Raw genomic sequence first — 57,398 nt, 5'->3', positions numbered from 1 at the left:
ATCAACGGTCAGGTTTTCGTCGTGCACGGCGGCATGGTCGCCTTGCTGAAGCCGCCGTCGGTGGAGGAGCGGTTCGACACCGCGAACGGCGCCTGGACCGCGGGCGAACTCGCCGAAAAGGTCGGCGCGCATTTCGCCGATCGCGACCCGGAGCGGATGTTCGCCGCGACCGAGCTGCTTTCGCTGCCCTGAACCCGGAGGACGCATGACTGAGCACCGGCTGTCCGGCAAGGTCGCCCTCATCACCGGCGCGGCCCGCGGACAGGGCGCGGCCGCCGCGCGAGCGTTCGTCGCGCAGGGCGCGAAGGTGGTGATCGCCGACGTCCTCGACGACGAAGGCGAAGCGCTCGCCGCGGAACTCGGCGAAGCGGCGGTGTTCTGCCATCTCGACGTGAGCGACGAGGACGGCTGGACCGCCGCGGTCGAGACCACGGCGGCCGCGTTCGGGCCGCCGACGGTGCTGGTCAACAACGCCGGGGTGCTGTACTTTTCGGAACTCGCGAAGACGCCGCTGGCCGAATACGAACGCGTCGTGCGGATCAACCAGATCGGGGCGTTTCTCGGCATGCGCTCGGTCGTTGAACCCATGGCCGGGGCCGGCGGCGGCTCCATCGTCAACGTGTCCTCTGTGGAGGGTCTGGCCGGGATGCCGTTCCTCGTCGCCTACACCGCGACCAAGTTCGCGATCCGCGGGATGACCAAGGTCGCCGCGCTGGAGCTGGGCGCGCGCGGGATCCGGGTCAACTCGGTGCATCCGGGCATGATCGACACGAAAATGGTGTCCGACGCGGCGGGCGCGGAAGTGGACGTGTCCTGGGTGGGCAAGAAGGTCGCGCTCGGCCGGGTGGGCCGCGCCGACGAGATCGCGCCGCTGCTGGTGTTCCTCGGCAGCGACGAGAGTTCCTACTGCACCGGGGGCGAGTTCGTCGCCGACGGCGGGGCGACCGCCACGCACGCGCTGAAATTGTGACGGGCAGCCGGGGCTGCTGCGCCTAGGGTGACGGCTGGGGGCCGAAGGGACGGCAGTGAACACCGCTAACCGAAATCGGCGGGCGGGGATGGGCAAGACTCGGGGGTGACTACTGGGAGGTGCGGTGGGCGGAAGCGGCTCGGTCACTCTCCCGGGCACCGCGGCGCTGACCCAGGTCGGCAGGCTCGCCACGCTGTCCTGGGAGGTCCTGCGGGCGATCTTCAAACGCCCGTTCCAGTTCCGCGAATGGATCCAGCAGTGCTGGTTCTTCGCGAGCGTGACCATTCTGCCGACGGCGCTGGTCGCGATCCCGTTCGGCGCGGTCATCGCGCTGCAGCTCGGATCCCTGACCACGCAGATCGGCGCGCAGTCGTTCACCGGGGCGGCCAGCGCGCTCGCCATCGTGCAGCAGGCGAGCCCGCTGATCACCGCGCTGCTGGTGGCCGGAGCGGGCGGCAGCGCGGTCTGCGCTGACATCGGCGCGCGCAAGATCCGGGAAGAGATCGACGCGATGGAAGTGCTCGGCGTCAACCCGGTGCAGCGCATCGTGGTGCCGAGGGTGCTCGCCGCGATCGTGGTGGCGGTGCTGCTCAACGGCCTGGTCAGCGTGGTCGGCGTGCTCGGCGGCTACTTCTTCAACGTGGTCCTGCAAGGCGGCACGCCCGGCGCGTACCTGGCCAGCTTCAACGCCCTCGCGCAGGTGCCGGACCTCTGGGTCAGCGAGATCAAGGCGTTCCTGTACGGCTTCGTCGCGGGCGTGGTCGCGGCGTTCCGCGGGCTGAACCCGGCGGGCGGGCCGAAGGGCGTCGGCGACGCGGTGAACCAGGCGGTGGTGATCACTTTCCTGCTGCTGTTCCTGATCAACGTCGTGCTGACCGCCGTGTACCTCAAAGTCGTGCCCCCGAAGGCGTTGTGACATGACGGCCGAACCGATCGAGCAGACGCGCGCGTCCGACCGGACGCTGGAGATCATCGCGCGTCCCGGCGCGAGTCTCGAAGGACTCGGGAAACAGCTGTCGTTCTACGGCCGGGCGCTCGCCTGGTCGCCGCGCACGATCCGCCGCTACGGCCGCGAAACCACGCGGCTGCTCACCGAAGTCTGCTTCGGCACCGGCGGCCTCGCGGTGATCGGCGGCACGCTCGGCGTGATGATCGGCATGACGCTGTTCACCGGCCTCATCGTGGGCTTGCAGGGGTATTCGGCGCTGAACCAGCTCGGCACCGCCGCGCTCACCGGGTTCATTTCCGCCTACTTCAACACCCGCGAGGTGGCTCCGCTGTCGGCCGGGCTCGCGCTGTCGGCGACCGTCGGCTGCGGGTTCACCGCCCAGCTCGGCGCGATGCGGATCTCCGAGGAGATCGACGCGCTCGAAGTGATGGCCGTGCCGAGCATGCCGTACCTGGTCACCACGCGCGTGCTCGCCGGGGTCACCGCGGTGATCCCGCTGTACGCGGTGGGCCTGCTGTCCTCGTATCTCGCGTCGCGGCAGATCACCATCTGGCTCTACGGCCAGTCGGCGGGCACGTACGACCATTACTTCACGCTGTTCCTCCCGCCGGAGGACGTGCTGTGGTCGTTCGCCAAGGTGATCGTGTTCAGCGTGCTGGTGATCCTTTCCCATTGCTACTACGGCTATACCGCGTCCGGCGGACCGGCCGGGGTGGGCATCGCGGTGGGCCGCGCGGTGCGCACGTCGATCGTGCTGATCTCGGTGCTGGACTTCTTCCTGAGCCTCGCGATCTGGGGCGCGAACACGACAGTGCGGATATCCGGATGAGTACCCGCCGAGAGGTGCGCAAACGGCTCCAGTACCAGCTGCTGGGGCTGGTCTTCCTGGTCGTGGCGGCGTTGTTCTTCACCACCACGATCGCCGCCTACCGCAAGGTGTTCACGCCGGTGACGCTCGTGAAGCTGGAGACCGACCACGTCGGCAGCCAGCTGCGCGTCGGCGGCGACGTGAAGGTGCGCGGCATGCTCGTCGGCGAGATCCGCGACGTGCGGCCGGTCGGCGACCACGCGGAGCTGGAACTGGCGCTGCAGCCGGACAAGACCGACGTGATCCCGTCGAACGTTTCGGCGCGGCTGCTGCCGAAGACCCTGTTCGGCGAACGGTACGTCGCGCTCCAGCTGCCCGAGCAGGCGCAGCGGCCGATCAAGGCGGGCGACGTCATCCCGCAGGACCGCAGCAGCACCGCGATCGAGCTGGAGCAGGTGCTCAACCACGTCATGCCGCTGTTGCGGGCGGTGCAGCCGGAAAAGCTTTCCAGCACGCTCAACGCCGTGTCGACCGCGCTGGACGGACGCGGCAAGAAGCTCGGCGAGACGCTGACCCAGCTGTCGGACTACCTCGGCAAGCTCAACCCGTCGCTGCCCGATCTGAAAGCCGACATCACCGGGCTGGCCACCGTTTCCGGCATCTACGACAAGGCCGCGCCGGACGCGTTGCAGGCGCTGTCGGACCTCACCACGACGACGCAGACCATCGTGGAGAAACAGCGCGGCCTGACCGATCTGTACTCCTCGGTCACCGGCACCGCCACCGACCTGACGCGCTTCCTGGAAGTCAACAAGGACAACATCATCCGCCTCACCACCGCCGTGCAGCCCACGCTCGACGTGCTCGCGAAGTACGCGCCGGAATACCCGTGCCTGTTCAAGCAGCTGGCCGGGACGGTGCCGAACGCGGAGCTGGCGTTCGGCAAGGGCACCGCGCATCCGGAGGTCAGCCGCGTGACGATCGAGTTCTCGGCGAGCCGCGGCAAGTACCTGCCCGGCGTCGACGAGCCGAAGTACGACGACAAACGCGGCCCGCGCTGCTATCCGCAGGTGCCCAAACCCGGGCACTGGCCGCAGTATCCGCCGGACGGCGCGGTGCGGGACGGGACGACCAAGCCCGCGCCGCCGCACAATCCGGACGGCACGCTGCCCGGCGACTTCACCAACGGCCCGCTGCCCGGCGGGTCCGGGTCGACCGGCGGCGCGCCGAGCATCGTCGGGTCGGCCGACGAGCAGAAACTGCTCGACCTGCTCGCCTCGCCGACGCTGAACACCACGCCGGACAACGTGCCGGGCTGGTCGTCGCTGCTGGTCGGACCGCTGTACCGCGGGGCGGAGGTGGAGCTGAAATGAGGTCGTTCGTTCCCGCGCTGGTCAAGATCGGCATCTTCGCCGTGGTCACCGTGCTGCTGACCGGGGTGCTCGCCACCACGATCGCGAACACGAACTTCGGCGACACCGCGTCCTACGTCGCGAAGTTCACCGACGCGTCCGGCCTGCAAGCAGGCGACGACGTGCGGATCTCCGGCGTGAAGGTCGGGCAGGTCGAGACGATCGGGGTCGACCAGGGCGAGCAGAACTACGCCGAGGTGCGGTTCCTCGTCGAGTCCGCGTACCGGCTGCCCTCGCTGGCCACCGCGACCATCAAGTACCGCAACCTCGTCGGCCAGCGCTACCTCTCGCTCGGCACCGACGTCAGCGGCGGCGACACGCTGTCTCCCGGCGACACCATCCCGCCGGAGCGCACGAAACCGGCGCTGAACCTGACCGTGCTGTTCAACGGGTTCAAGCCGCTGTTCAAGGCGCTGGACCCGAAAGAGGTCAACCAGCTCTCCGCCGAGATCGTGCAGGTGTTCCAGGGCGAGGGCGGCACGATCACCAGCCTGCTGTCGCACACCGCGTCGATCACGACGGCGATCGCGGGCAAGGACAAGGTGATCGGGCAGGTCATCGACAATCTCAACCAGGTGCTCGGCACGGTCAACGCGCGCGGGCCGCAGCTGGGCGACCTCGTCGACCAGACGCAGCGGCTGGTGAGCGGGCTGGCCGAGCAGCGCAAGCCGATCGGCGACGCGGTGGGCGCGCTCGGCGACCTGACGAACGCGACCGCCGGGCTGCTCGCCGACGCCCGTCCCGCGGTGCAGCAGGACGTGACCCAGCTCGGGAAGCTGGCGAACAACCTCAACGACGCGCAGCCGCTCGTCGAGCATCTGCTGCAAGTGCTGCCGGGCAACCTGGAGAAGTTCACCCGGACCCTGAGCTACGGCAGCTGGTTCAACTACTACCTGTGCGGGATCGAAGGCACCATCGGCATCTCCTCGCTGGACGTGACGCTGCCGATCGTGCCGGTCCCCGGCACCGAACGCGCGCCGAGGTGTGGCCCGTGAAACGACTGAAGGACCGGAACCAGGCGAGCGTCGGCGCGGTGACGCTGGTGCTCATCGTGCTGGTGACCGCGGTGACGTATTTTTCCGACAGCATCCCGATGTTCGGCAACGGCACCACCTACACCGCGGCGTTCGCCGAGTCCGCCGGGCTCGCGCCGGACAACGAGGTCCAGGTGGCCGGCGTCAAGGTCGGGCAGGTGACGTCGGTGGAACTGGGGCACAAGCAGGTGCTCGTGAAGTTCCGGGTGAAGGGCGTGCGGGTCGGCGACGCGTCCACGGCGTCGATCGAGATCAAGACGCTGCTGGGGGAGAAGTATCTCGCGCTGGACACGAAGGGCGGCGGGACGCAGACGCCCGGCGACACGATTCCGGTGCAGCGCACGCGGACGCCGTTCCAGTTGCAGGACGCGTTCAACCAGCTGTCGACCACGGTCGGCGACATCGACACCCAGCAGCTGGCGCAGAGCTTCACCGCGCTGTCGGATTCCCTCAAGGACAGTCCGAAGTACTTGAAGGACACGTTGTCCGGGCTGTCGGCGTTGTCCAAGACGGTGTCCTCGCGCGACGCCGATCTGCACGCGCTGCTGTCCAACACGAGCAAGATCTCGAAGACCTTGTCCGACCGGAACGCCCAGCTGCAGCAGGTGATCAGCGACGGCAACCTGCTGCTCACCGAACTGCGGCAGCGCCGCGAGCAGATCAGCACGCTGCTCAAGGGCACGCAGGAGATCTCGAAGCAGCTGTCCGGGCTGGTCGCGGACAACCGCACGCAGATCGGGCCGACGCTCGCCGCGCTCGGGAAGGTGACCGACGTGTTGCAGCGCAATCAGGGCAACCTCGACCGGAGCCTGCAGCTGATGGCCCCGTTCGCCCGGGTCGGCGCGAACGCGACCGGCAACGGGCGCTGGTTCGAGGGGTATCTGTGCGGGTTGCTGCCGCCGACGATCACCGCGGGCGGGCTGTCGATCAACCCGGAGGGCTGTACGCCGCCGATCTCCGCGCCTGATCAGGGGGTGGGCGGACGATGACTGTCGAAACTCGCGCAGGGCGCAATGTGGTCACCTGGCTTGGGTTTGCTTGTGTAGCAGCGCTTTTGCTGACCGCGGGCATCTACCTGGTCCTGCGCGACACCGGCGGAACGAAGATCTCGGCGTACTTCGGGAAGACCGTCGGCCTGTACGCCGGTTCCTCCGTGCGCGTGCTGGGTGTCGCGGTCGGCGAGGTCACGGCGGTGACGCCGGAGGGCCAGGCGGTGCGCGTGGACATGAAGGTCAACGACGATGTCCCGATCCCGAAAGACGTCGGCGCGGTGGTCGTTTCGCCGAGCCTGGTGAGCGACCGGTACGTCCAGCTGACGCCGTCGTACGACAGCGGCCCGACGCTCGCGAGCGGAACCGTGCTGGCGCGCGACAAAACCGCGACGCCGGTGGAACTGGACGACCTCTACGCGAGCCTCGACAAGCTGTCCACCGCGCTCGGGCCCAACGGGGCCAACAAAAACGGCGCGTTCTCCGACCTGCTGGACACCGCCGCGGCCAACCTCAAGGGCAACGGCAAGGACCTGAACTCGACCGTCAGCAGGCTCGCCGAACTGGCAGGCACGCTCGACGATTCGAAGGACGACCTGTTCTCCACGGTGAAGAACCTGAACTCCTTCACCTCCGCGCTGTCCCAAAGCGACAGCCAGCTGAACGAGTTCTACCAGCGGCTCGCGGACGTCAGCGGCTTCCTCGCCGACGATTCGCACGACGTCGGGGCCGCGCTCGATTCGCTGTCCACGTCGCTGCAGGACGTGAAACAGTTCGTGGCGGACAACAAGAACGGGCTTTCGTCCAATGTGGCCAAACTGGCGTCGCTGACGAAGGTGCTGGTGGACCAGCGGGCCGCGCTCGCCGAGGTGCTCGACATCGCGCCGACCGGGGCGACGAACTTCATCAACACCTACGACGCGGCGTCCGGCACGATCGCGGTGCGCGACAACCTGAACGAGATCACCAACCCGCCGATCCTCACCGTCTGCCGGCTGATCAGCGCGGGCACGCCGAAGCCGCTGCCGGACGCGCTCGGCACTATCTGCAAGAAGCTCGCGCCGGTGCTCGACGGCACGCTCAAGCTGCCGTCCATCCCGCAGGCGCTGAACTCGCTGCAGAACGGCCAGCTGCCCCCGTTGCCGCTGCCGCTGTCGGACGTGCTGACGCAGAAACCCGGAGGTGGCAAGTGAAACGCCTCCGGAAACGGCTGGCGGGCGTGCTCGCCGGGGTGCTGGTGCTCGCCGGGTGCAGCGACGGCGGGTTCAACGGGCTGTACTCGACGCCGTTGCCCGGCGGCCCGGACATCGGCGACCACCCGTACCACGTCACCGCGTTGTTCACCGACGTGCTGGACCTGGTGCCGCAGGCGAACGTGAAGGTGAACGACGTCGCGGTCGGCCGGATCGACCGGATCGCGCTCACCCCGGACACCCGGTCCGCGCTCGTGTCGATGACGGTGAACGGCGACGTCCGGCTGCCCGCCAACGCGCGTGCCGAACTGCGCCAGTCCAGTCTGCTCGGCGAGAAGTTCGTCCAGCTGAGCGCGCCGACCGCGGAGAAGCCGTCCGGCAAGCTCGCCGACGGGGCGCGGATCCCGCTCGGGCGCACGAACCGCAATCCGGAGATCGAAGAGGTGCTGGGCGCGTTGTCGCTGCTGCTCAACGGCGGCGGCGTCGACCAGCTGCAGAACATCAGCCACGAACTCAACGACGCGCTGTCGGGCAACGAACCGCAGATGCGCGCGCTGCTGTCCCGGGTGGACGAACTCGCCACCCAGCTCGACGGGCACAAGGGCGAGATCCTGCGCGCGATCGACGGCCTGGACAAGCTGTCCGCCACGCTCGCCGGGCAGAAGCAGAACCTCGCCACCGCGCTGGACAAACTCGCGCCGGGATTGAAGATCGTCGCCGACCAGCGCGACCAGCTGGTGGGGATGCTGAACGCGCTGAACAAGCTGTCCGGCGTCGCGGTCGACACGGTGAACCGCAGCCGCGACCAGCTCGTCGCGAACCTCAAGGCGCTGGAGCCGACGCTGCGCCAGCTCAGCGCGGCGGGCCAGGACCTGCCGAACGCGCTGCGGATCCTGCTGACCTACCCGTTCCCGGACTACGCGGGCAACGTGATCAAGGGCGACTACGCGAACGTCGACGCGCGGATCAACCTCGATCTCGACAAGCTGGTGCAGAACTTCACGAATTCGTCGCAGCCGCCGTTCCAGCTGCCGACGCCTTCGACGTCCGGCGCTCCGCCCGCCGCGGGGCAAGGGATGCCGCAGTTGCCGTTGCCGCTGCCGAACACGCCGGCCACGGGCGGAGCGAAACCCGGCTACGGCGGGGTACTGGGCGGCTTGCTCGGCGGTCTGGTGGGAGGCGGCTGATGAACACGCGCAAGGTTCGGATCCAGCTGCTGGTGTTCTTCGCGATCGCCGTCGTTTCGGTGGCCTACGCGGGCGGGCACTACGCCGGTCTCGACCGGATTTTCGGCAACCGGGGTTACCACGTGACGCTCAAATTGGCCGACTCCGGCGGGGTTTTCGTGAACTCCGAGGTCGCTTACCGGGGCGTGACAGTCGGCCGGGTCGGGGCCATGACGCTCACCCCGCAGGGCATCGACGTCCGGCTCGACATCGACTCCGGCGGCCCGGACATCCCGTCCGCGCTGCACGCGCAGGTCGCGAACCGGTCGGCGGTGGGGGAGCAGTTCGTGGACCTGCTTCCGGACCGCGAATCCGGGCCGTACCTGGCGGACGGCGCGGTGATCGCGCAGGATCGCACGTCGCTGCCCGCGACGCCGGATTCGGTGCTGACGCATCTCGACGGCCTGGTCGCGAGCGTTCATCCGGAATCGCTGAAGACCGTGGTGGACGAGACGTACGACGCGTTCGCCGGGTCGGGGCCGCAGCTGCGGAAACTGCTGGACAGCACCAGCTCCCTCACCGCGACGGCCGCCCAGTACGTGCCGGACACGCAGGGGTTGCTGGCGAATTCCCGCACGGTTTTCGCGACGCAGGAGCGGCAGGCGCAGAACATCACGGCGTTCGCGTCCGGGCTGAAGACGATCGCCGGGCAGCTGAAGTCGTCGGATCCGGCTGTGCGCAAGGTGATCGACGAGGCTCCGCAGCTGAGCCGGCAGATCAGCGACGTGCTGGCCACGTCCGGGACCGACCTCGGGGTGCTGTTCGCGAACTCGCTCACCACCGCGCAGGTCACCTCGATGCGCAAGGACGCGATCGAGGAACTGCTGGTGGCCTACCCGGTGATCTCGGCGTTCTCGCCGACGACCTCGCCGGACGGCACCGGGCATCTGGGCGTGGTGTTCAACTTCTTCGACCCGCATTCGTGCACGAAGGGGTACGAGGGGACGAAACAGCGTCCGGCCAACGACACGAGCGACGCGCCGGTCAACATGAACGCTTACTGTGCGGAGCCGCCGGGCAGCCCGACTGAGGTGCGCGGTGCGCAGAACGCGCCGTACGCGGGGAAGCCGCCCGCGATTCCGGCCGCGCCCCAGGCTTCCGCGCCTTCGGACCAGGGTTCGCAGCAGCAGCTGCCGGGTCTGCTTGGCCAGCTGACCGCGCCGCTGAAGGGCGGGCTCGGGGCGTTGCTGGGCGGTTCGTGATGGCTGACTCGGCCGAAGTTTCCCGGCCGCCCTTCCTGAGCGGACGGGTGCTGACCGTGCTGGCCGCTGTCGCGTTGCTGGCCGCCGCGTGGTTCGGCTGGTCGTGGTGGAGCGCGGCGCAGGACGACAGCCTCGCCCGCGGCCGCGCCCGGGACGCCGTGCTGGCCGCCGCGAGCACGGAACTGGTCACGCTCAACACGATCGACTACCGCACGAGCGCGGTCGACGTGGACCGCTGGATCGCCGCGACGACCGGGCAGTACGGCAAAGACCTCTCCGGCGACCGGCAACTGCAGATCGACCGCGCCAAACGCACCAGAACCGTGTCGACGGCTTCCCTGGTGCAGGCCGCGGTCACCGACCTGAACCCTTCGGCGGGAACGGCACGGCTGATCGCGGTCCTGAACGTCCGCGTGAGCACCGGCGACGGCGCGCCCTCGGCGAAACAGGCGCGCTTGGCCGTGGACTTCGCACGAGACGGCGACACGTGGAAGATCGGCGGCGTCCAGGCGGTGGGCTCGTGAACCGGCGGACGATCGCCGCGGGGGTGGCCGCGGTCGCGCTGGCGTGCGCGGTGTGGTTCGGGGTGCAGGCGTCGCTGCTGCACCCCGAGGACGACGAGGCGATGGTCGACCCCGTGGCGACCTCGCAGGTCACCGACCAGGTGAGCGCTGCGGTGAAGGCGGTTTTTTCCTACGACTACGCGAACCTGGACCGCACCGCGCGCGCCGCGGCCGACGTCCTGACTGGTTCGGCGGTGGGGCAGTACCAAAGCCAGTTCGCCGCGGCCCGTCAACGCGCGGCGAACGAAAAGCTCGTCCGGACAACCACAGTGCGCGCGATCGGAGTCCGCTCATTGCACGGCGACGACGCGAGCCTGCTGCTTTTCCTGGACCAGCAAACGATTCTGCCCGGCGGTGGCGCGCCTCAGTCGTCTGTCGGGCAGTTGTCGGTGACCGCGCATCGCACCGATGGGCAGTGGAAGATCACCGCGCTGGATCCGCTGTAGCCCTCCGGCCGAGCAGTGCGCCGACCTCGCGCGCGAGGGCCACCGAAGCCTCGATCTCGACCTTGCGGATGGACACGCTCTCCACGAGGAAGCCGAACGGCATGCCGAGCTTGCGGCAGAAGGCGGCCAGTTCGCGGGCGCTCGCCGCACGGCGACGACGCGAGCCTGCTGCTTTTCCTGGACCAGCAAATGATTCTGCCCGGCGGTGGCGCGCCTCAGTCGTCTGCCGGGCAGTTGTCGGTGACCGCGCATCGCACCGATGGGCAGTGGAAGATCACCGCGCTGGATCCGCTGTAGCCCTCCGGCCGAGCAGTGCGCCGACCTCGCGCGCGAGAGCCACCGAGGCCTCGATCTCGACCTTGCGGATGGACACGCTCTCCACGAGGAAGCCGAACGGCATGCCGAGCTTGCGGCAGAAGGCGGCCAGTTCGCGGGCGCTCGCCAGGCACTGCTCGTAGGACTCGGCCAGCGTGTCGTCCGCGTGGCGCAGGGAATTCTCCAGCCAGCGCGGGACGTGGACGCCGAGCCACTGGAGGAACGCCAGCGTCTTCGCCGAACCGCAGACCGAGAGGGTGAACAGGACCGGCCTGGGTTCGAGCTGCTGCTCGCGGCAGGCGTAGAAGTAGTCGGAGACCATGCTCTTGGCCGCGTCGGCGCTGTAGATCACCTGGGAGATGAAGTACGCGCAGCCGGCCTGCTGCTTGGCGATCAGCCGCAGGTGCTCGTCGGGCCGCTCAGTGATGGCGACGCCGCCGAGCAGCAGGTCGGGGCGCACCTCCCGGCGCAACGCCTGCGCCTGCGAGAGCCGGGTGTGCACCTGCTTGCCCTTCGAGGAAGCCCCGACGAACACCGGCAGCACCCGGTCGGTGTCGGCGGTCCGCAGCCAATCCCGCAGCTCGCCCTCGGGGTACTTGCCGACGCACCGGTAGATGACCGCCGGACGGGTCCACTCGCTGAGATAGTCCGCGTGGTAGCCGGCCGGGTCGAGCGTCGGCAGGTAGGGGAACGGCCGCTCCCGCGGGTTGCGGTCGCTCTCGTCGTCGATGTCGTAGAGGGCGAGCCCGTCGACGTCGAGGTCGCTCAGCCGCGCGAGGGTGGCGGCGGTGATCTCCCGGATCCGCTCGGGAGTGTTGCTGAGGCGGGGCGGGGTGATGCCGAACAGCAGGACGCCGCGATCGGGGTGGGTCAGCTGGGTCCGGAGAGTGTGGTCCGCCATGAGGCGGAAGTTAGCAGCCGGGGCCGTCCGGGCGCCGCGCAGCCGTTCCGGCGGCGGGAACGGGATTGCCGTCCGAAGACGCGGTCGGACGGCTCAGCTCGCGAACGGACCGCCGTCCCCGAAGACCTGCTTGGCGAACCGTTCCCCGGCCGACCGATGCGCCGCCGCGTCCGGATGCAGCGAGTCCGGCAGCGGGTGCGCGGCGAAATCCTCTTCCCCGTACAGCGAAAGGCCGTCCACGTAGTGCAGCGCCGGATCCTCCCGGTCCCGGACGACCCGCGCCAGTTCCTCCCGGATCACCTTCAGCGTCAGCTTCCCCTCCGCGACGGCGGCGGGATCGCCGGTCGCCTTGAACCGGAGCGTTCCGGTGCTGAAATCCGGGGCGCCCGGACCCGGCGTGTCCTCGTGGATCGGGCACAGCCAAGGCGAGATCACCGCCAGCGGGACATCCGGGCGCCCCTCCCGGATCGTGTCCAGGAACCCGTGCACGGCCGGGCCGAAAGCGCGCAGCCGCATCAGGTCCGCGTTCACCACGTTGATTCCCAGCTTCACGCTGATCAGATCGGCGGGAGTGTCGCGGAGGGCTCGCGCGGTGAACGGGTCGAGCAGCGCGCTTCCGCCGAAGCCCAGGTTGACCAGATCGACCCCGGCGGCAGCGGCGGCCAGCACGGGCCACGTCCGCGCCGGGCCTGCCGCGCCGGTGCCTTGGCTGATCGAGCTGCCGTGGTGCAGCCAGACGCGCCGGGCGCGGGGCAGCGGAGAGATCGGCGCAGTGGTGCGCAACGCGACCAGCCGGGTGGTTTCGTTGTACGGCAACCAGATTTCGACATCCTTGCTGCCCGAAGGCAGGTCGGAGAACTGGACCGTGCCGGGCGGGCCGGGGCGGGTCTCGCCCTCGCCGGTCATCATGTCGAGGATCAGTTCGTCGCCGCCGGAAACGGTCGCGGAGCCGCCGGGGCGCCCGTTCAGCACCAGGTCGTAGACGCCGTCCGGCAGCGGCGGCATGCCCGCGTAGCCGACCTTCGCGCGGTGGGTGTCCAGTTCGATCGCCGTCGACTCGGTGCGGAACGCCAGGCGCACACCGGACGGCTGGGTTTCCGCCATCGCGAGCCTGCTGTCGGTGTTCTGCGCCCGCGCCCGTGCGGTCAGCCGGTGCGGCAGCAAGCCCTGCGGCGTGCGTTCGAGCTCAAGTGCACCGAGCACGAACTCTTCGCCGAGCTCGGTGGTGATCCACTGCATGCCGCCGAGTCTGCCGTCCGCGGCCGCGCGCCGCCAACGGGATATCAGCCGTCCCAGACCCCGGGGCCCTCGCGCAGCACCGCGACCGGGGCGGCCCCGGCGGACGGCCACAGGTCCAGCACGTACCGGAAATGCTCGCCGAACTCGTGGTCGTGCCAGTCCGCGTCCGGCGGGCCGCTCTCCACATAGGACACCCGGACCCGGTACCGCCCGGACGGGACCGCGATCCGGTGTTCCTGGCGCGCGTAATCGGCGGGACCGGCCAGCGTCGCCACGCCGCCGGGGAGGTCGAGATCGGCTTCCACCACGTGGGACGCGTCCGGCGACACCGGCGGTATCGCCGTGCTGACCGCCACGTCGACCTCGACCCAGTCGGAGCGAGCGGTCGCCACGGAGAGCGACGACGGCTCTACCGCCACGCGGTGCACCGACACCGCCTCGCCGGTCCACCCGCCGTCGCCGGGACGCCAGGCGTCCTTGTCCCGCAGGGAAAACTGCCGTTGCTCGGCATGCACCAGGTACCGCACGGGCCCCCACGCTAGCCCACGAGAGCCGGGGGTCACCCGAACTGGCTTGCGCGAGCGGTTTAGCGTGGTGGTATGACCACAGCTCCTGTCGATGTCGACACTGCCCGTCGCGACTACGCCGCGCTGGTCGAGCGCGGACTGTCCCTGGACATCACCCGCGGCAAGCCGTCGCCCCGGCAGCTCGACCTCTCCGCGGATCTCCTGACGCTGCCGAACGGCCAGTACAAGGCCGAGGACGGCACCGACACCCGCAACTACGGCGGGCTCAAGGGGCTGCCGGAGCTGCGCCGCATCTTCGCCGGCGCGCTGCAGGTGCCGGTCGAGCAGCTGTTCGCGGCGGGCAACTCGAGCCTGGAGCTGATGCACGACACCATCGCGCAGGCGATGCTCAGCACGCTGCCGGGCGCCGCGCGCCGCTGGGCCGACGAGCCCCGGATCGCGATGCTGTGCCCGGTGCCCGGCTACGACCGGCACTTCGCGCTCGCCGAGCGGTTCGGCATCGAGCTGATCCCGGTGCCGATGACCGAAACCGGCCCGGACATGGACGTCGTGGAGCGGCTGGTCGCCGAGGACGCCGCGGTCAAGGGCATCTGGTGCGTGCCGAAGTACTCCAACCCGACCGGCGTCACCTTCGGCGCCGAGGTCGCCGGGCGGCTCGCCGCGATGCCCGCCGCCGCGCCGGACTTCCGGATCATCTGGGACAACGCCTACGCGGTGCACCACCTCACCGAGGACGAGCCGGAGCTGGCCGACATCCTCGCCCTCTGCGCCGAGGCAGGCAACCCGGACCGCGCGTTCGTGTTCGGCTCCACCTCGAAGATCACCTTCGCCGGGGCGGGCGTCGGGTTCTTCGGCGCGTCCGAGGCGAACCTCGCCTGGTGGCAGAGCGTGCTGAGCAAGCGCACCATCGGCCCGGACAAGGTCAACCAGCTGCGCCACGCGCTGTTCCTCAAGGACGCCGACGGCGTCCGCGCGCTCATGCGCCAGCACGCCGAACTGATCGCGCCGAAGTTCGCCGCTGTCGAGCGCATCCTCGCCGAGGAGCTGAGCGACCTGGCGACCTGGACCAAGCCGACCGGCGGGTACTTCGTCTCGCTGACCGTGCCCGAGGGCACCGCGAAGGAGGTCGTGCGGCTGGCGAAGGAGGCGGGCGTCGCGCTGACCCCGGCCGGGGCCACCCACCCGCACGGCGACGACCCGGCCGACGCGGTCATCCGCATCGCGCCGACCTTCCCGGAGCTGGCCGAGGTGGAGGAGGCCGTCCGCGCCCTCGCCGTCTGCGTGCGGCTCGCGGTCGCGCAGCGCGCCTGATCTCGCCGGTGCCGGAAACCTCACCGCGCCGGCTCGGCCCGCCGACCGTATCGTCACGTTCGTGAGGGCGACCCTGAGTGAATCAGATTCCCTCAGGGTTCCCCTCACGAACCGCAAACCCCGCGCGCGGCGCGGCACAGTCGTTTCCAGGGGGCGCGATGCGGGTGTTGATCGCAGGCGGCGGAGTCGCGGGCACGGTGACGGCGATGGCGCTGCGGCTCGCCGGGCACGAGCCGGTCGTGTACGAGGCGCATCCCAGCGGGGGAGCGGACACGGGCGCGTTCCTCGTCGTCATGCACAACGGCATGAACGCGTTGCGCGCGATCGACGCCGACCGTCCAGTGATCGAAGCGTCCTTCGCCTCGACCGGCCTGGAACTCGTCGGCCCGGACGGAACCACGCTCGGCGTGCGCGAGTTCGATCGCGAGCTCGACGGCCCGCGCACTCTCACCCGCGCCGCGCTTTACCGTGCGCTGCAACAGGAAGCGGAACGCCGCGGCGTCGAGATCGTCCACGGCAAACGCCTCGTCTCCGCTACGGAGGGCGTCACCGCGACCTTCCAGGACGGCACCACCGCATCCGGCGATGTACTCGTCGGCGCGGACGGCCTGCATTCCGTCGTCCGCACGCTCATCGACCCGCAGGCCGAGCCGCCGCGTTTCACCGGGCTCACCGTGGTCTACGGCTCCACCCGCGCCGAAGGATTTCCCGCCGCGCCCGGCAGCTACCGGATGCTCCGCGGCAGCCGCGCCGCGTTCGGCTACACCACCGCCCCTGACGGCACGACGTACTGGTTCGCCCGCGTCCCCGACACCGAACGTTCGCGCGCCGAGATCGCCGCCGTCACTCCGGAGGGCTGGCGTGAGTTCACCCGCGCCGCCTTCGCGGACGACCCGCTGCCGTGCGCCGCGATCGTGGCCGCGACCGGCGACGACGTGCATGGCGGCCACTCCTACGACCTGCCGACCACCCGCGTGTGGTCGACGCCGTCGATGGTGCTGGCCGGCGACGCCGCGCACGCAGCCTCCCCAGCGGCCGGGCAGGGCGCGTCGATGGCGCTGGAAGACGCGGTGGTGCTCGGCCAGTGCCTCCGTGACCTGCCGGACGCGCCCGCCGCGTTCGCGGCCTACGACCGGTTGCGCCGCGCCCGGGTCGAGAAGCTCGTGGCGGCCAGCGCGGGCAAGGACGTCGGCGGCGAGCGAGGCTGGGCATACCGGCATCATCTGGACTGGACCGCGCGAATCACAGCGTGAGCGGCTCGCCGGCGATACGATCCGCGCATGACTCAAGCCGCGCCACCTCAGCAGTTCCCGATCCTGCTGTCGACCATGAACGATCTGCCCGGGTACCGCGTAGTCCGCGTGTTCGGCGAGGTCTTCGGGCTCACCGTCCGCAGCCGCAACATGTTCTCCAACATCGGGTCCGGGTTCAAGGCGATGGGAGGCGGCGAGCTCAAGGGCCTCACCAAGCTGCTGTCGGACTCGCGCCAGGAAGCCCTCTTCCGGCTGTGCCAGGAGGCCATGCAGCACGGGGCCAACGCCGTGCTCGCGCTGCGCTTCGACTGCAACGAGATCGCGGGCACGGCCAGCGAGATCGCCGCGTACGGCACCGCGGTGTACGTGGTCCCGGACGGTACTCAGCAGCAACAGCAGCAGGCCGCCCCGCAGCAGTACGCGCAGGCGCAGCAGCAGTACCAGGCTCAGCCGCCGCAGGCCTGAGCCCGCGAGCGGCTTGCCCGTGCGTCCGGCCGCCGGGTGGATGCACGGGCACCTAGCGGGCGGGGCCGGGAGGGGTGTGCTCCGCCCCGGATAGCGTGAACCGGGTGAGCAACCCGTTGATCGCGGAGACGAAGGACTCGACCAAGGCGTATTCGGGCATCACGCTGCTCGAATCGGGCGAGATGGTGAAGTCCGGCATCGAATCCGGCGACTGGGCTTCGATCGCGATGGGGGCGGTCGGGGTCGCGCTGGACGTGCTGTCGACCGCGATGGACCCGTTCGGGTCGATCCTGGCTGCGGGCGTCGGCTGGCTGATCGAGCACGTCGGGCCGCTGAAGGAGGCGCTGGAGGCGCTCACCGGCAAGGCCGACGAGATCAAGGCGCAGGCCGAGACCTGGCAGAACGTCGCCAAAGAGCTGGAAAGCATCGGCAAGGACCTGACCTCCTGCGTGGAGAAGGACCTGCAGAGCTGGACCGGCGAAGCCGCCGACGCCTACCGCGAGCGCACCGAGGACGTCGCGAACCTGCTCGGCGCGGCGCAGAAGGGCACCGAGGGGGCGGCGTCCGGGGTGAAAACCGCGGGCGAGGTCGTCGCGGCCGTCCGGATGCTGGTGCGCGACATCATCGCGCAGCTCGTCGGGCACCTGATCAGCTGGGCGCTGCAGGTGCTGTTCACCGCCGGCATCGGGATGGCGTGGGTGCTGCCGCAGGTGACCGCCGCCGTCGCCAAGACCGCCGCGGAGCTGGCCCGGATCACCAAGCAGCTGGTCTCCGCGCTCAAGGCGTTGATGCCGCTGCTGAAGAAGGCGGGTGTCCTGTTCGAGGACGCCGCGAAGGCGCTGAAAGGCATCAAAGGCGGCAAAGCCAAGCCGCCGGGCGCGCCGAAGAACATCGAGACGAAGCCGAAACCCCAGCCGGAGAACGAGAAGGGCGGCGATTCGACGACTGCCTCCGGCGACCACTCCGGGCCGCCGAAGGACGAGGTCAAACCTCAGGGCGACCATTCCCCGCCGCCGAAGGACGAGACCAAACCGCCGGGCAGCCACTCCGAGCAGCCGAGGGGCGAGGAGCCTGCCCCGTCGGACCGGAGCGGCAACCAGGGCGAGACCGGCAAGACACCGCCGAAGGACGACCCGAAAGCGGGGGACACCCGGGGCGGCAAGGACGAGTGCAAGACCGCCGGAGACCCGGTCGACGTCGTGCGCGGCTCCGTCCTGATCGCGGACGTCGACCTCGAACTGCCGAGCCCGCTCGTGCTCGAACGGCTGCACGTCTCGTCCTACCGGTCCGGCCGCTGGTTCGGCCCGAGCTGGACGTCGACGGTGGACCAGCGGCTCGAAGCCGGCCGCGGCGCTGTCCGGTTCTACGCGGCGGACGGCCGGATCCTGGTGTACCCGCGGGCCGCGGCCGGAGAGCCGGTGCTGCCGCTGGAAGGCCCGCGCCGTCCGCTGACCGCGACCGACGACGGATACCTGCTCGCCGATCCGGTCACCGGCACGGAATTGCGCTTCGCCCCTGGCCGAGGCGGCGTCTTCCCGCTGCGTACGGCGACCGGCGCCGCGGGCGACCGGATGGACTTCGAGTACGACGACCGCGGCGCTCCCCGGCTCATCCGGCATTCCGCGGGATACCGCGTCGCGCTGGAGGCCGAGGCGGGCCGCGTCACCGCGATCCGGGTGCTCGGCGACGGACAGGAACCGGTGCTGGTCCGCACCTTCGGCTACGACAGGCTCGGCAGGCTGGTCCGGGTCTTCAATTCCTCCGGCCTGGCAACGCACTACGACTACGACGCCGACGGCCGGATCACCGGCTGGCAGGACCGCAACGGCAGCTGGTACCGCTACATCTACGACGCCGACGGCCGCTGTGTCCGCACGGTCGGCGACCGGGGCGTGTACGACGGCGAGTTCGCCTACGACCGCGAGCAGCGGATCACCCGCTACACCAACGCATTGGGCCACGTCACGGAATTCCACTTCAACGAGGCCTCGCAGCCGATCAAGGACGTCAGCCCGCTCGGCGCGGCCACAGTGTCCACGTGGGACCGTTACGACCGGCTGCTGTCGCGCACCGATCCGCTCGGGCGCACCACCGGTTTCGAGTACACCGCCGAGGGTTTGCTCACCGCGGTCGTCCGCCCGGACGGCAGCCGCGCGCAGGTCAGCTCCGCGCCGGACGGCACGCTGACCGTCACCGTCGAGAGTGCCGAACGCTCCTGGCGGCGGGTCTATCCGCCCGGTACCGCGCCGGATCTGTTCACCGCGCAGGCCGGGATCGCCGCGGCCGAATTCGCCCAGGACCGTCAGCTGACCGGGGGAGAACCGGCACGCGCCGAGCCCGATCCGGTGGAACGCGACCAGTTCGGCCGCCCGCGCGTGGTGGCCGGCGGAACCCGCTTCGGCTGGACGGTCGACGGGAGCCAGGCCAGCCGGACCGGCCCGTCCGGGCGGCGCGAGGAATGGCGTTACGACGCCGAGGGAAACCTCGTGGAACGTGCCGACGCGCGATTCGAATACGGCCCCTTCGACCTGCCGGTCGCGAAGACCGACGCCACTGGCGCCCGCACCTCCTACGAGTACGACACCGAGCTTCAGCTCGTCCGGATCACCGATCCGGCAGGCCTGACCTGGAACTACACCTACGACGCTGACGGCAGGCTCGTCGCGGAAACCGACTTCGACGGCCGCGAGCGGCAGTTCGCCTACGACGCGGCGGGCCAGCTCGTGCGGTCGGTCGACGGGCTGGGCGCGGTCACCGGGTACAGCTACGACGCGCTCGGCAACGTGATCGAGCGTCGCTCGGAAGCCGGGACCGTCCGCTACGAGTACGACCCCGTCGGCTTCCTCTCGCGCGCCACCGAAGGTTCCTGCGTGCTGGAGATCGAGCGCGACGAGGACGGCCGCGTGGTCCGGGAATCGGTCGACGGCCGCACGGTTTCGTATGCGCACGAGGCTTCCGGCATCCGCCGCACCACTCCGTCCGGCTCGGTCAGCGAGTGGAGCTTCGACGACGCGGGGAAGGCGGTCGCGCTGTCGACCGCCGGGCACGAGGTGGTCTTCCGTCACGACGAAGCGGGCCACGAGGTCGAGCGCGTGCTGGGCGGAAGCGTCGTGCTGGCACAGGCTTTCGACGCGGAACATCAGCTGGTCGGGCAGACTTTGGCTGCTGGCAACCAGATCCGGCAGCGGCGCGAGTACCGCTACCGCCCCGACGGCCACCTGGCCGGCGTGGACGACTCGCTGTCCGGCAGCACGCGCTACCAGCTCGACGCCGCTGGCCGCGTCACCACAGTGACCCGGCGAGAGGGCCAGGAGACCTACCGATACGACCCGTCCGGCAACATCCGGCACGCGCGGCTGCCGTTCGCCGAACCGGACTCCGGTTCCCGCGGCTACACCGGAAACCGGCTCACCGCGGCCGGCGCGGTGCGGTACGTCCACGATGATCAGGGCAGGCTCGTCGCCCGCCACGAGAACTCCCGAACCTGGACCTACCGCTGGGACGCGCAGGACCGGTTGCTGGCCGTGGAAACCCCGGACGGCGTGGAATGGCGCTACCGCTACGACCCGCTGGGCCGCCGCATCGCCAAACAACGCTGGCTGCCCGGCGCGGACGCCCCCGCCGAGGAAACCCTGTTCTCCTGGAGCGGCCAGCTGCTGGTCGAACAGGAACACCGGCTGGCCGGTGCCGCCCCGCTCACGCTGACGTGGGACCACCTGCCCGGCACCGTGCGCCCGGTGACGCAGACCGAACTGCTGGGCACGAGCGCCCGGTTCTTCTCGTTCGTCACCGATCCGGTCGGCACCCCGGTGGGTTTGGTGGACGCCTACGGCACCGTCGCCTGGCGCGCGTCGGGCTCGCTGTGGGGCCGCACCCGCCCCGGCGGCACGCCGTTGCGGTTCCCCGGCCAGTACGCGGACGACGAAACCGGCTTGCACTACAACGTTTTCCGCTACTACGACCCCGGCACCGGCCGCTACCTGAGCCAGGACCCGCTGGGCCTGGCCCCGGCCCCGAACCCGGCCGCCTACGTGCCCAACCCGCTCGCCGGCGCGGACCCGCTGGGGCTCGGCAACTGCCTGGGGCGGCAGAAATCCGGCCCGGACGACGAAGCGCGCCCGAACGAGACTCCGGGCGGCGGGAACAACGCCGGGCACGTGCAGGACACCAACCCGTCCTCGGCTCCGCCGCGCGAACCCACCCCGCCGCCGCGCGAACCCACCCCGCCGCCGCGCGAGCCGAGCCCGACGCCCCGGGAGCCGGCTCCGGAGACGACCACGGCGTCGTCGGCCCCTCCACCGCCGCCGCCTCCTCCGCCGGGCAAGGCGCCGGGCGCACCCCCGCCTCCGCCGCCCCCTCCCGGAAAAGCGCCTGCCGCGCCGCCTCCGCCGCCCGGCGGTGCGAAGCCGCCGCCGAAGCCGCTCGCGAAACGGCCGGCGCGGCCCCCCGCCGAACCGCCCAAGGAAACCCCGCCGCCGTACAAGATGAAGACCGGAGACGAGGCCAAGGCCGAAAAACAGCGGATCGACACGAAGATCGACCAGACCCTGGAAAAGGTGCCGCTCAAGGACCGGCCGCCGGTGCTGCGCATCCCGGACGACCCCACATTCACCGCGAGCACGAAGGTGTCGGAGCTGCCGGACTACCTCAAGCACAATCTCCGGCCGGGCGACAACGACAAGACGCTCGGCGAAATGCTCGGGCAGAAACGGTCCGACATCATCGGCCCGGACGGCAAGCCCACCGAATTCGGCAGGGAGGCGAAAGCCAGCGATCTCGTCGACCAGCAGGGCGGCGCCGGGTACAACCCGCGCGACAACGCGATCTGCATGGATCCGCGCAAGAGCGACAACGAGATCGCGCACGAACTGGGGCACGCCCAGCAGAACCAGCACGGCGGGTACACGAAGAACAACACCAACGGTTCCCTGCTGGAATACCACAACGTGCTCAAGAACGAGAACCTGGTCAACGACGGTCTTCGCGACAACTACACGCTCAAGCCGGGCACGAAGCCGAAACCGGGCGAGACCTACGAGAACATGGTCGACGAGATCAACCACATGCCGAACAAAGAGGTTCGGGAACGCAACCAGGCCATGCTGAAAGAAATCGACGAAATGCTGAAGGAACCCCGGTATCAGGGGAAAGCGGACCAGATCCGCGAAAACCTCATGCTGGAGTACTTCACCAACCCGAAGCTCGCGGAGCCGATCCCGCTCTGACGAACGAAAACGGGCCCGCGCCGGAGAATGGCGCGGGCCCGCTTTCTCGTCCGGATCACTTCCGGTAGAGCGCCTCGATGTCGGACGCGTAGTTCTTGTTCACCACATTGCGCTTCAGCTTCAGGCTCGGCGTGATCTCGCCGCCCGCCTCGGTGAAGTCGTTCGCCAGCACGGTGAACTTCTTGATCGACTCCGCGTGCGACACCTGCTTGTTCGCCTCGTCGACCGCCGCCTGGATCTCCGCGCGCAGGTCCGCGTCCTCGGCCAGTTCGGACACCGTCGCCGCCTCCGGCTTGCCGTGCTGGGACTTCCAGGCCGGGAAGTACTCCTCGTCGATCGTCACCAGCGCGGCGATGAACGGCCGCTGGTCGCCGACCACCATCACCTGGCTCACCAGCGGCGCGGCCTTGATGGTGTCCTCTAGTCCGGACGGGGCGACGTTCTTGCCGCCCGCCGTCACGATGATCTCCTTCTTGCGGCCGGTGATCTTGAGGAAGCCTTCCGCGTCCAGTTCGCCGAGGTCGCCGGTGTGGAACCAGCCGTCGGTGAGGGCTTCCGCGCTCGCCTCCGGGTTGTTGTAGTACCGGCCGAACACGACGTCGCCCTTCAACAGGACCTCGCCGTCCTCGGCGATGCGCACCGAGGTGCCCGCGACCGGACGCCCGACGGTGCCGACCCGGAACGCCGCGCTGGTGTTCACGTTCGCCGCGGCGGACGTTTCGGTGAGGCCGTAACCCTCGAACACCGGCACGCCGATGCCGCGGAAGAAGTGCGCCAGCCGCGCGCCCAGCGGGGCCCCGCCGGACACGGCGGCGATGCAGCGGCCGCCCAAAGCTGCGCGGAGCTTGCCGTAGACCAGCTTGTCGAACACCAGGTGCTTCGCGCGCAGGCCGAGCCCGGCGCCGCCCTTTTCCCGCGCCTCGCTGTAGGCGACCGCGGTGGCCTCGGCGGCGTCGAAGATCTTGCCCTTGCCGTCGGCGTGCGCCTTCTGCTTGGCGGTGTTGTAGACCTTCTCGAACACGCGCGGCACGGCGACCACGAACGTCGGCCGGAAGGTGCCGAGGTCCGGGACCAGGTTCTTCACGTCCGGCGTGTGGCCGAGGGTGACCCGGGCGGTGAGCGCGGTGACGGCGATCGCGCGGGCGAGGATGTGCGCGAGCGGCAGGAAGCACAGCAGCGAGTTGCCCTGCTCCATCAGCTCCGGGAAGGCCTCGATGTCCGCGCGGATCTCGGCGAGCAGGTTCCGGTGGGTCAGCTCGACGCCCTTGGGCCGCCCGGTGGTGCCCGAGGTGTAGACGATGGTGGCCGTCTCGTTCGCGGTCACGCCGCGGCGGCGGGTGTGCAGGTCCTCGTCGGAGACCTCGGCGCCCAGCGCGGTCAGCTCGTCGACCGCGGGGGAATCGCCCTCGATCTGCCAGGTGTGCTCCAGCGTGCTGAGCCGCCCGCTGATCTCCTCGACCGCTTTCCGGTGCGCGCCGGTCTCCACGACGACGGCCTTGGCCGCCGAATCGGAAAGGATCCAGTACACCTGTTCGGGCGACGAGGTCTCGTAGATCGGCACCGTGACCGCGCCCGCGGCCCAGATCGCGAAGTCGACCAGGGTCCACTCGTAGCGGGTCTTCGACATCAGCGCGACCCGGTCGCCGTGCCCGACGCCCGCCGCGATCAGGCCCTTGGCCACGGCCGCGACCTGGTCGGCGAAGTCCTTCGCGGTGACGTCCAGCCAGGTGCCCTCGACCTGCCTCCGGAAACTGACCACGTCGGAGAACCGCTCCGCGTTCGCCCAGACGACATCGGCCAGGTTCTCGTCGTCGGTCACCGGCTTCCCGGCGGGGGCGCTGTATTCGCGCACGTGGACCTCCGTGTTCGACGCGTGCGGTTACCCGCCAGTCAACTTAGCGTGCCGTAGACCTTAAGACCATGCTGGCACGGGGCGCGCGGCGAGGTCGTGACATCGTGTCCGGGTGCACGAACCGCCCGCTCTCGATCTTGTCGACGAGACCTTCCTCGTCGTGCCCCCGGCCACCGTCGCGGCGGCGTTCGCCGACCCGCGCTCGTGGCGGCGCTACTGGCCCGACCTGGAGCTGGAGGTCTACACCGACCGGGGGGACAAGGGCCTGCGCTGGACCGTCACGGGCGCCTTGATCGGTACCATGGAGGTCTGGCTGGAACCTGTTCTCGACGGCACGGTGCTGCACTACTTCCTCCGGGCCACGCCTGCCGGTCCCGGCGGCGTCGCGCGCGAGCTGAGCCCGCGCGAACTGCGCCGCGAATTCGACCGGCGGGCGCGCGCGGCGAAGGACGTGGCGCTGGGACTGAAGGAGATCCTCGAGGACGGGCGCGAGCCGGGGATTCCGCCCCGGCCCGTCGAGTAGGAGGCTCTTGTGCGGGTTCACGTCGTTTCGGACGTGCACGGCAACGCCGACGCGCTGAAGCGGGCGGGGGACGGGGCGGACGCGCTGGTCGTGCTCGGCGACCTGCTCGACTTCGTCGACTACCACGACCACGACAAAGGCATCATGGGCGTGCTGTTCGGCGCGGAGAAGGTCGGCGAATTCGCCCGCCTGCGCCGCGAAGGCACCAGGGACGAGACGGTCGCCTATTCGCGCACGCTGTGGGCCACCCTGGACGACCCGGCCGCCGCGGTCGACGAAGCGGTCCGGGAGCAGTACTCCACGTTGTTCGCTTCGATGACCGCGCCGACGTACGCGATCCCCGGCAATGTCGACGCGCCTTCGGCATGGCCGGAGTTCGCCGGCGAGGGCGTGCACCTGGTCGACGGCGAGGTCGTCAGCATCGGCGGCCTGCGGTTCGGCTTCGCCGGCGGCGCGGTGCTGCCGGACGGCGTGCTCCCGCGTCCGCGCAAGGGCGCGGCGTGGCGGCCGTATCTGCGGGCGCGCGAGGAGTTCGACGCGGCGGTTTCGCTGCTGGACGAGGTCGACGTGCTGTGCACGCACATTCCGCCCGCGGTGCCCGAACTGACCTACGACGTGGTCGCGCGCCGCGCCGAACTCGGGTCGAAGGCGCTGCTGGACCTGATCCGGCGGCAGCGTCCGCGCTGGTCGGTGTTCGGGCACGTGCACCAGCCGCTGGCCGTGCGGCGCCGGGTCGGGCACACCGAGTGCCGTAACGTGGGTCACTTCAAGGAGACCGGGCAGCCCTACGTGCTGCGCTGGTGACTGTGCTGTCCGGCTACGCTTCGTCCCATGGCCGAGCAGTCCACGCAGTCCATCGAGGTCGACGCCGAGCCCGCGCGGGTCATGTCGGTGATCTCCGATTTCCCCGCGTACCCGGAGTGGGCCAAGGCGGTCCGCGAGACCGAGGTGCTCGCGGCCGACGACGCGGGCCGGGCGAAACAGGTGAAGCTCACCCTCGACGCCGGGCCGATCAAGGACGTGTACACGCTCGAATACGACTGGGACGATTCCGGCCTCGGCGTCAGCTGGCACCTGGTCAAGGGCCAGATGCAGAAGGCGCAGAACGGCCGGTACGCGCTCGAACCGCTCGGCGGCGGACGCACTCGCGTCACCTACACGCTGTCGGTGGAGCTGGCGCTGCCGATGATCGGGCTGCTGCGGCGCAAGGCGGAGAAGATGGTCATGGACACCGCGCTCAAGGAGCTCAAGCGCAGGGCCGAGGGCTAGATGCGCATCCTGCTGTTCACCGGCAAGGGGGGTGTCGGGAAGACGACGCTCGCCGCGGCCACCGCTGCCGCGCTCGCCGGCCGCGGCAGGAAGACGCTCGTCGTGTCCACCGACCCGGCGCATTCGCTCGGCGACGCGTTCGGCACTTCGCTCGGCGCCGAACCCTCCGAAGTGGACATCCGCCGCGACGGCACGCCGGCTGGTCTCTGGGCGGCGCAGGTCGACTCGCGGGCGTTGGCCGACCGCACCTGGCACGAACTGCGCGCCGAACTGCGGAAAGTCCTGGCCGGAGCCGGTCTGGACGTGCTGGACGCGGAAGAACTGACCGTGCTGCCCGGCGTCGACGAACTGCTCGCGCTGAGCGAGGTGCGGCGGCTGGCCTCGCAGGGGCCGTGGGACACCGTGGTGGTCGACTGCGGTCCGACCGCTGAAACGCTGCGCTTGTTTTCGCTGCCGGAAGCCGTGTCGGGCTATTTGGGCCGGGTGTTCGGCAACCGGCGCGTCGCGGCTTCGGTGCGTCAGCTCGGCGCGCACCTCGACGCGCTGCGCGAACTGCTCACCGACCCGCGGGTGACGACCGTGCGGCTGGTGCTGACGCCGGAACGAGTGGTGGTCGCCGAGGCGCGGCGCACGCTGACTTCGCTGGCGCTGCGCGGCATCGCGGTCGACGGCCTGATCGCCAACCGGCTCATGCCCGCGCCCGGATTCTGGCGCGGTTCGGCGGCGAAGTGGCTGCGCACCCGGCGGGACCAGCAGGACGCGGTGCTGGCGGAACTGGCCGAGGCCGGCTTCGGCCCCGGCGAGCTGGCCCGCGTCGAGCACCGGGCGAGCGAACCCGTGGGCGCCGACGCGCTCACGGAACTGGCCCGCGAACTGTACGGCAGCCGGGATCCGTTGTCCGGCAACGGAAAACCGGTCACGCCGCTGCTGTCGGTGGCCGACGGCGAGGACGGCTTCCGGCTGCGGGTCGCGCTCCCGCTGAACCGGGATTCGGCGGTCGAGCTGGCCCGCGTCGGCGACGACCTGGCGATCACCGTGGACGGGTTCCGCCGCCTGGTCGCCCTGCCCGAGACGCTGCGCCCGTGCCGGATCACCGGCGCGGAATCCGACGCCGACGGCCTGGTGGTCAGCCTGGCCGGGAACCGGGAATCCGGATGAGCGAAGAACACAGCGACGACCACGAGGCGGGGTCGTTTTCCGACAGCCTGAAGCTGGCCGAGGAGATCCGGCTGCTGGTCGAGATGGTGATCGAACGAGCCGCGCCGTGGCTGGAAGGCGTCATGGCCGCCGGGCACGGTTCTCCGGAGGACGCGGGCGCGCCGGGCGCGTCCGGTGTGGAGGACAGCACTTCGGGATGCGGGTGGTGCCCGCTGTGTGCGATCGTCGCCGTCGTGCGCGGCGAGCGGCCGGAGTTCGTGGCCAAGGTTCTCGAACAGGCCGCCCAGCTCGTCGCGCTGCTGCGGGCGGTGCTCGCGGACCGGTGGGAGCCGGAGGAGGGCGTGCACATGCCCGGGTTCCGGCCCGCCGCGCACCCGCCCGCGACCGCGGCAGCGTCCTCGACGGAGCCGTCGTCGCGGATCCAGCACATCGTCGTCCGCAAGCGCGCGGACTGGCAGCCGGAGCGGGAGAACTGATTGCTGACCGTAGGGGTGGACGTCGGCGGCACCAGCGTGCGCGCCGGCGTCGTGGACGAGCGCGGTTCGCTGCTCGACACGGCGCGCGTCGGGACGCCGAGCGAGGAGAACGCGCTCGAAGACGCCATCGCCGGGGTCGTCGAGACCCTGCGCAACCGGCACGACGTCGCCGCGGTCGGCCTTGCCGTGGCCGGTTTCGTGACCCGCGACCGCCGCTCGGTGATGTTCGCGCCGCATCTCGCCTGGCGCGACGCCCCGGTGGCGGACCGGATCGCGAAGCGCGTCGGCCTCTCGGTGACGCTGGAGCACGACGTCAATTCGGCGGTCGTCGCCGAACACCGCTTCGGCGCCGCGCGCGGTGCGGGGGTGGCCGCGCTGGTCGCGCTGGGCACCGGAATCGGCGCGGGTTTGCTGCTGGACGGCGAGATTTACCGAGGAGCCCACGGGGTCGCGCCGGAACTCGGCCACCTCACGGTGGTGCGCGACGGCCGCGCGTGCCCGTGCGGCAAGTACGGCTGCTGGGAGCGCTACTGCAGCGGCACCGCACTGGCCGCGACCGCCGTCGAGCTGCTCGCCCGGTACCCCGGCCGGTCCACCGTGCTGTCCAGGGAAATCGCCGGCGACCCCGGTTCGGTCACCGGCCGCCGGGTGGCCCGCGCGGCCCGCGACGGCGACCCGATCGCCTTGCGCGCCATGGCGGAACTGGCGAAATGGCTGGGCGAGGGACTGGCGCTGGTGGCGGACGTCTTCGACCCGGAGATCATCGTGATCGGCGGCGGAGTGTCGGAGTCCGCGCCGCTGTTCCTGGACGAGGCCCGGGAGCACTACGCCGGTGCGATCACCGGCGCGCGGCACCGTCCGCTGGCGCGGATCCGCACGGCGCATCTCGGGGACGACACGGCGATCGTCGGGGCGGCAGCCCTGGCGATGGACACGTTGTGAGTGCTGATCACGGTTCCAACCGGGATTAACACTCGCGAGGTTCTGTGGAAGGCTGGGCCGGGTGACGCCGATGACCGCCAACCGCTTCGTGCGGTGTTCTTGCGGCAGGCAGCACTGGGGCGCGTTCGGCGCGGCCGGCTTGTTGTTGTGCGATCCCAGCCGCGGCGTGCTGTTGCAGCAGCGCGCGTCGTGGGTGCACAACGGCGGCACGTGGGCCTTGCCCGGCGGCGCGATCGAAGCCGGCGAGACCGTGCACGAGGCCGCTGCCCGGGAGGCGCGGGAAGAAGCCGCCATTCCCGCGTCCGCCTTCCGCGCGATGTCCGCGTCCGTGCTGGACCACGGCGAATGGCAGTACACGACCGTCCTCGGTCTGGCCGACAGCGCGCTGCAGGCCCGGGTCGCGAACGAGGAAAGCGCCGAGATGCGCTGGGTCCCGCCGGACGAGGTGGCCGCACTGGACCTCCACCGCGATTTCGCCGCCGCCTGGCCGGTCTTGCGCGAGCAGCTGGGCCGCGAACTCGTGCTGGTGGTCGACGCGGCGAACGTGATGGGCTCCCGCCCCGACGGCTGGTGGCGCGACCGCCACGGCGCCGCGGAACGCCTGCGCGACCAGCTGACCGAGGTGGGCGAACGCGGCCTGAGCGACGACGCGACGGGCATCGGCGCGGGCCCGGCGTGGTCCTGGTGGCCCCGGGTGGTGCTGGTCGTCGAGGGCAAGGCCAGGGGAGTGGAACCGATTCCCGGCGTCGAGGTCGTCGCGGCGGAGACGGACGGCGATTCGAAGATCGTCGAGGTGACCGCCGCCGCCCGCCGACGCCCGGACGACCACGTCGTGGTGGTGACGGCTGACCGCGAGTTGCGTGGCCGGGTCGGGGATCTCGGCGCGCGGGTGCTCGGGCCGGGGACTCTGCTGCGGGAGCTGGGCGGTTGAGCGGGTGTGGCGCGGTCTCGGCTGTTGTCCGGTGGTTTTCGGGGGATCACCTCCGTAGCGGGGGATGGCCGGGCGTGGGGTGGTCGGGGATCTCGGTGCGCGGGTGCTCGGGCCGGGGACCGTGCTGCGGGAGCTGGGCCGTTGAGCGCCGCGCGGGCATGACTGCTCCGCGGTCAGGCGGCGGTGTTCCGGGCGGAACGTGTCCTGGCGGCGACGGTTGCGCGCGAGTTGCGCGCTCGGCCCGGGAACTCGGTTGCGGGAACTCGGCAGCAACCGCCGCGCAGTCGCCATCGCTTCGCCGCTCGGCAGCGTTTCCAGCCGATCGCGTTGTCGTGCTGGCGGTCGGCCGTGACCCTCGCGATCAGGTCAGCGACGCATCAGCGCTCCCCGGCAGCCGTCACACGGTCTTCACCGAACCTGCGTCCACGAGGTGGTCCGTCCCGGTGATGCTCGCAGCCAGCGGCGACGCCAGGTACGCGATCAACGTTGCCACCTCACCCGGTTCGATCAGCCGTCCAGTCAGCATTCCCGCACCGGCAGGCAGCGCGGCCAGCAAATCCTCGTGCGTCAACCCCATCGACGAAGCCAGCTCGGCACCGTAGCTGTCCGGGCCTTCCCACAGCGCGGTGCGCACCGGTCCGGGCGAGACCGTGTTGACCCGGACTCCCTGCGGCCCGAACTCCTCCGCCAATGCCTTACCGAACGCGGTCAGCGCGGCTTTCGCGGTGGTGTAAGCGATCGGGCCCGAATGCGGCATCCGCGCGCCATTCGAGGACACTGTGACGATCGCGCCCCGGCGTTCGACCAGATGCGGCAATGCGGCACGAGAAGCCCGGACCGCGGCGAGGAAATTCAGCTCCAGCAAGTCCGTCCACTGCCGATCCGCGAGCGACAGGAAGCCACCGGCCTGCCCGCGGGCGCTGTCGCCGCCGCCGACGTTGTTCACCAGGACGTCCACCCCGCCGAACTCCGCGACGGCTTGGTCGATCACCCGCCCGGGGCCGTCGGGCGTGGAGAGGTCCACCGCGATCGGCACCGCGCCGGTTTCCTTCAGTTCCGGGGTGATCGTCCGGGCCGCGGCCACCACGCGCATCCCTTCGCCGATCAGCGCGGACACCGTGGCCAGGCCGATTCCCCGGCTCGCTCCGGTGACTACCGCGGTCTTGTCAGCCAGCTGCAGGTCCATCGCAAAACCCCCAAAGTCGTGTCAAAGGCGATGCAGCTAAGCTAGCAGTTGCAACACCGACGTAGCAACTATGAACCGAGTGGCAACCATGACGTAAACTGGGCACCATGGAGAAACGGGCCCTGCGCGCGGACTCGGAACGGACGGCCCAGGCGATCCTCGAGGCGGCCGAACGGGTGCTCAGCGACAACCCGGCGGCGACGATGGAGCAGATCGCCGAGGCTGCCGGCGTCTCGCGGACGACTGTGCACCGCCGGTTCGCCAGCCGGGAGGCGCTGGTCGACGCCATGACTCTGTGGGCGACGCAGCAGTTCCACAACGCGCTCGCCAGCGTCCGGCCCGACGTCACGCCGCCGCTGGTCGCGCTCTACCAAGTGACCGCGAAGGTGCTGAGCGTCAAGCTCCGGTGGGGATTCGCGATGAACGCGCACCCGGCGGAAGAAGGCGTCCTGACCCCGGACGTGCTCGCCCAATGCGACGTCTTCTTCCGGCGGCTGGAGGAAAGCGGCGCGCTGCGACCCGGCGTCGACCTGGTCTGGGCGCGTCGCGTGTACTGCGCGCTCATCCACGAAGCAGCGCAGGACCAGGGCTCCGACGACCCGGACGCGCTGGCCACCCGCGTCGTCGACACCGTGCTCGGCGGGTTCGGCAAACCCGGCGTGACGATGGGCTAGGGGAGCCCGTCCCCGGCGAGTTCGGCGACGATCTTCGCGATCCGCCGCTCCCGGGTCTCGGCGCGTTTGGCCGAGGTGACGGCTTCAGTCCGTTCCCGTTGGGCGGTAAAGGAAAGCTTGTCGAACGCGGCCCGCGCGCCGGTCCGTTCCGCCAGCGCCGAACCCAGATCGTCCGGCATCTCGACGGTCCGCTCGGCGAGGTCGGCTTCGAGCGCGACCTCGACCGTGTCCCCGGCGGCGACCCCGGCCGCCGCCCGGTTCGCCGCGCTGAGCGGCAGCATGAACTCGCCGGAGTAGACCGCGACCGTGCTGCGGTAGGTGTGCGGGCCGACGGTCACCCGCACCTTCGGCCGCCGCCCCTGCCCGAGCGCCTCGACGACCTCGGCCGGGACCCGGAAACCGGTGGCGGTCTTGCCGTTGAGCTCGACCAGCGTGCTGAACGTATGCGACATCGCTGCCTCCTAGACCCAACGCAGCTAAGCGTGCGGGACGCCGTCGCGCATCTCGGTGACCAGCGCGGCGACCACGGCCTTCAATGATCCGTTGTACTGCTTCGCGACCGCCCGCTGCCGCTGATAGCTCGCGCCGACCCGGAGAATGTTCTCGACATCGCGCAGCTCGCGGACGCAGTCCAGCCGCTTGGCGACCGGTTCCAGCCGGTCCAGCAGCTCGGCGAGGTCTTCGGTGACGAGGCGTTCGCGACCGGCGGCGTCCAGGATGACGATCGCGTCGAGGCCGTAGCGGGCGGCGCGCCACTTGTTCTCCTGCACGTGCCACGGCGGCAGCACCGGCAGAGTTTCGCCCTTGTCGAGCCGGGCGCTGAAGTCGTCCACCAGGCACTGGGTGAGCGCCGAGATCGCGCCGACCTCCTGCAGCGTCGGCAGCCCGTCGCACACGCGCATCTCGACGGTGCCGAAATGCGGGGCCGGGCGGATGTCCCAGCGGATCTCCGAAAAATGGTCGATCACGCCGGTGGTGAACATGTCCTCGACGTAGCCTTCCAGCTCCGTCCATTCGCGGAACTGGAACGGCAGCCCGGCGGTCGGCAGCTGCTGGAACATCAGCGCCCGGTTCGAGGCGTATCCGGTGTCTTCGCCGGACCAGTACGGCGACGACGCGGACAGCGCCTGCAGATGCGGCGCGTAGCGCAGCAGCCCGTCGAGCACCGGCAGCACCTTGTCCCGGTGGTCGAGCCCGACGTGGACGTGCACGCCGTAGATCAGCATCTGCCTGCCCCACCACTGGGTGCGGTCGATCAGCTTGGCGTAGCGCTCCTGGTCGGTCACCTTCTGCCGGTACCACGAGGAAAACGGATGCGAGCCCGCGGAAAACAGCTCGACGCCCAGCGGGTCGGCGACCCGGTGCACCTCGTCGAGCGCCTCGGCGAGGTCGTGTTTCACCTCGCCGACCGTGCGGCAGACGCCGCTGACCACCTCGATCGTGTTGAGCAGCAGTTCCTGTTTGATCCGGGGATGCTCGGCGGCTCCGTCCGGGCGGACCGCGGCGAGCAGTTCCTCCGCGACCGACCGCAGTTCGCCGCTGCGCCGGTCCACCAGCGCGAGTTCCCATTCCGCGCCGACGGTGGAACGCCGGGACGCCCGGAAATCGATCCGCATGCCCGCCCGGTCAGACCTGGGCGCCGTTGCTGGGGTCCGCGCCCGGCGGCGGGCCCTGGCGCACGCGCAGCAGGAGCAGCGCGATGCCGGTGGCGAGCGAGAGGATGCCGAGCGGCGTGGCGAGCGCGGGGCCGACCCCGATCAGGTTCGGCACGATCAGCAGCAGGAGCCCGACGACGAAGAACAGCAGCACGATGAACGCGCCCTTGCGCCAGCGCGGCAGCGGCGGCGGCTCCGGGGGCACGTAGTGCTCGTCGTCCTCGGCCGGGTCGCCGGAGAACATCGTGGTGTCCCAGTCGGTGCCGCCGGTGCGCCAGCCCTCCGGCGACGGCGGCGGGGGAGCGGCCGGGGCAGGCGGGTCCGCGGCGGGTTTCGGCTTGGCCTCGCCCGCTTCGGGTTCGGTTCCGGGGGACGCCTCGGGTCCGGCTGACGAGGAGCCGGAGAACGGGTCCTCGTCCAGGAACACGCCCACGCCCTCGGCCCGGAGGTCGGCCACGATCTCGGCGAACGTGGCGTCGACGTCCTCGGGTCCGTCCGCGCCTTTCCCCCGGTTCATCCGGCACCCACCTGTCCCGCCCGCAGCTGCCGGGCGAAGTCGACACTGCGGCTGAAGATCAGTTCCGCGTCGTGGTCCTGCGTCGCGACGTGGAAGCTGTTCTCCAGCACCACCTCGGTCACCTTCGTGCTCGAGATGCCGTCCAGGACGATCTGCGAATTCTCGGGTTCGACGACGTGGTCGACCCGCGAGTGCAGCAGCAGCACCGGCTGCGTCACCTTCGGCAGGTCGGCCCGCACGATCTTCCACAGCCGGGCGAGGCTCGCCGCGGCCCGCACCGGGGTGCGCGGATAGGCCAGTTCGACCTCGCCGGGCTTCGCGATGTCGTTGCCGATCGCGCGGATCGAGGGGACCACCCGCGACAGCAGCGGCAGCACCTTGGCGTCCAGGCCGAGCCGCGTGACCGACGGGTTGACCAGCACGATGCCGGAGATGTCCGCGCCGAACTCCTCGGCGAGGCGGAGGGCGAGCGTGCCGCCCATCGACATCCCGCCGACGAACACCTGGTCGCAGTCCGCGCGCAGCGCCAGCAGCGCCTCGCGGACTGTGGCGTACCAGTCCTGCCAGGTCGTCCGGTTCGCCTCGCGCCAGTGCGTGCCGTGGCCGGGCAGCAGCGGGCAGCGCACCGCGAAGCCCTCGGCGGCCAGGTGCCCGCCCCAGGCGCGCATGCCGTCGGGCGTCGCGGTGAATCCGTGGCAGAGCAGGAAGCCGGCCCCGGAGGAACCCGGGTGGGAGAACGGTTCCGCGCCGGCGAGCACGCCCATCACGAACGCCCTTCCGAATCGAAGCGGTGGAGTCTCCCCATGCTCTCACGCCGAAGCCGGGTTGTGGGGCCTACTCCGGAAGCGGGGGCCCTTCCGGTCCCGCTGTGAGATCGGTCGCTGCCGCCGGGTGACCGCCCGCTCTCGCGTTGTGCGGGCCGGTGCTTGTTCCGTACGCTGACCTGCCGGGGCCCGCGCGGGCAGGAAAGGACTGGAACCCGGTGCTGTACTGGCTGATGAAGTGGGTGTTCATCGGGCCGCTGCTGAAGACGCTGTGGCCCACCAAAGTCGTCGGCGCCGAAAACATCCCCGAGACGGGTGGCGCCATCCTCGCGGGCAACCACCTCGCGGTCGCGGATTCGTTCTTCATGCCGTTGCGGGTCAAGCGCAAGGTCACCTTCCCGGCGAAGTCGGAGTACTTCACCGAGCCCGGGTTCAAGGGCCTGCTCAAGAAGTGGTTCTTCACCGGCGTCGGCCAGTTCCCCATCGACCGCTCCGGCGGCAACGCCGCGCAGGCCGCGCTCGACACCGCGACCCGGCTGGTCAAGGACGGGCACCTGCTCGGCATCTACCCCGAGGGCACCCGCTCCCCGGACGGGCGGCTGTACAAGGGCAAGACCGGCGTCGCCCGGATCGCGCTCGAATCGCGCGGCGTGGTGGTCCCGGTGGCGATGGTCGGCACCGACAAGGTCAATCCGATCGGTTCCAAGATGTGGTGGCCGCGGCGGCTCGAGGTGCGCTTCGGCAAGCCGCTCGACTTCTCCCGGTACGAGGGATTGGCCGGCGACCGGTTCATCGAACGGTCCATCACCGACGAGATCATGTACGCGCTGATGGAGCTGTCCGGCCAGGAGTACGTGGACATTTACGCGGCCAAGGCCAAGGAGCTGCTCGCCGCCGAGGCGGCCGGGGTGGAGCCCGCGGTGCCGGCTCAGCCGCGGGCTCTGGACGCCGATCGGGTGCCGGAGACAAAGGCCGGCTAAGGCCCCACTAGAGTTCCCCGGTGCGTTTTTTCTACGACACCGAGTTTATCGAGGACGGCGTGACGATTGACCTGGTGTCGATCGGTGTCGTTGACGAGCGCGGGCGCGAGTTCTACGCCGTGTCCACTGACTTCGACCCCGGGCGGGCCGGGGCTTGGGTCCGGGAGAATGTCCTGCCCAAACTGCCGTCTCCGGCGGATCCGGCTTGGCGGAGCCGGGAGCGGATCCGGGCGGACCTGCTGGAGTTCTTCGGGAAGCCGCCCGGGGGGATCGAGCTGTGGGCCTGGTTCGCGGCTTACGACCATGTGGCGTTGGCGCAGTTGTGGGGGCCGATGCCCGCGTTGCCTCGGCAGTTGCCTCGGTTCACCCGGGATCTCCGTCAGCGGTGGGAGGACGCCGGGAAGCCCAAGTTGCCTGCTGCGCCTGGGGATCAGCATGACGCGTTGGCGGATGCTCGGCATAACTTGCAGCGGTGGGGGGTTATCGAGGAGGCTTTTCGGCGGCGGTGACGGGGGCGGCTCGTCGCCTGGGGGCGACCTTGCGCCCGGTCGCTTGCGTGGGGCACCCCGAAGCTGATGGTGCGCATTTGGGGCTTCGGATCGGGGTGCGGGGGTGGTGTGGGTGCCTGGTGGGGCGGGTGCACTGGCTGCGGTTGGGGGTGGGGTGCGTGGTCGCGATGGGGTGTGCCGGTGCCGGTGGCGATGGGCGGAGTGGTCCGTGAGGGGGTCTCGCGCCTCCGGTTGAGGGTCGTGAGGGGAACCCTGAGGGAATCAGAGTTCGTGCGGGTTCCCCTCACGGACAGCGGGTCAGCGGCGGCGGGTGCGGACGGCGGCGGCCAGGGTGTCCAGCAGGTCGTCGGTGGTGTCCCAGTCCATGCAGGCGTCGGTGATCGACTGGCCGTAGGTCAGGTCCGCCGGGCGGCCCAGCACCAGGTCCTGGCGTCCGGCGACCAGGTTGCTTTCCAGCATGAGGCCCGCGATTCCGCGTTCTCCCGCAGCGATCCGGCCGGCCAGGTCGCGGACGACTTCCGCCTGGCGGACGTGGTCCTTGGCGCTGTTGCCGTGGCTCGCGTCCACCACCACTCGTTCCGGGAGGCCGGACTTCGCCAGGCGGGCGAGGGTTTCCCCGACCGAGGCCGGGTCGTAGTTCGGGCCCGCGGAGCTGCCGCGCAGGATGACGTGGCAGTCCGGGTTTCCGGAGGTCGTCACCAGGGCGGCCAGGCCGTCCATGGTGATGCCGGGGAAGACGTGCGAGGCGGCGGCGGCGCGGGTCGCGTCCACGGCTACCTGGATGTCGCCTTCGGTCGAGTTCTTGATGCCGACCGGCATGGACAGGGCGCTGCACAGTTGCCGGTGGACCTGGCTGGCCGCGGTGCGGGCTCCGATCGAGCCCCAGGTGACGATGTCGGAGATGAACTGCGGGGTGATCGGGTCGAGGAATTCGCAGCCGACCGGGAGGCCCAGTTCGGAGACGTCCAGGAGCAGTTTCCGGGCCAGGCGCAGGCCCTTGTTGACGGCGAAGGTGCCGTCCAGGCCGGGATCGTTGATCAGGCCTTTCCAGCCCAGCGTCGTGCGCGGCTTTTCGAAGTACACCCGCATCACGAGGTGCAGGTCTTCGCGCAGAGTCTCAGCCTTGGCGGCCAGGCGGCGGGCGTAGTCGAGAGCGGCTTCGGGGTCGTGGACCGAGCACGGGCCGACGATCACGGCCAGGCGGTCGTCGCGGCCGTCGAGGATGTCGACGGTTTCCGTGCGGCCGTTTTCCACCACTTTCGCGACCGCGGCGTCCGCGGGATGGTCTTCGCGCAACAGCGCGGGCGAGATGAGGGGACTGACCGACGTCGTGCGGCGGTTGTCCAGCGTGCTCGCGTCGGCGGGGGCGGCGACGAGGCGGGTGCTCATGAGCGGGTGGTTCCTTCCTGGTGGACACCGACCCGCGGGGGAATCGCCGAGCCGGTTCGAGATCCGGCTCGGGGTGGAGGTCAGCGCAGGTTCACGCCGCCGTGCCCACCCGGGGCCGGCTTCGTAAACCAGAAATAGCGCTGCACGCCGCCACGGTAACACACCCTCGAACCGTCCCGATCCGGACCGGATTGGCAGGTGGTCCGCCCTGCACCGATCCAGATCCGAGCCGCTACGCTGTCCGCGGACTGTGACTGCACTCTCCCTGCGAGGAAAGACGGAGGCAACAGATGCGTGTCGGTGTGCTGACGGGGGGCGGCGACTGCCCCGGCCTGAACGCGGTCATCCGCGCGGTGGTCCGCAAGGGCGTCGAGGTGCACGGCTGGGAGTTCGTCGGCTTCCGCAACGGCTGGCAGGGCCCGCTGACCGGCGACAGCCGGCCGCTCGGCCTCGCCGACGTCGAGGACATCCTCACCCGCGGGGGCACCATCCTGCGGTCGTCGCGGACGAACCCGTACCAGGTCGACGGCGGCGTCGACCAGATCCGCAAGGTGCTCGCCGACCAGGGCGTGGACGCGCTGGTCGCGATCGGCGGCGAGGACACCCTCGGCGTCGCCAAGCGGCTGACCGACGACGGCATCGGCGTCGTCGGCGTGCCCAAGACGATCGACAACGACCTCGGGGCCACCGACTACACGTTCGGCTTCGACACCGCGGTCTCCATCGCCACCGAGGCGATCGACCGGCTGCACACCACGGCCGAATCGCACCACCGGGCGCTGGTCATCGAGGTCATGGGACGGCACGCGGGCTGGATCGCGCTGCACTCCGGCCTCGCCGGCGGCGCGAGCGTGATCCTGGTTCCGGAGCGCCAGTTCTCCGTCGACCAGGTGGTGCAGTGGGTCGAGCGCCGCTTCGAAAAGGAGTACGCGCCGATCATCGTCGTGGCCGAGGGCGCGCTGCCCGAGGGCGGCGAGGAGAAGCTGCTGACCGGTGAGAAGGACGCCTTCGGGCACGTCCGGCTCGGCGGTATCGGCAACTGGCTGGCCGACGAGATCTCCGAGCGCACCGGCAAGGAATCGCGGGCGGTCGTGCTCGGCCACGTCCAGCGCGGCGGCACCCCGACCGCCTACGACCGGGTTCTCGCGACGCGCTTCGGCCTGCACGCGGTGGACGCGGTCGCCGACGGCGACTTCGGCGTGATGGTGGCGCTCAAGGGCACCGACATCGTGCGCGTGAAGCTGTCCGAGGCGACGGCCGAACTGAAGACCGTTCCGCTGGAGCGGTACCAGGAAGCCGAAGTCTTCTTCGGCTGAGGCTCTCCTGTGGTGGGGGCAACCCCACCACAGTGCCGGGGGCGCGCGGTATTCCGTGCGCCCCCGGCTTTTTTCTACCCTCGGCTCGTGCGAATCTTTCTGGCGGGCTTGACGATGCTCTCGGTGACCGCGGCCCCTCCTTCCACTGTGGACGGTGTCTGGCGGACCGACGGTTACGGGCAGCTGGTCCAGGTGTCCGGCGGCAAGTTGACGACCTACGACGTGACCAAGGCCAGTTGCCTGCCCGGCACTCTTTCCGGAACTGGCGACGGCACGACGTTTTCCACGAACGAAGGCTCGGTCGTCACCGTCCGGGCGGGCAGGATGAGTTTCGACGACAACCTCGGCGCGCGGTCGTTGCGTCGGGTGCCGGGGGGTCTGCCGTCCGCGTGCCAGGCTTCGGGAGCGGACCTGTTCGACGTCTTCTGGCACACCTTTGCCGAGAACTATCCCTTCTTCGGCGCGAAAGGCGTCGACTGGAAGTCCGAAGGGGACGCTGCCCGCCGCGAGGCCGCCGCACATCCGGAACGGCTCTTCGACATCCTTTGTGGACTGATCCGTCCGCTGCACGACGCTCATGCCGGCCTGCTCGCGGCGGGCCGGCACTGCTCTTTTCCGCGACCAGGCACTCCGGAGCTGAACACGACTGTCCCGCGCGCGATCGCCGTAGCCGACGCGAATCTCGGCGCGCCGATCAAGCGGTGGGCATCCGGAGCCATCGCCTACGCGGACCTGCCGGAGGGCCGCGGATACCTGCGGATCAGCGGATTCCACGACTACGCCGGCACTTTCGCTGCCAGCAGCAAGGTCCTGGCGAAAGCGCTGGACGAAATCTTCACCGCCGACCGGGTGCACACGCTGCGCGGCCTGATCCTCGACCTGCGCGTCAACGGCGGCGGGGACGACCCGCTCGGCCTGCAAGTCGCCGCCCGGCTGACCGGCGTCCCGCATTTCGCCTACGCCAAACGCGCGCGCAACGACCCGGACGACCCGACCCGGTTCACCGTGCCGCAACCGTTCTTCGTGCACCCTGCGGCAGCGCCGCGCTACACCGGCCCGCTGACGGTCCTCACCGGCAGCCTGGACGTCTCAGCGGGGGAGACCTTCCTGCAAGCACTGCTGAACCGGCATCCGCGGCCGGTCCTGATCGGACAGTCCACTCAGGGCGCCTTCTCGGACCTGCTGGAGCGGACGCTGCCGAAGCCGGGCTGGACGGTGGCGTTGCCGAACGAGGAGTACCTCGACTCCCGCGGCCGCGCCTACGACGGCACCGGCATCGGCCCGGACCTCCGGGTCCCGGTTTTCGCCCCGGACGACCTCGCCGCCGGAAGAGACCCGGCGCTGGCCGCAGCCCGCCGGTAAGGTGAGCGCATGGGGTCGGTCAAGCAGTTCCAGGTCACTTTCGATTGCGCGGAACCCGAGCGCGTCGCCCGCTTCTGGTGCGAGGCGCTGGGGTACGTCGTGCCGCCGCCGCCGGAAGGGTTCGCCGACTGGGCCGAGTTCGACCGTTCGCTGCCTGCCGAGCACCAGGGCGCGGCGTCCGCCTGCGTCGATCCGAACGGGGTCGGTCCGCGGCTGTACTTCCAGCGCGTGCCCGAAGGCCGCGTGGTGAAGAACCGCGTGCACCTCGACGTGCGCGTGGGCACCGGTCTGGTGGGCGAGGAACGGCTGGCGGCGCTGAAGGCCGAGGCCGAACGGCTGACGGCGTTGGGGGCGTCGGTGGTGCAGGTGCTGGTCGCGGACGAGGTGAACGAGTCCTGCATCCCGATGCGGGACGTCGAAGGCAACGAGTTCTGCCTGGACTGAGGAAGCCGCCGTGCCGGTGAAGGCCACGGCACGGCGGCCGCCGGTTCAGGAAACCGAAACGTTGGCCGGAGCGGTGAACGCGCCGCCCGACACCTGGTAGAACTGCGTCACGGTGAGACTGCCGCCCGCCGGGACGCTGTTCTGGCCGGTGATCACGACGTGCCCGGTGGAGGCGGACGCGGTGCCCGGGTTCGTCATCGACAGCGACTCGTTCGAGGGCAGGTCGAACGACAGCGTCCAGCCGTTCGCCGCCGACGAACCGCCGTTGGTGATCGTGAAGTGCGCGAAGGCGCCGAACCCGTAGTCGTAGTCCGTGGTGAACTTCGCGGTCAGCTTGCCCACCGGGGCCGTCGTGACGGTCCAGGTGAACGGAGCCTGCGCGGTCGCCCCGGCGGAATCGGTGGCCGTCACGGTGACGTCGCTGGTGCCCGCGGCGCTCGGCGTGCCGGTGACGGAGCCGGTCTTGCCGTCGATGGCCAGCCCGGCCGGGAGGCCGTCCGCCGAGTAGGTGTAGGGCGAGGTGCCGCCGGAGGCTGTGACCTTCAGCGAAACCGCCTTGCCCACCACGCTGTTCTGGGTGCCCGGGTTGCTGACGCTCAGCTTGCCGTTGGTGCCGCCGCCGGGGGTGAGGCCGGTGACGCCGTGCGGGGTGCCGAGGCCGGTCGGGCCGTCCCAGCCGGTGCCCGCGTTGCAGATCACGGTGCCGCAGCTGCCGTTGCTGCCCGAGGTGACGTCGTTGAAGTCGCCGGTGTGCGCGTACGGGTACGACGCGGCGTTGTCGCCGTCCTTCGGCGTGCCCGCGAATGCCCAGATGCCGGCGACGATCGGGGTGGCGAGGCTGGTGCCGCCGTACTGCGACTGCTGGCCGTTGACGTAGATCGTGATGCCGCTGTTGGGATCCGCGTCGGCTGAAATGTCCGAAGTGGCCCGATTGTCGCACGCGGTGCTGATCCCGTTCTGGAACGCGGGCTTGCTGAACTTGCTCGAACAGCCGCTGCCCGCCTTGTTCCAGGCGGTTTCGGAGTAGCCGCCGCCGGACGCGGTCAGCGTGGTGCCGCCGACCGCGACCACCTCGGGCGAGGTCGCCGGGTATTCGGCCTGGGCACCGCTTTCGCTGCCCCAGTCGCCGGTGGCGCCGAGGATGGCGACGCCCGGGTGGTTGTAGTGCTGCTCGGCGTCTGAGGGGATCGCGCTTTCATGGTCGGCGTAGCTGTTCGACACGATCTTCGCGCCGAGCCGGACCGCGCTGTCGACCGCCGCCGCGAGGTCGCTGTCCTCGTTGCTGTTGCCCTCCACCAGCAGGATCTTGCAGTCCGGGCAGAGCGCGCTGACCGCGTCGACGTCGATGGCCATCTCGGTCGCCCAGCCGGAGTCGGTCTTGGACGGAAGCGTGCTCGTGCCGTCCTGGCCGACCACAGTCAGGCAGCCGTTCGCCTTGGTGCAGGAGCCCAGGTTCCAGTGCGACCGGTAGTCGTTCAGGTCCTTCTCGATGCCCGGATCGTCGAAGGCGTCGACGATCGCGACGGTGGTGCCGCCGCTCTTCATCCCGGCGACGCCGTAGGCCTTCTGCAGGTCGGCCGGGCTCATCGCGCTGGCCGGGCGGGCTCCGGACGAAACCAGTTGCACGGCCTGGCATTTCGCGTAACCGGCGGGCGCGTTGGCACACGACGCCGGGCTCAGCTGGGGTCCGGCGTCCGCGGCCGGGGCCGAGATCGCCGCCACCCCCGCTCCGAGAGCGAGCGCGGCACCGGCGGCGGCCAGCCGTCTCAAGGTCATTCCTGCACGCATCATCGCGTCCTTCCTCGTACGCCGCTGCCCGGAAGACGGGCGAAAAGCGGTGCCGCCATTGGATTTCACCGAGGCGGTGCGGAACCAGGAACAACCGGCACAACCGGCCGTTGTGCCGGGAGGAGGAACCCGACCTTCGGAGGATGGCCGCCCGTCCCCGGGCGAGCGACCATGGACCGGCGGGAGGTGCGGGACATGCCGGACGGCGCGACGGAAACGTTCGACCGGACGCTGGTCCGGTTGCGCCGGGCGGCCGGGCTGACCCAGGAACAACTGGCGCAGCGCTGCGGGCTGAGCACGCGCGGCGTGGGGAATCTCGAACGCGGGCAACGGCATCCGCGGCGAGTCACCGTGCAGCTGCTCGCCGACGGTCTCGCGCTGCCCGAGGACAGCCGGGCGGAACTGCTCGCAGCCGCCCGGCGCGGCAGGCGACAGCCGCCGGGCCACCCCGTCCCGCCGCCTCGGCCGGCACCGGACCTCATCGGCCGCACCGAGGAACACGCCTTGCTGGACAAGCACATTTCCGGCACAGGCAGGCCGTTTCTGGTCTTCGCGGGACAAACCGGAATCGGCAAGACCCGGCTGCTCGCCGAAGCCGCGACGCTGGCCGAAGCGCGGGGAACGGCGGTGCTCTCGACGGCGTGCTCCCGGTATGGCGGAGAGCCGTACGCGCCGCTCTCCGAAGCGTTCGCGCGGCGCGTTTCCGAGCATCCCGCCGGAGGTGGTCTGGCATTCCTGCTTCCCGAACAGCGCACCGCCGAACCGGCTCCTGCCCGCTGGCTGATGTTCGCCGAAGCAGCGCGGTTTCTCGACACGCTGGCGCGGCGCCGTGGCGTGCTCGTGATCCTGGACGACCTGCAATGGGCCGGTCCGGACGGACTGGCGCTGCTGGCTTCGCTGGTCCAGGACGTCCGGCCGGACCGCGTCCGCTTCCTCGCCGCCTACCGCGACACCGAAATCGCCGCGGCCGAGCCGTTGGCCGACACGCTGCTCGATTTGTACCGGAAAGGTTTGCTGACACAGCATTCGCTGGCCCCGCTGGCGGACGACGACGCGACGACGCTGTTGCACCACAGTGCCGGAACCGAGGTCGGGCAGTCCGCCCGCGACCGGGTGCTCCGGCTCGCCGGCGGACTCCCGTTGTTCCTGGTCCAACTGGGGCACGTACTGGGCAGATCCGGCAAACCGCCCGCGGAACTGCCGTGGGGGCTCGCACACGCGGTGCGGCGGCAGGTCGGTTCGCTGCCCGAACGCACGGCCGAAGTGCTCACCCTGCTGGCAGTGGGGCAGCAGCGGATGGACCCGGACGTCCTGGCCGCGGCTGCCGGGCTGGATCCGGCCGAATTGTCCGAAGTGCTGGCTCCCGCGCACACCGCGCGGCTGCTGGACGAGAACGCCGAGGGTGTCCGGCTCACGCATGAACTGGTCGCCGAGGTAGTGAACGCGGACCTGCCGCCGAGCCGTCGGCATGTGCTGCACCGCAGGCTCGCCGAGGCATTGGGCGGCGCGGCGGCGGCCTACCACTACACGCACGCACAGGACACCGAACGCGCCGCGCAGACCTTGCGGCACGCAGCGGAAAAAGCCAGCAGGCAAGCCGCGCACGACACGGCCGCCCAGCACCTGGGTGCGTTGGCCGACCTGCTGGACCGCACCGGTTCCCAGGCCGCGGTCGCCGAAGCCGCCGAAGCCTGGGCGGACGCGCTCGCCGCCGCCGGTCGGTACGACGCCGCGCTCGCCGCCGCCGAACGGGCGCTTTTGGTGTACCGCAAGGAAGGCGACGAGGAACGGCAACGTCTCGTGATCGCGAGGATCGGCTACCTGCACTACCAACGCGGTACTCCGCGCGAGGGCTTGGCCCGGATCGCTCCGACGCTGACCGAGGACCGGCCCGGCGGATCGGCCGTACGGTTACGGCTGGCTCGCGCCGCGAATCTCTACCAGAGCACGCGCTACCGAGAATCCGTCGAGGTCTCCACGGCCGCGATCGTCGCGGCAGGTTCGGCGGGAGACGAGCATGGCCTAGCGGGCGGACACCTGCGCCGCGGACTCGCGCTGCGCCTGCTCGGCCGCAACGAGGAAGCGCTGGCGGATCTGCACACCGCCGCGGCCACCGCGGAGCTGTGCGGCGACCGGGAGATCGTCGTCCGCGCGCTGACCGGGGTCGCCGTGCTGCACCACTACCGCGGCGAACTGGCCCGGGCCGACCGGCAGTTCGCGCGAATCCTCCGGCTGGCCGAAGAACTCGGCGACCGGGAATTGCTCAGCCGATCGGTCTGCAACGTCGGCGCGAGCGCGATCTACGTCGGCCGCTGGGGCGACGCCCGACGGCGGTTCAGCCAGGCACTGGAACTGGCCGGACACGGCCGCTCGCCCATGTGCGGCGCGATGGCCCTCATCGGGCGCGGCGGCCTGCGGTCAGCTTGCGGCCGCTACGACGCGGCAGCCGACGACCTGGCCCAAGTGATCCGACTGGGCCAGGAAAGCGACAATGCCGACATTATCTGCAACGCCTCCGCCCAGCTGGCGGAGAACGACGTGCGCGCGGGCCGCCCTGAGCGAGGAGTACGGAGGTTGCTGCCTTTGCTCGCGCTGCGAGGGGAACGGAGCTGGCAGATGACCGACGCCTTGCCGTTCCTCGCCGAAGCGCAACTGGCCGCCGGTGACCCGGTTGCCGCCGGGGAGACCGCTGCGGAGGCTGTCGCGTGTACTGAGCATATCGACCACATCCTGGCCCGCACGGATGCTTTCCGGGTGCAGGGGCTTGCTTTTCTCCGGTGCGGGATCCTTTCCTCGGCGGAGGAGAGTATGGCGGAGGCGCGTTCGTTGGCGGAACGGATGGCTTCGCCTTATCTGCTCGCACGGGTCAGTGCGGCGCACGCCGAGCTGTCGGACCGCCTCGGGGACTCTGTGGCCGCGGCTCGGGAGCGGGAGCGGGCGGAGGAGTTGTTCACGGCTTTGCGGCGGGATGCCTTGGCGGAGGAGTGATCCGTCCGTGCGGGGAACCCCGGGGGAAGCAGATTTCCCCGCACGGACGTCGGTGGGAGCGAATGCCCACTGTGGTCAGTCAGATCCGAGCCAGTTCGTCGAGCACCCCAGCAGCTTTCGCGATGTCCTCAGTCAACGGCCGATCCTCCAGCCGCTCGTCCAGCACCCCCGCCGCAGCCGCGAACGCCGCCCGCACCGGCAGATCCACCAGCTCCGCCCTCCGGATCCGCAACGCCCGTACCGCCGCCACCAGTTCGCAAGCCAGCACCTGCCGATAAGCCGCCGCAGCCGCGGCAGCTGCCCGGGCGGCCTGGGTCGAGAAGCTCGCGTGGTCCTCGATCCCACGCGACACCACCGCAGTCCCGAGCGTCGCGGGCAACGCCGCCTGCCGCAGTTCGGTCAGCGCGTCGTGCGCCACGTACTCCAGGATCATCACCCCGGAACTCCCCGGCGGCCCGACCGCGAGGAACGGCCGCAAGCCGGTGAATTCCGGTTCCACCAAGTCCCCCAACCGGGCCACGGACAGCTCCGCGACCTGATGCACCGTCGCGCGGGCTTGGTCGAGTGCAGTCGAGACATACGCGGTGTGGAAGTGCGCGTGGTGGTACGCGTCGCCGTGCACCGTGGAGATCATCGGATTTTCCGTACTGGCATTGATCTCCACGGCGAGCACGTCACGCAGATAGTGGATCGCGTCCAACGCGGGACCCTGCACCTGAGGAAAAGCGCGCAGCCCGAAGGGATCCTGAAGCCGACGCCCCGGCTTGGGCGTGCCGTGCATGCCCAACAGCCGACGCATCTCAGCTGCGCACGCCACCTGTCCGGCGTGCGGACGCGCTTCGTGCACAGGCGTCGCGTACGCCTCGGGGTTGCCGTCGAGAGCCACGTACGTGAGCGCGGCGACGGCGTGGCTCGCGCGGGTGAGCGTGTCCAGGCTCATCGCGGCGAGAGTCGCTTCGGCGAGCGTCGCGGCGTTGCTGCTCATGAACGCCAACGCGTCGCCCGCGTGCACCGGAACCGGTGGCACCGCGCCGATCGCCCAATCGCGTTCCCCAGCCAACGCGAGCGCGGTTTCCGCGAGAGGAGCGAGGTCTCCGGTGCCGATCGCGCCCAGCCGGTGCACCACGGGCAGTGCTCCGGTGCGCACGGCTTCGGCGAGCGCACCGATCAGTTCCGGGCTGATTCCGGACCGGCCGGCCAGCAGCTGGTTGAGCCGGATCAGCAGCATCGCGCGGATCTGGCCGTCCGGCAGCAGTTCGCCGCTGCCGCCGGCGTGGCTGCGCAGCAGGCGAAGGCCGTGTTCGGCGGGCTCGTCCACCGCGTCGTCCTTGTTCGCGCCGACGCCGGTGGTGCGGCCGTAGACCACTCGCCGGGTGCTCAGGTCCTCGGCCAGCTTCCACGAGTGCTCGGCGGCGCGCAGCGCGGCGATGGACACGTCGATCGCCAGCGGGCCTTCGGTGTGTGCCGCCGTGACCACGTCGGCACACCGCAGGGTCCGGCCGTCCACTCGGATCACGGCGTGCTCCTCACTCGGTTTCGTCGAGCCGCTGTTCGAGCGCGTCGAGCCGGTTCGCCCAGAACTGCCGGTAGGGCGCGAGCCACGCGTCCACTTCGGCCAGCGGCTCGGCACGCAGCCGGTAACAGCGGCGCTGCGCGGACACCCGCACGCTCACCAGCCCTGCCTCGCGCAGGACGCGCAGGTGCTTGGACACGGCGGGCTGGCTGAGCCGCAGTTCGGCCACCAGTTCGCCGACCGACCGCTCGCCCTCCAGCAGCAGGTCGAGCAGCGCGCGGCGGCGGGGTTCGGCCAGCACGTCGAAGGTCTGCATCACCCCGGAAATCTGCCTCGCGGCGCATATGCCTGTCAAGGAATGCGCGTACCGCCGAATGTCCGTTTTATGGTCTAAACCATTGACCTGGTGGTCTAGTCCACTTACGGTGCCTTTGTCCCTGCCGTTGCCAGTTCGTCACCGACGGTGACTCCTGAAGGGAGCAACGATGCTTCGCTTGCGCAGAACACGCCTGCTGGCTTTGGCGACCGCGGCGTTCGCCGCCGCGGCCGCGCTCGTCCCCGCCGCGTCGACGGCCGCGCCCGCGAGAACCGAGGCCGCGTCCGGCAAGGTGGTCGGCTACTTCACCGACTGGGGCATCTACGACCGCGACTACCACGTGAAGAACGTCGAAACGTCCGGGTCGGCGAACAAGCTCACGCACCTCAACTTCGCCTTCGGTAACGTCGCGAACGGCGGCTGCGCGATCGGCGACGCGTGGGCCGACTACCAGAAAACCTACGACGCGGCGGGCAGCGTCGACGGCGTCGCCGACACCTGGGACCAGCCGCTCGCGGGCAGTTTCAACCAGCTCAAGAAGCTGAAGGCCAAGCACCCCGGGCTGAAGATCATCTGGTCGTTCGGCGGCTGGACCTGGTCCGGCGGCTTCGGCCAGGCCGCGAAGAACCCGGAAGCCTTCGCGAATTCCTGCTACAACCTGGTCAACGACAAGCGCTGGGCCGGGCTGTTCGACGGCATCGACCTCGACTGGGAGTACCCGAACGCTTGTGGTCTCACGTGTGACACGAGCGGTCCCGACGCGTTGAAGAAGCTGCTCGCGGCAGTCCGGGCGAAGTTCGGCTCGTCGAAGCTCGTCACCGCCGCGATCACCGCCGACGGCAGCGACGGCGGCAAGCTCGACGTCGCCGATTACGCGGGTGCCGCGCAGTACGTCGACTGGTACAACGTGATGACGTACGACTTCTTCGGCGGCTGGGCCGCGCAGGGCCCGACCGCGCCGCACTCGCCGCTGACGTCGTACAACGGCCTGCCGACGCAGGGCTTCTATTCGGACGCGGCCATCCAGAAGCTCAAGAGCAAGGGCGTCCCGGCGTCGAAGCTGCTGCTGGGCATCGGTTTCTACGGCCGCGGCTGGACCGGCGTCACGCAGAGCGCGCCGGGCGGCACCGCGACCGGACCGGCCCCTGGCAAGTACGAGCCGGGCATCGAGGACTACAAGATCCTGAAGACCAGCTGCCCGGCGACCGGAACCGTCGCGGGCACCGCGTACGCCAAATGCGGTTCGAACTGGTGGAGTTACGACACCCCGTCGACCATCGCGGGCAAGACCTCCTACGCGAGGTCCCAGGGTCTCGGCGGCACCTTCTTCTGGGAGTTGTCCGGCGACACTTCGAACGGCGAGCTGATCACGGCACTCGCCAAGTAAGCCCGCTCGACGCAGCCGGGGCGCCGGTTCTGTCGGCGCCCCGGTTTATCGTGCTGCGGGTGAAGTTCAGCGGATTCGGGGAGCACGCCGTCGAGTTCTACGACGGGCTGCTCGCGGACAACACCAAGGCCTACTGGGACGACCACGTGGCGATCTACAAGGAGCACGTCCGGGCTCCGATGGAGGCGCTGCTGGCCGAACTGGAGCCGGAGTTCGGCGCGGGCTTCGGGGAGGCGAAGGTGTTCCGGCCCTATCGCGACGTCCGGTTCGCCAAGGACAAGACGCCGTACAAGACCCACTGCGGCGGCGTGATCGAGTCCGGCCGCGGCGGGGGAGCCTATTACGTCGAGGTCGGCCCGGCCGGGCTGCGCGTCGGCGGCGGCTGCTTCCACCTGGCCCCGGACCAGCTGGCCCGGTACCGCACGGCGGTCGACACCGAACTGCACGGGCCCGCGCTGGAGAAGATCCTGGCGAGCCTGCGCAAGGCGGGCTGGGAAATTCTCGGCGACCGGCTGAAGTCCAAACCGCGCGGGTTCGCCGAGGACCATCCGCGCCTCGACCTGCTGCGGCACCGCTCGGTGTACGCCGTACGCGGCTGGGAGCCGGACGACTTCCTGCACGAGCGCGAGGCGCTGGACCGAGTCCGGAAATCGTGGCGCCAGCTGCGGAAGTTCAACGAGTGGGCACGCGACCGCGTGGGGGCGAGCGAGCAGCCGCGCCGCTGATCCGGGCATCCCCCGCGCGGGTGATTCCGGACCGGCGGGGAGGCGGCGGCGCCCAGCGCTCGCCGGTGCCCGGAACTGAATCCTTCCCGCGATCTCCGGCCGGAGTTTCGGGATCGGTACAGACGCGAGCGGCCCGAGCGACTAGGCTCTCCGGACGTGAGCCGACGCGCGAAGATCGTTTGTACATTGGGTCCCGCGACCTCCACCCCGGAGAAGATGCGGGCACTCGTCGACGCCGGGATGGACGTCGCGAGGATGAACTTCAGCCACGGCAGCCACAGCGACCACAAGCAGGTCTACGACCTGGTCCGGTCCGCGGCCGCCGAAAGTGGCCGGGCGGTGGGGATCCTCGCCGACCTGCAGGGACCGAAGATCCGGCTGGGCACGTTCGCCAGCGGATCGGCGGAGTGGCGCACCGGCGACGTCGTCCGGATCACCGTCGAGGACGTCGCGGGCACCCACGACCGGGTCTCGACCACCTACAAGGGACTCGCCAGGGACGCCAAGCCGGGCGACCGGCTGCTGGTCGACGACGGCAAGGTCGGCCTGGTGGTCAAGGACGTCGAGGGCCCGGACGTCGTGTGCGAGGTGACCGAGGGCGGCCCGGTCAGCAACAACAAGGGCGTGTCGCTGCCCGGGATGGACGTCTCGGTGCCCGCGCTGTCCGGCAAGGACATCGAGGACCTGGAGTTCGCGCTGCAGCTGGGCGTCGACTTCATCGCACTGTCCTTCGTGCGCTCGCCCGCCGACATCGACCTCGTGCACCAGGTGATGGACCGCGTAGGCAAGGGACGGCTGCCGGTCGTCGCGAAGATCGAGAAGCCCGAGGCGGTCTACAACCTCGAGGCCATCGTGCTGGCCTTCGACGCGGTGATGGTCGCCCGCGGCGACCTCGGCGTCGAGCTGCCGCTTGAGCAGGTCCCGCTGGTGCAGAAGCGCGCCATCCAGATCTGCCGCGAGAACGCGAAGCCGGTCATCGTCGCCACGCAGATGCTGGAGTCGATGATCAGCAACTCCCGCCCGACCCGCGCCGAGGCCTCCGACGTCGCCAACGCGGTCCTCGACGGCGCGGACGCGGTGATGCTGTCCGGCGAGACGAGCGTCGGCCGGTACCCGATCGAGACGGTCCAGACCATGGGCCGGATCGTCGAGGCCGTCGAGACGGATTCGCCGGTCGTGCCGCCGCTGTCGCACGTGCCGCGCACCAAGCGGGGCGTGATCTCCTACGCCGCCCGCGACATCGGCGAGCGGCTCAACGCCAAGGCGCTGGTCGCGTTCACCCAGTCCGGGGACACCGTGCGCCGCCTCGCGCGGCTGCACACGCGGCTGCCGCTGATGGCGTTCACGCCGGAGCAGAGCGTCCGCAGCCAGCTGGCGCTGACCTGGGGCACCACGACGCAGATCGTGCCGAGGGTGGACTCCACCGACCAGATGATCCAGCAGGTCGACCACGCGATGCTCGAAATGGGCAAGTACCAGCGCGGCGACCTCGTGGTGATCGTCGCGGGCTCGCCGCCCGGGACCGTCGGGTCGACCAACCTGATCCACGTCCACCGGCTCGGTGAAGACGACCACGCATAAGGGACCTGCCGGAACCCGGTTGCAGAGGCTTCGCCTTCCTCCCCTCCGCCACCCTCAACGGAGGCGCTGCGCGCCACTGTAAATTTTCGGCATGACTGAGATGGCCAGGGAAGCCGCCACCGAACTCGACACGAGCCCCGGTGGCGGCGGGCAGCCGGTGCTGGACAAGCTCGTCGCGCTGCTCGACCTGGAGAAGATCGAAGAGAACATCTACCGCGGCGTCTCGCCCGCCCACTCGTCGGTGCGGGTGTTCGGCGGGCAGGTCGCCGGGCAGGCGCTCGTCGCGGCGGGCCGGACCGTTCCGGAGGAGCGGCGGGTCCATTCGCTGCACGCCTACTTCATCCGCGGCGGCGACCCGAGCGTCCCGATCGTGTACGAAGTGGACCGCATCCGCGACGGCCGCTCGTTCACCACCCGGCGCGTCGTCGCCGTCCAGCACGGCAAGGCGATTTTCTCCCTGTCCGCGTCCTTCCAGAAGGACGAGCCGGGCATCGACCACGCCGAGACGATGCCGGCCGGCGTGCCCGATCCCGAATCGCTGCCGACCTTCCCCGAGCTGACCGCGGGCTACGGCCTGCGCTTCAGCGAGATCCCGCGGCCGATCGACATCCGCTACGTCGGCGAGCCGCCGTGGGTCACCCGCACCACCGGCGAACGCCCGGCGCACCACCGCGTCTGGATGCGGGCCGACGGCGCACTGGCCGACAACCAGCTGCTGCACGTCTGCGTGCTCACCTACGCTTCGGACATGACGCTGCTTGACTCGGTGCTCGCACGGCACGGCGTGTACTGGGACGTCGACAAGGTGCTCGGCGCGAGCCTCGACCACGCGCTCTGGTTCCACCGTCCCTTCCGGGCTGACGAGTGGTTCCTCTACGACAGCACGTCGCCGAGCGCTTCGGGTGCCCGCGGGCTCGCCACCGGACGGTTTTTCACCCGCGACGGCCTGCATGTCGCCACCGTGGTCCAAGAAGGACTGCTGCGGGTCCGATAAGGACCGACGACCACTCAGCGTGGCTGTCCGCAGAGGAAAACACCGAAAACTGCCACGCGGCCGTGGCGGAATTGCGCGGGGAAACACGTTTGGGTAATACCCGCGAGGTGAGGGAAGGTGCCCGGGGCCGGTCGGGGGGCGGCCCCGGACACCACGTCATCCGGTTTTCGCGGTAGTCGCGAATGGCCCCGGACGGCCGTCGTCTACGCTGCTCAGGGCGGTCGGCGCGGCTGGATCCGCGTCTCGGCCCGCAGGATGCCAGAGTACAAGCGCACTCTGCATAATGCAGGTCGGAACGAGGTCTCGGCGACTTCCCGGAGCGCCCGCCGGAATTCGCCGGTGTGATTACTCCACTGACAAGTCGATCACCTGGTTAGATATGCAGTGCGGGCAACAATACGGACCGGAGGTGCTGCCGTGGCGAGAGGCCAGGGACCGACCGTTCGCCGCCGGCGCCTCGCGAGCGAGCTGCGGAGGCTGCGCGAAGCCGCCGATCTGACCATCGACGAGGTCGGCGAAAAGCTGGAGTGCTCGGCGTCCAAAGTGAGCCGCATCGAGACCGGCCACGTCGGCGTCACCCCGCGCGACGCGAGGGACATGCTCGCGCTGTACGGCATCACCGGCGACGAGCAGGAGGCGCTCGTCCAGCTGGCGCGCGAAGCGCGCAAACGCGGCTGGTGGCACGCGTACAACGAAGTCTTCACCGGCACCTTCGTCGGCCTCGAAGCCGACGCGAGCTCGCTGCGCGCGTTCCAGGCGCTGCTGGTTCCGGGCTTGCTGCAGACCGAGCGCTACGCGTTCTCGGTGATCCGCGCGCTGCGCCCGGACGCCGAAGAGTCCGAGACCCGCCGCCGGGTCGCCGCGCGGATGGCGCGCCAGCAGCTGCTGGCCGACGACCCGCCGGTCGAGTACTGGGCGGTGATCGACGAGGCGGTGCTGCACCGCGTGGTCGACAGCCCCGAGGTGATGGCCGAGCAGCTGTACCGGATCACCGCGATGGCGGAAAAGCCGAACGTGACCGTCCAGGTGGTGCCGTTCGGAGCCGGGGCGCACCCCGGCATGGAGGGACCGTTCCTCATCATGGGCTTCCCCGAGCAGGCCGATCCCGACGTGGTCTACGTCGACGACAGCACTTCCAGCGGCCTGTACCTCGAACAGCCCGACGACGTCCGGCGCTACGCGCTGATGTTCGACCATCTGCGCGCAGCAGCGCTGAAACCGGACGATTCGGTGGCGCTGATCACCGACGCGGCCGGCCGGTTCGCCGAACAGGCCGCCGTGGTTCAGAAACCGAGGAACACCGACCCGAGACAGTGAGGATGTGGGGACCATGATGGCCGACCTTTCCGGTGCCCAGTGGCGCAAGAGCAGCTACAGCGGCGGCGGCAACGACTGCGTCGAGGTCGCCTTCGTCGCAGGCGGCGCCGCGGTGCGCGATTCCAAAGACCCGGAAGGCGGAGCGTTCCGCCTGCCCGCCGCCGGTTGGCAGGCGCTGCTGGACGCGGTGCGCGGCCAGGGGCAGGCTTGATCCGTTCGCCCGGCTGATCGCGGCACGGAGACCCCTTACCCCGCTCGACCTGGACTTCCCTAGTCGAAAGCGCGGGTAAGGGGTCTTTTCGCGTCCGGGTGTAGGCGATCACCTGATGCCCGGGGCGGTCCCTCAGCACGAAAGTGGACGTCGTCAAGGAACGACCACTCGCTGGGGAGAACACGATGAGCGACTACCACTGGGACGCCACCCGCGCCGAGGTCGACTACCGGATGGCCGAACTGCGCCGCGCCGCCCGCCACGCGCGCATGAGCCGGGGCAACCGGGTCGTGCGCTGGGTGCGCGCGCACCGCATCACGAACGTCGAGGTGCCCCGCCAGGAAAGGCGCACGGCGACGGTGCCGGAGGCCAGGGCGCGACATAGCGCATGAGCCCCGGGACCGGGTCGGGGACGGTAAGGGGGCCGGGCGGGGCGGCTGAGCCGGAACCGGGTTTCCGGGGCGGCCGCTCCGTCCGCCGGATTTTGTTCGGCTTCGTCCGGGGGGCGGGTCTGGCTCCGCTTCGCTGCCTTGCCTGCCCGATCGGGTCCTGGGCGAGTGCCGGTTGCCGGTTCTTGTTCGGCTTCGTCCGGGGGCGGATCTGGCTCCGCTTCGCTGCCTTGCTTGCCCGGCCGGGTCCTGGGCGAGTGCCGGTTGCCGGTTCTTGTTCGGCTTCGTCCGGGGGCGGATCTGGCTCCGCTTCGCTGCCTTGCCTGCCCGATCGGATCCTGGGCGAGTGCCGCCCGCCGGTTCTTGTTCGGCTTCGTCCGGGGCCGGATCTGGCTCCGCTTCGCTGCCTTGCCTGCCCGATCGGATCCTGGGCGAGTGCCGCCTGCCGGATCTTGTCCGGCTTCGCCCGGCGGGACGGGGAACCGGACCGCTCGCCGCCGGTTCGGACCGGGACCGCTTCGCTCGCCGAGCAGGGACCCGATCCCGCATCGCCCGCGCGAGGTGCTCCTCCGCCGCGACCGCCCCCATGCCGCATCGGGTGCGTCTCGCGCGCCGAATGGGGCATGGGGTGCGTCCCGATCGGACGCGCCACCGCGAGCCATCCGGCTCCCTTCCCGCCGGAAGCTCGCTGCGGTCCCCGCGCCCATCAGACCGGGACCACCCGGAAAAGCCGGTCCCCGGAGAGCCCGCACTGGTCGCCTGAAGGGTCCTTCGTCCGCCGGTCGGACGGAGATCACCGGCCGCCACGGCGAAATCCATGTCGGAACTGTCGGGGGTGTAGGTGAGAATGCATCTCGTGCCTCGTCTCGGTTCTGGTATTCCGCTCGTCGCCCGCACACAGGAGATGCGGCGGCTGCGCGCGGCCTTCGCGCGCGCTGAACGCGGAGAAGCAGGTGCGGTGCTGATCGCGGGTGATGCCGGGGTCGGCAAGACCCGCCTGCTCACCGCGCTCGGGGAGCACGTCACGGGCTGCGGCGGGCTCGTGCTCACCGGCCGGTGCATCGACGTGCGCGACGGCGGTCTGCCCTACCTGCCCTTCGCCGAGGCGCTGGCTCCGTTCGGGTCGTCGGCCGATCCCGCGGTGTCGGCCGCGGTGCGGGCGCGGTCCGCGCTCGGGATGCTGCTGCCGCAAGGCGGCGAACCGCAGCCCGCGGCCACCGGCGACCACGGGCAGGTTTCGGAAGGGGAACGCGAGGGCTTCCGCCGGGTGCGGCCCGAGCAGGACCTCGGCCAGCTCCAGTTGTTCGACGCGGTGCTGGGGGTGCTGACCGAGGTCGGCCAGGAGCAGCCGGTGGTCGTCCTGCTCGAAGACCTGCACTGGGCGGATTCCTCCACCCGCAACCTGCTGTCCTTCCTGCTCAGCCGCCTGCGCGCGCAGCGGCTGCTGGTCGTCGGCAGCTACCGCGAGGAGGACGTCCACCGCAGGCATCCGCTGCGCGGCCTGCTGTCCGAACTGGTCCGGCTGAACACCGTGGAACAGCTCACGCTCGCGCCGTTCGGACCGGCTGACGCGCGGGCGTTCGTCGCGGCGCTGGCCGAGGAACCGCTGTCGCCGGACGTGGTCGCGGACATCGCCGAACGGTCCGAGGGCAATCCGTTCTTCGTCGAGGAACTCCTCGCCACCGGCGCCGACTGTCAGGATCTCCCCGCCGGGCTCGCCGAAGTCCTCCTCGCCCGGCTCGAACGCTTCCCCGCGGAGACGCGCCGGGTGCTGCGGGTCATCTCGGTGGCGAACGAGTCGGTGTCGCATGCCGCGCTCGCGCAAGTGGCGGGGATCGGCGACTTGGAGTTGGACGAGGCGCTGCGGGAAGCCGTGCAGCACCACGTCCTGGTCATCGAGAGAGGTTTCTACACCTTCCGGCACGCTCTTCTGCAGGAAGCGGTCTATGGCGATCTGCTGCCCGGCGAGCGCACGCGGATGCACGCGGGGTACGCCGCGCGGATCCAGTCGATGCCGCAGGGTCGCGGCCACGACGCGAAGCTCGCCTTCCACAGTCTGGAAAGCCGGGACTTCGACACTGCCCTGTCCGCGTTGCTGCGTGCCGCGAACGAAGCGGAAAAGCTTGGCGCGCCGGGCGCCGCGCTGCGGCATATCGAGCAGGCACAGTCCATTTGGGACGCGGTGGCCCCGGAGAACCGTCCGGAAGGCATTAGCGAACTGAAGCTGCTCAGCGAGGCGTCGTACTTCGCCGGCACGTCGGGCGAGCCGGAGCGCGCGGTGGCGTACGCGCGGTCAGCGACCGAAGCTCTCAAACCGGACGCGTCGCCGGAACACGCGGCGAAGGTGTGGCGTCGGCTGGCGGAAACGCTGCTCACCTTGGAAGGCACGTTCGACGAGGCGGTTCAGGCGATCGAGCGGGCCTGGGAGCTGGTCGCGGATCGGGAGCCGAGCGGGGCGCGGGCCTGGGTGCTGGCTTCGCGGGCCGGGTTCCAGCGGCTGCTCGATCAGCCGGACGAGGCGCTGGCCAGTGCGCACACCGCGGTCGCTGACGCGCGCGCTGTCGGGGCGGTAGGTGCTGAGGCGTCGGCGCTGGTCACGCTGGGCACGTTGGCCGACGGCGCAGGTGATCCGGTCGAGGCTCGTCAGCGGTTGTGCGAGGCCGAGGGCAAGGCGCACAACGCCGGTGCCTTGAACGTCGAGATTCGGGCGATGTACTTCCTCGCCCTCAGCTACGACGACCAGGCGGAGATGGATCTAGCGCTCGCTCACGCCGCGCGCGGGGTCGAGAGAGCCGAGGCGGTCGGGCTTACCTGGAGCGCGTACGGGCTGGAGTTGCGCGCTCGGCTCCTTTATCTGCGGTACCTCAGCGGAGATTGGCCGAAGGAGGACGCTGCGGGGCGCGCCCGGCGGGGCGTGTCCAGTGCGGTCGCCGCGCGGATTCTGGCCAACTGGGTGCTGTTCCTGGTGGGACGCGGGCGGTTCGCGGACGCGGCCAAGGCGTTGCCGGGGCTTCGGCAGCAGTGGACGGCGGATCTGCAGATCGCCTTGTCGGCGGGCGACGCTGCGATCGAGCTGGCTGCTTGGCGTGGCGAACACGCCGAGGCACTGCGGATTACCGACGAAGTGGTGTCTTGGCTGGAGAAGGTCGAGACCGCGCTGCTCGGCGGGATCCGGATTGTGGCGCTGGCGATTCCGTCGGCGGCGGCGTTGGCCGCGGAGGCCCGGGCCAAGGGGGATCTGGCCGCGGCCGACGCGTTTGTGGCTGCTGGGCGGCGGCTTCTGGAGCATGGGCGGCGTTGCGCTGCCGAAGGGCACCCCCGGTCAGGGTCTATGGGGCCGGAGGGGCGGGCTTGGCTGGCCCGGATGGAGGCTGCCGCGTCCGGGCTGGAGGGTCCGGCGGATCCTGAGCTGTGGGGTGCGGCGGCCGGGGCTTATTCGTATGGGGCGGTTTACGAACAGGCTGTGTGCCGGTGGCACCAGGGGGAGGCGTTGCTGGCCGCTGGACGGCCGGGGGCGGCGGAAGCCCTGGAGGCGGCGCATTCGGTGGCGGTGAAGCTGGACGCTGTTCCGTTGCGGGATGCGGTGCGGGATGTGGCGCGCCGGGCTCGGGTCGAGTTGTCCGGGGTCGAGGCGGTTCCCGTTGCTCGGCCGCAGGTGAATCCGCTGACGGACCGGGAGCGGGATGTGCTGGAGCGGGTCGCGCTGGGGCGGACCAATCGGCAGGTGGGGGAGGAGTTGTACATCAGCGAGAAGACGGTGAGTGTGCATCTTTCCCGGGTGATGGCGAAGCTGGGGGCCAGCCGGCGGGCTGAGGCTGTGGCGATCGCTTACGAGCGGGGGTTGCTTACTGCTCCGGAGTGAGCGGCTCGTCGCTCTGGGGGCGACATCGCGCCCGGGTGGTTGCGTGGGGCACCCCGAAGCTTGATTGTGCTGACGGGCGGCGGGTGCTTGTCAAGGCGGGAAAGATGCCTTGACAAGCACCCGCCGCCCGCAGGGAGGCTTCGTATCGGGGTGCGGGGGAGGGGCTGGGTGCCTCGACTGCTGGGTGCATCGGCCGCGGTGGGCGCATCCCGGCGGGGCGCGGGGCGGGACCGTCGAGGGTCGTGAGGGGAACCCTGAGCTTAAGTTTTAACCTTTGGTGTCCGTTTTCTTGGTCTTGCCGGGGTTGTGTGAGGGGGCTTGGCGGGCGTTTCGTGATCCTGGCGGGCGTCCT

Annotated in this window: 52 protein-coding genes (1 of these 52 running past the window's edge); 38 read left to right on the top strand and 14 right to left on the bottom strand. The window is 70.3% G+C overall.

From position 1 onward, the window contains the following. The 12 genes from BM362_RS45190 to BM362_RS45135 form a co-directional block, all read left to right on the top strand. Window positions 1–192, top strand: the 3' portion of a protein-coding gene (locus tag BM362_RS45190) for a 3-oxoacyl-ACP reductase (RefSeq protein WP_067593588.1). It extends 741 nt beyond the left edge of the window; only the last 192 of its 933 coding nucleotides appear in the window; the start codon falls outside the window, past its left edge; its stop codon occupies window positions 190–192. Window positions 193–205: 13 nt separating this feature from the next. Further along, entirely contained in the window at window positions 206–970 is a 765-nt protein-coding gene (locus BM362_RS45185) for a glucose 1-dehydrogenase (RefSeq protein ID WP_067593591.1), read from the top strand. Window positions 971–1,094: 124 nt separating this feature from the next. Beyond that, on the top strand, window positions 1,095–1,886 hold the full coding sequence (locus tag BM362_RS45180) for an MlaE family ABC transporter permease (protein WP_067593594.1): 792 nt from the start codon (window positions 1,095–1,097) through the stop codon (window positions 1,884–1,886). Between the two features lies 1 nt (window position 1,887). After that, complete coding sequence (locus BM362_RS45175) at window positions 1,888–2,748, top strand: MlaE family ABC transporter permease (protein ID WP_009075203.1); 861 nt, start codon at window positions 1,888–1,890, stop codon at window positions 2,746–2,748. Then, window positions 2,745–4,100 (top strand): MCE family protein, encoded by a 1,356-nt coding sequence (locus BM362_RS45170; RefSeq protein WP_067593598.1) that lies wholly within the window; start codon window positions 2,745–2,747, stop codon window positions 4,098–4,100. Before BM362_RS45175 ends, BM362_RS45170 begins: the two co-directional genes overlap by 4 nt. Further along, window positions 4,097–5,134, top strand: coding sequence for an MCE family protein (locus BM362_RS45165; protein ID WP_067593601.1), 1,038 nt, complete (start codon window positions 4,097–4,099; stop codon window positions 5,132–5,134). The genes BM362_RS45170 and BM362_RS45165 overlap by 4 nt, the downstream gene beginning before the upstream one ends. After that, the gene (locus BM362_RS45160) at window positions 5,131–6,162 is read left to right on the top strand and encodes an MlaD family protein (protein ID WP_067593651.1); all 1,032 of its coding nucleotides are present in this window, start codon (window positions 5,131–5,133) and stop codon (window positions 6,160–6,162) included. The genes BM362_RS45165 and BM362_RS45160 overlap by 4 nt, the downstream gene beginning before the upstream one ends. Beyond that, window positions 6,159–7,355 (top strand): MCE family protein, encoded by a 1,197-nt coding sequence (locus BM362_RS45155; protein WP_093577316.1) that lies wholly within the window; start codon window positions 6,159–6,161, stop codon window positions 7,353–7,355. Before BM362_RS45160 ends, BM362_RS45155 begins: the two co-directional genes overlap by 4 nt. Then, entirely contained in the window at window positions 7,352–8,542 is a 1,191-nt protein-coding gene (locus tag BM362_RS45150; protein WP_093577315.1) for an MCE family protein, read from the top strand. The genes BM362_RS45155 and BM362_RS45150 overlap by 4 nt, the downstream gene beginning before the upstream one ends. Then, complete coding sequence (locus BM362_RS45145; RefSeq protein ID WP_093577314.1) at window positions 8,542–9,783, top strand: MCE family protein; 1,242 nt, start codon at window positions 8,542–8,544, stop codon at window positions 9,781–9,783. Before BM362_RS45150 ends, BM362_RS45145 begins: the two co-directional genes overlap by 1 nt. Beyond that, a complete protein-coding gene (locus BM362_RS45140) occupies window positions 9,783–10,307 on the top strand; it encodes a hypothetical protein (protein ID WP_425285781.1) in 525 nt (174 codons plus the stop codon). The genes BM362_RS45145 and BM362_RS45140 overlap by 1 nt, the downstream gene beginning before the upstream one ends. Beyond that, window positions 10,304–10,792, top strand: coding sequence for a hypothetical protein (locus BM362_RS45135; RefSeq protein WP_232792000.1), 489 nt, complete (start codon window positions 10,304–10,306; stop codon window positions 10,790–10,792). Before BM362_RS45140 ends, BM362_RS45135 begins: the two co-directional genes overlap by 4 nt. Here the strand turns inward: BM362_RS45135 and BM362_RS50180 are convergent. The 4 genes from BM362_RS50180 to BM362_RS45115 all read right to left on the bottom strand — a co-directional run bounded on the left by BM362_RS50180 (window position 10,770) and on the right by BM362_RS45115 (window position 13,774). After that, a complete protein-coding gene (locus BM362_RS50180) occupies window positions 10,770–10,895 on the bottom strand; it encodes a hypothetical protein (protein ID WP_280142778.1) in 126 nt (41 codons plus the stop codon). The genes BM362_RS45135 and BM362_RS50180 overlap by 23 nt on opposite strands. 171 nt (window positions 10,896–11,066) lie before the next feature. Then, window positions 11,067–12,008, bottom strand: coding sequence for a methylenetetrahydrofolate reductase (locus BM362_RS45125; protein WP_067593615.1), 942 nt, complete (start codon window positions 12,006–12,008; stop codon window positions 11,067–11,069). Window positions 12,009–12,101: 93 nt separating this feature from the next. Next, entirely contained in the window at window positions 12,102–13,247 is a 1,146-nt protein-coding gene (locus BM362_RS45120; protein ID WP_093577313.1) for a GDSL-type esterase/lipase family protein, read from the bottom strand. A 44-nt stretch (window positions 13,248–13,291) separates the two neighbouring features. Then, on the bottom strand, window positions 13,292–13,774 hold the full coding sequence (locus BM362_RS45115) for a hypothetical protein (protein WP_067593621.1): 483 nt from the start codon (window positions 13,772–13,774) through the stop codon (window positions 13,292–13,294). 72 nt (window positions 13,775–13,846) lie between these two features. On the opposite strand from BM362_RS45115, the gene BM362_RS45110 reads away from it, so the two are divergent. The 4 genes from BM362_RS45110 (at window position 13,847) to BM362_RS45095 (ending at window position 22,028) form a co-directional block, all read left to right on the top strand. After that, a complete protein-coding gene (locus BM362_RS45110) occupies window positions 13,847–15,085 on the top strand; it encodes an aspartate aminotransferase type Ic (RefSeq protein ID WP_093577312.1) in 1,239 nt (412 codons plus the stop codon). A gap of 158 nt (window positions 15,086–15,243) precedes the next feature. Beyond that, a complete protein-coding gene (locus BM362_RS45105; RefSeq protein WP_093577311.1) occupies window positions 15,244–16,338 on the top strand; it encodes an FAD-dependent monooxygenase in 1,095 nt (364 codons plus the stop codon). A gap of 27 nt (window positions 16,339–16,365) precedes the next feature. After that, window positions 16,366–16,803, top strand: coding sequence for a YbjQ family protein (locus BM362_RS45100; protein WP_093577310.1), 438 nt, complete (start codon window positions 16,366–16,368; stop codon window positions 16,801–16,803). 104 nt (window positions 16,804–16,907) lie between these two features. After that, on the top strand, window positions 16,908–22,028 hold the full coding sequence (locus tag BM362_RS45095) for an RHS repeat-associated core domain-containing protein (RefSeq protein ID WP_143132651.1): 5,121 nt from the start codon (window positions 16,908–16,910) through the stop codon (window positions 22,026–22,028). 55 nt (window positions 22,029–22,083) lie between these two features. On the opposite strand, the gene BM362_RS45090 is transcribed toward BM362_RS45095, so the two are convergent. Further along, complete coding sequence (locus tag BM362_RS45090; RefSeq protein WP_067595188.1) at window positions 22,084–23,880, bottom strand: AMP-dependent synthetase/ligase; 1,797 nt, start codon at window positions 23,878–23,880, stop codon at window positions 22,084–22,086. Between the two features lie 112 nt (window positions 23,881–23,992). Here BM362_RS45090 and BM362_RS45085 point away from each other — a divergent pair, with 112 nt between their 5' ends. The 7 genes from BM362_RS45085 (at window position 23,993) to BM362_RS45055 (ending at window position 29,179) form a co-directional block, all read left to right on the top strand. Further along, the gene (locus BM362_RS45085; protein WP_067595185.1) at window positions 23,993–24,403 is read left to right on the top strand and encodes a polyketide cyclase / dehydrase and lipid transport; all 411 of its coding nucleotides are present in this window, start codon (window positions 23,993–23,995) and stop codon (window positions 24,401–24,403) included. Between the two features lie 9 nt (window positions 24,404–24,412). Next, complete coding sequence (locus BM362_RS45080) at window positions 24,413–25,207, top strand: metallophosphoesterase family protein (RefSeq protein WP_037809840.1); 795 nt, start codon at window positions 24,413–24,415, stop codon at window positions 25,205–25,207. A gap of 27 nt (window positions 25,208–25,234) precedes the next feature. Continuing rightward, window positions 25,235–25,672, top strand: coding sequence for an SRPBCC family protein (locus tag BM362_RS45075; RefSeq protein ID WP_067595182.1), 438 nt, complete (start codon window positions 25,235–25,237; stop codon window positions 25,670–25,672). Then, on the top strand, window positions 25,673–26,830 hold the full coding sequence (locus BM362_RS45070) for an ArsA family ATPase (protein WP_093577308.1): 1,158 nt from the start codon (window positions 25,673–25,675) through the stop codon (window positions 26,828–26,830). Next, entirely contained in the window at window positions 26,827–27,306 is a 480-nt protein-coding gene (locus BM362_RS45065; protein WP_093577307.1) for a hypothetical protein, read from the top strand. The genes BM362_RS45070 and BM362_RS45065 overlap by 4 nt, the downstream gene beginning before the upstream one ends. 15 nt (window positions 27,307–27,321) lie before the next feature. Continuing rightward, window positions 27,322–28,248 (top strand): ROK family protein, encoded by a 927-nt coding sequence (locus tag BM362_RS45060; RefSeq protein ID WP_093577322.1) that lies wholly within the window; start codon window positions 27,322–27,324, stop codon window positions 28,246–28,248. 61 nt (window positions 28,249–28,309) lie between these two features. Next, on the top strand, window positions 28,310–29,179 hold the full coding sequence (locus BM362_RS45055) for an NUDIX domain-containing protein (protein WP_093577306.1): 870 nt from the start codon (window positions 28,310–28,312) through the stop codon (window positions 29,177–29,179). A 397-nt stretch (window positions 29,180–29,576) separates the two neighbouring features. On the opposite strand, the gene BM362_RS45050 is transcribed toward BM362_RS45055, so the two are convergent. Continuing rightward, entirely contained in the window at window positions 29,577–30,365 is a 789-nt protein-coding gene (locus BM362_RS45050; protein ID WP_093577305.1) for an oxidoreductase, read from the bottom strand. Between the two features lie 107 nt (window positions 30,366–30,472). On the opposite strand from BM362_RS45050, the gene BM362_RS45045 reads away from it, so the two are divergent. Further along, window positions 30,473–31,039 carry a TetR/AcrR family transcriptional regulator gene (locus BM362_RS45045; RefSeq protein ID WP_067595165.1) on the top strand — a complete coding sequence of 189 codons (567 nt, stop codon included), beginning with the start codon at window positions 30,473–30,475 and terminating at the stop codon, window positions 31,037–31,039. Here BM362_RS45045 and BM362_RS45040 read toward each other — a convergent pair. Genes BM362_RS45040 through BM362_RS45025 form a run of 4 tightly spaced genes read right to left on the bottom strand, consistent with a single transcriptional unit; the run spans window position 31,036 to window position 33,975 of the window. Then, window positions 31,036–31,491: a YdeI/OmpD-associated family protein gene (locus BM362_RS45040; protein WP_093577304.1), complete on the bottom strand. Its 456-nt coding sequence runs from the start codon at window positions 31,489–31,491 to the stop codon at window positions 31,036–31,038. The two genes, BM362_RS45045 and BM362_RS45040, sit on opposite strands and share 4 nt — an antisense overlap. A gap of 24 nt (window positions 31,492–31,515) precedes the next feature. Continuing rightward, a complete protein-coding gene (locus BM362_RS45035) occupies window positions 31,516–32,655 on the bottom strand; it encodes a glutamate--cysteine ligase (protein WP_067595205.1) in 1,140 nt (379 codons plus the stop codon). A 10-nt stretch (window positions 32,656–32,665) separates the two neighbouring features. Continuing rightward, window positions 32,666–33,211: a hypothetical protein gene (locus BM362_RS45030; RefSeq protein ID WP_093577303.1), complete on the bottom strand. Its 546-nt coding sequence runs from the start codon at window positions 33,209–33,211 to the stop codon at window positions 32,666–32,668. After that, window positions 33,208–33,975 (bottom strand): alpha/beta hydrolase, encoded by a 768-nt coding sequence (locus BM362_RS45025; RefSeq protein WP_067595159.1) that lies wholly within the window; start codon window positions 33,973–33,975, stop codon window positions 33,208–33,210. Before BM362_RS45025 ends, BM362_RS45030 begins: the two co-directional genes overlap by 4 nt. Window positions 33,976–34,193: 218 nt before the next feature. Between BM362_RS45025 and BM362_RS45020 the strand changes: the two genes are divergently transcribed. Further along, a complete protein-coding gene (locus BM362_RS45020) occupies window positions 34,194–34,955 on the top strand; it encodes a lysophospholipid acyltransferase family protein (protein ID WP_067595154.1) in 762 nt (253 codons plus the stop codon). Window positions 34,956–34,975: 20 nt separating this feature from the next. Beyond that, complete coding sequence (locus BM362_RS45015; protein ID WP_067595152.1) at window positions 34,976–35,464, top strand: polyadenylate-specific 3'-exoribonuclease AS; 489 nt, start codon at window positions 34,976–34,978, stop codon at window positions 35,462–35,464. Window positions 35,465–35,761: 297 nt separating this feature from the next. On the opposite strand, the gene BM362_RS45010 is transcribed toward BM362_RS45015, so the two are convergent. After that, entirely contained in the window at window positions 35,762–36,853 is a 1,092-nt protein-coding gene (locus tag BM362_RS45010) for a 3-deoxy-7-phosphoheptulonate synthase (RefSeq protein ID WP_093577302.1), read from the bottom strand. Between the two features lie 290 nt (window positions 36,854–37,143). Here BM362_RS45010 and BM362_RS45005 point away from each other — a divergent pair, with 290 nt between their 5' ends. From BM362_RS45005 to BM362_RS44995, 3 genes are all read left to right on the top strand, one after another. Further along, a complete protein-coding gene (locus BM362_RS45005) occupies window positions 37,144–38,169 on the top strand; it encodes a 6-phosphofructokinase (protein ID WP_093577301.1) in 1,026 nt (341 codons plus the stop codon). 87 nt (window positions 38,170–38,256) lie between these two features. After that, window positions 38,257–39,531 (top strand): S41 family peptidase, encoded by a 1,275-nt coding sequence (locus BM362_RS45000; protein WP_244287494.1) that lies wholly within the window; start codon window positions 38,257–38,259, stop codon window positions 39,529–39,531. A gap of 9 nt (window positions 39,532–39,540) precedes the next feature. Next, on the top strand, window positions 39,541–39,975 hold the full coding sequence (locus tag BM362_RS44995) for a VOC family protein (RefSeq protein WP_067595143.1): 435 nt from the start codon (window positions 39,541–39,543) through the stop codon (window positions 39,973–39,975). Between the two features lie 45 nt (window positions 39,976–40,020). Here the strand turns inward: BM362_RS44995 and BM362_RS44990 are convergent, their stop codons facing one another. Next, window positions 40,021–41,766 (bottom strand): putative Ig domain-containing protein, encoded by a 1,746-nt coding sequence (locus tag BM362_RS44990; protein ID WP_093577300.1) that lies wholly within the window; start codon window positions 41,764–41,766, stop codon window positions 40,021–40,023. A 168-nt stretch (window positions 41,767–41,934) separates the two neighbouring features. Here BM362_RS44990 and BM362_RS44985 point away from each other — a divergent pair, with 168 nt between their 5' ends. After that, window positions 41,935–44,751: an ATP-binding protein gene (locus BM362_RS44985; RefSeq protein ID WP_093577299.1), complete on the top strand. Its 2,817-nt coding sequence runs from the start codon at window positions 41,935–41,937 to the stop codon at window positions 44,749–44,751. A 79-nt stretch (window positions 44,752–44,830) separates the two neighbouring features. On the opposite strand, the gene BM362_RS44980 is transcribed toward BM362_RS44985, so the two are convergent. Beyond that, window positions 44,831–46,267, bottom strand: a complete 1,437-nt coding sequence (locus BM362_RS44980; RefSeq protein WP_067595136.1) for an aromatic amino acid ammonia-lyase — start codon at window positions 46,265–46,267, stop codon at window positions 44,831–44,833. 10 nt (window positions 46,268–46,277) lie between these two features. Next, window positions 46,278–46,580, bottom strand: a complete 303-nt coding sequence (locus BM362_RS44975; RefSeq protein ID WP_202506792.1) for an ArsR/SmtB family transcription factor — start codon at window positions 46,578–46,580, stop codon at window positions 46,278–46,280. Window positions 46,581–46,749: 169 nt separating this feature from the next. On the opposite strand from BM362_RS44975, the gene BM362_RS44970 reads away from it, so the two are divergent. The 8 genes from BM362_RS44970 (at window position 46,750) to BM362_RS44935 (ending at window position 57,046) form a co-directional block, all read left to right on the top strand. Beyond that, a complete protein-coding gene (locus BM362_RS44970; RefSeq protein ID WP_067595130.1) occupies window positions 46,750–47,967 on the top strand; it encodes a glycoside hydrolase family 18 protein in 1,218 nt (405 codons plus the stop codon). A 59-nt stretch (window positions 47,968–48,026) separates the two neighbouring features. Further along, window positions 48,027–48,692 (top strand): DUF2461 domain-containing protein, encoded by a 666-nt coding sequence (locus BM362_RS44965; protein WP_093577320.1) that lies wholly within the window; start codon window positions 48,027–48,029, stop codon window positions 48,690–48,692. Window positions 48,693–48,848: 156 nt separating this feature from the next. Further along, window positions 48,849–50,273 (top strand): pyruvate kinase, encoded by a 1,425-nt coding sequence (gene pyk, locus BM362_RS44960; RefSeq protein ID WP_093577298.1) that lies wholly within the window; start codon window positions 48,849–48,851, stop codon window positions 50,271–50,273. A gap of 91 nt (window positions 50,274–50,364) precedes the next feature. Further along, window positions 50,365–51,267: an acyl-CoA thioesterase gene (locus BM362_RS44955; protein WP_067595123.1), complete on the top strand. Its 903-nt coding sequence runs from the start codon at window positions 50,365–50,367 to the stop codon at window positions 51,265–51,267. A 417-nt stretch (window positions 51,268–51,684) separates the two neighbouring features. After that, a complete protein-coding gene (locus tag BM362_RS44950) occupies window positions 51,685–52,584 on the top strand; it encodes a helix-turn-helix domain-containing protein (RefSeq protein WP_067595120.1) in 900 nt (299 codons plus the stop codon). 13 nt (window positions 52,585–52,597) lie between these two features. Then, complete coding sequence (locus BM362_RS44945) at window positions 52,598–52,795, top strand: DUF397 domain-containing protein (protein WP_037809881.1); 198 nt, start codon at window positions 52,598–52,600, stop codon at window positions 52,793–52,795. A 185-nt stretch (window positions 52,796–52,980) separates the two neighbouring features. After that, the gene (locus BM362_RS44940; protein WP_067595118.1) at window positions 52,981–53,187 is read left to right on the top strand and encodes a hypothetical protein; all 207 of its coding nucleotides are present in this window, start codon (window positions 52,981–52,983) and stop codon (window positions 53,185–53,187) included. An 844-nt stretch (window positions 53,188–54,031) separates the two neighbouring features. Then, window positions 54,032–57,046, top strand: coding sequence for a helix-turn-helix transcriptional regulator (locus BM362_RS44935; protein WP_093577297.1), 3,015 nt, complete (start codon window positions 54,032–54,034; stop codon window positions 57,044–57,046). Window positions 57,047–57,398 lie beyond the last annotated feature (352 nt).

It is taken from the genome of Amycolatopsis rubida (genome assembly GCF_900115345.1).
Taxonomy (GTDB): Bacteria; Actinomycetota; Actinomycetes; order Mycobacteriales; family Pseudonocardiaceae; genus Amycolatopsis; species Amycolatopsis rubida.
The sequence above is the reverse complement of the archived record's forward strand: the minus strand, read 5'-3'. Positions and strand labels throughout refer to the sequence as shown.

What these genes read in the sequence shown, in the direction of transcription:
- BM362_RS45185 (WP_067593591.1), top strand. Translation starts at nt 206, where the DNA reads ATGACTGAGCACCGGCTGTCCGGCAAGGTCGCCCTCATCACCGGCGCG.
- BM362_RS45175 (WP_009075203.1), top strand. Translation starts at nt 1,888, where the DNA reads ATGACGGCCGAACCGATCGAGCAGACGCGCGCGTCCGACCGGACGCTG.
- BM362_RS45170 (WP_067593598.1), top strand. Translation starts at nt 2,745, where the DNA reads ATGAGTACCCGCCGAGAGGTGCGCAAACGGCTCCAGTACCAGCTGCTG.
- BM362_RS45165 (WP_067593601.1), top strand. Translation starts at nt 4,097, where the DNA reads ATGAGGTCGTTCGTTCCCGCGCTGGTCAAGATCGGCATCTTCGCCGTG.
- BM362_RS45155 (WP_093577316.1), top strand. Translation starts at nt 6,159, where the DNA reads ATGACTGTCGAAACTCGCGCAGGGCGCAATGTGGTCACCTGGCTTGGG.
- BM362_RS45145 (WP_093577314.1), top strand. Translation starts at nt 8,542, where the DNA reads ATGAACACGCGCAAGGTTCGGATCCAGCTGCTGGTGTTCTTCGCGATC.
- BM362_RS45140 (WP_425285781.1), top strand. Translation starts at nt 9,783, where the DNA reads ATGGCTGACTCGGCCGAAGTTTCCCGGCCGCCCTTCCTGAGCGGACGG.
- BM362_RS50180 (WP_280142778.1), bottom strand. Translation starts at nt 10,895, where the DNA reads ATGCCGTTCGGCTTCCTCGTGGAGAGCGTGTCCATCCGCAAGGTCGAG.
- BM362_RS45125 (WP_067593615.1), bottom strand. Translation starts at nt 12,008, where the DNA reads ATGGCGGACCACACTCTCCGGACCCAGCTGACCCACCCCGATCGCGGC.
- BM362_RS45120 (WP_093577313.1), bottom strand. Translation starts at nt 13,247, where the DNA reads ATGCAGTGGATCACCACCGAGCTCGGCGAAGAGTTCGTGCTCGGTGCA.
- BM362_RS45110 (WP_093577312.1), top strand. Translation starts at nt 13,847, where the DNA reads ATGACCACAGCTCCTGTCGATGTCGACACTGCCCGTCGCGACTACGCC.
- BM362_RS45105 (WP_093577311.1), top strand. Translation starts at nt 15,244, where the DNA reads ATGCGGGTGTTGATCGCAGGCGGCGGAGTCGCGGGCACGGTGACGGCG.
- BM362_RS45100 (WP_093577310.1), top strand. Translation starts at nt 16,366, where the DNA reads ATGACTCAAGCCGCGCCACCTCAGCAGTTCCCGATCCTGCTGTCGACC.
- BM362_RS45075 (WP_067595182.1), top strand. Translation starts at nt 25,235, where the DNA reads ATGGCCGAGCAGTCCACGCAGTCCATCGAGGTCGACGCCGAGCCCGCG.
- BM362_RS45070 (WP_093577308.1), top strand. Translation starts at nt 25,673, where the DNA reads ATGCGCATCCTGCTGTTCACCGGCAAGGGGGGTGTCGGGAAGACGACG.
- BM362_RS45065 (WP_093577307.1), top strand. Translation starts at nt 26,827, where the DNA reads ATGAGCGAAGAACACAGCGACGACCACGAGGCGGGGTCGTTTTCCGAC.
- BM362_RS45050 (WP_093577305.1), bottom strand. Translation starts at nt 30,365, where the DNA reads ATGGACCTGCAGCTGGCTGACAAGACCGCGGTAGTCACCGGAGCGAGC.
- BM362_RS45045 (WP_067595165.1), top strand. Translation starts at nt 30,473, where the DNA reads ATGGAGAAACGGGCCCTGCGCGCGGACTCGGAACGGACGGCCCAGGCG.
- BM362_RS45040 (WP_093577304.1), bottom strand. Translation starts at nt 31,491, where the DNA reads ATGTCGCATACGTTCAGCACGCTGGTCGAGCTCAACGGCAAGACCGCC.
- BM362_RS45035 (WP_067595205.1), bottom strand. Translation starts at nt 32,655, where the DNA reads ATGCGGATCGATTTCCGGGCGTCCCGGCGTTCCACCGTCGGCGCGGAA.
- BM362_RS45030 (WP_093577303.1), bottom strand. Translation starts at nt 33,211, where the DNA reads ATGAACCGGGGGAAAGGCGCGGACGGACCCGAGGACGTCGACGCCACG.
- BM362_RS45025 (WP_067595159.1), bottom strand. Translation starts at nt 33,975, where the DNA reads ATGGGCGTGCTCGCCGGCGCGGAACCGTTCTCCCACCCGGGTTCCTCC.
- BM362_RS45010 (WP_093577302.1), bottom strand. Translation starts at nt 36,853, where the DNA reads ATGAGCACCCGCCTCGTCGCCGCCCCCGCCGACGCGAGCACGCTGGAC.
- BM362_RS45005 (WP_093577301.1), top strand. Translation starts at nt 37,144, where the DNA reads ATGCGTGTCGGTGTGCTGACGGGGGGCGGCGACTGCCCCGGCCTGAAC.
- BM362_RS44995 (WP_067595143.1), top strand. Translation starts at nt 39,541, where the DNA reads ATGGGGTCGGTCAAGCAGTTCCAGGTCACTTTCGATTGCGCGGAACCC.
- BM362_RS44990 (WP_093577300.1), bottom strand. Translation starts at nt 41,766, where the DNA reads ATGATGCGTGCAGGAATGACCTTGAGACGGCTGGCCGCCGCCGGTGCC.
- BM362_RS44985 (WP_093577299.1), top strand. Translation starts at nt 41,935, where the DNA reads ATGGACCGGCGGGAGGTGCGGGACATGCCGGACGGCGCGACGGAAACG.
- BM362_RS44975 (WP_202506792.1), bottom strand. Translation starts at nt 46,580, where the DNA reads ATGCAGACCTTCGACGTGCTGGCCGAACCCCGCCGCCGCGCGCTGCTC.
- BM362_RS44970 (WP_067595130.1), top strand. Translation starts at nt 46,750, where the DNA reads ATGCTTCGCTTGCGCAGAACACGCCTGCTGGCTTTGGCGACCGCGGCG.
- BM362_RS44955 (WP_067595123.1), top strand. Translation starts at nt 50,365, where the DNA reads ATGACTGAGATGGCCAGGGAAGCCGCCACCGAACTCGACACGAGCCCC.
- BM362_RS44945 (WP_037809881.1), top strand. Translation starts at nt 52,598, where the DNA reads ATGATGGCCGACCTTTCCGGTGCCCAGTGGCGCAAGAGCAGCTACAGC.
- BM362_RS44940 (WP_067595118.1), top strand. Translation starts at nt 52,981, where the DNA reads ATGAGCGACTACCACTGGGACGCCACCCGCGCCGAGGTCGACTACCGG.
- BM362_RS44935 (WP_093577297.1), top strand. Translation starts at nt 54,032, where the DNA reads ATGCATCTCGTGCCTCGTCTCGGTTCTGGTATTCCGCTCGTCGCCCGC.